The sequence below is a fragment of the Micromonospora sp. NPDC048986 genome (assembly GCF_040649335.1).
Taxonomy (GTDB): domain Bacteria; phylum Actinomycetota; class Actinomycetes; order Mycobacteriales; family Micromonosporaceae; genus Micromonospora; species Micromonospora alfalfae.
The window spans coordinates 55,761-110,876 of record NZ_JBEZFJ010000017.1 but is presented as its reverse complement, the minus strand read 5'-3'; the positions used below and the strand labels follow the sequence as shown (position 1 = coordinate 110,876).

Annotated in this window: 57 protein-coding genes (1 of these 57 cut by a window edge); 24 read left to right on the top strand and 33 right to left on the bottom strand. The window is 72.6% G+C overall.

Annotated features, from left to right (window positions below):
* Window positions 1-88: 88 nt before the first annotated feature.
* From AB0B94_RS28885 to pgsA, 7 genes are all read right to left on the bottom strand, one after another.
* Window positions 89-841 (bottom strand): YebC/PmpR family DNA-binding transcriptional regulator, encoded by a 753-nt coding sequence (locus AB0B94_RS28885; RefSeq protein WP_124771632.1) that lies wholly within the window; start codon window positions 839-841, stop codon window positions 89-91.
* Window positions 842-1,124: 283 nt separating this feature from the next.
* The gene (gene pdxT, locus AB0B94_RS28880; protein ID WP_357287450.1) at window positions 1,125-1,730 is read right to left on the bottom strand and encodes a pyridoxal 5'-phosphate synthase glutaminase subunit PdxT; all 606 of its coding nucleotides are present in this window, start codon (window positions 1,728-1,730) and stop codon (window positions 1,125-1,127) included.
* Between the two features lie 50 nt (window positions 1,731-1,780).
* A complete protein-coding gene (pdxS, locus tag AB0B94_RS28875) occupies window positions 1,781-2,698 on the bottom strand; it encodes a pyridoxal 5'-phosphate synthase lyase subunit PdxS (RefSeq protein ID WP_357287447.1) in 918 nt (305 codons plus the stop codon).
* 160 nt (window positions 2,699-2,858) lie between these two features.
* Window positions 2,859-3,362: a hypothetical protein gene (locus AB0B94_RS28870; protein WP_357287444.1), complete on the bottom strand. Its 504-nt coding sequence runs from the start codon at window positions 3,360-3,362 to the stop codon at window positions 2,859-2,861.
* 81 nt (window positions 3,363-3,443) lie between these two features.
* Complete coding sequence (locus tag AB0B94_RS28865; RefSeq protein ID WP_238670801.1) at window positions 3,444-4,604, bottom strand: glycosyltransferase family 4 protein; 1,161 nt, start codon at window positions 4,602-4,604, stop codon at window positions 3,444-3,446.
* Between the two features lie 16 nt (window positions 4,605-4,620).
* Window positions 4,621-5,553 (bottom strand): phosphatidylinositol mannoside acyltransferase, encoded by a 933-nt coding sequence (locus AB0B94_RS28860; RefSeq protein WP_357287439.1) that lies wholly within the window; start codon window positions 5,551-5,553, stop codon window positions 4,621-4,623.
* Window positions 5,554-5,599: 46 nt separating this feature from the next.
* A complete protein-coding gene (pgsA, locus tag AB0B94_RS28855; RefSeq protein ID WP_357287436.1) occupies window positions 5,600-6,229 on the bottom strand; it encodes a phosphatidylinositol phosphate synthase in 630 nt (209 codons plus the stop codon).
* A gap of 249 nt (window positions 6,230-6,478) precedes the next feature.
* Between pgsA and AB0B94_RS28850 the strand changes: the two genes are divergently transcribed.
* Entirely contained in the window at window positions 6,479-8,635 is a 2,157-nt protein-coding gene (locus AB0B94_RS28850) for an elongation factor G-like protein EF-G2 (RefSeq protein ID WP_357287433.1), read from the top strand.
* Between the two features lie 259 nt (window positions 8,636-8,894).
* Here AB0B94_RS28850 and AB0B94_RS28845 read toward each other — a convergent pair whose 3' ends face one another.
* Window positions 8,895-9,953, bottom strand: coding sequence for an aldo/keto reductase (locus tag AB0B94_RS28845; RefSeq protein WP_357287430.1), 1,059 nt, complete (start codon window positions 9,951-9,953; stop codon window positions 8,895-8,897).
* A 98-nt stretch (window positions 9,954-10,051) separates the two neighbouring features.
* Between AB0B94_RS28845 and AB0B94_RS28840 the strand changes: the two genes are divergently transcribed.
* On the top strand, window positions 10,052-10,534 hold the full coding sequence (locus tag AB0B94_RS28840; protein ID WP_357287426.1) for a hypothetical protein: 483 nt from the start codon (window positions 10,052-10,054) through the stop codon (window positions 10,532-10,534).
* 49 nt (window positions 10,535-10,583) lie between these two features.
* Here AB0B94_RS28840 and AB0B94_RS28835 read toward each other — a convergent pair whose 3' ends face one another.
* Entirely contained in the window at window positions 10,584-11,096 is a 513-nt protein-coding gene (locus tag AB0B94_RS28835) for an HIT domain-containing protein (protein ID WP_181518504.1), read from the bottom strand.
* 176 nt (window positions 11,097-11,272) lie between these two features.
* Between AB0B94_RS28835 and AB0B94_RS28830 the strand changes: the two genes are divergently transcribed.
* Window positions 11,273-12,001, top strand: coding sequence for a D-Ala-D-Ala carboxypeptidase family metallohydrolase (locus AB0B94_RS28830; RefSeq protein ID WP_357287423.1), 729 nt, complete (start codon window positions 11,273-11,275; stop codon window positions 11,999-12,001).
* A gap of 299 nt (window positions 12,002-12,300) precedes the next feature.
* Here the strand turns inward: AB0B94_RS28830 and thrS are convergent, their stop codons facing one another.
* Entirely contained in the window at window positions 12,301-14,307 is a 2,007-nt protein-coding gene (gene thrS / locus AB0B94_RS28825; protein WP_357287419.1) for a threonine--tRNA ligase, read from the bottom strand.
* Between the two features lie 188 nt (window positions 14,308-14,495).
* On the opposite strand from thrS, the gene AB0B94_RS28820 reads away from it, so the two are divergent.
* Entirely contained in the window at window positions 14,496-15,440 is a 945-nt protein-coding gene (locus tag AB0B94_RS28820; RefSeq protein WP_357287416.1) for a DUF1775 domain-containing protein, read from the top strand.
* A gap of 152 nt (window positions 15,441-15,592) precedes the next feature.
* Here the strand turns inward: AB0B94_RS28820 and AB0B94_RS28815 are convergent, their stop codons facing one another.
* Window positions 15,593-16,513, bottom strand: a complete 921-nt coding sequence (locus tag AB0B94_RS28815; protein WP_357287413.1) for an ADP-ribosylglycohydrolase family protein — start codon at window positions 16,511-16,513, stop codon at window positions 15,593-15,595.
* A gap of 73 nt (window positions 16,514-16,586) precedes the next feature.
* On the opposite strand from AB0B94_RS28815, the gene AB0B94_RS28810 reads away from it, so the two are divergent.
* Together AB0B94_RS28810 and AB0B94_RS28805 are read left to right on the top strand one after the other, a co-directional pair.
* Window positions 16,587-17,276, top strand: a complete 690-nt coding sequence (locus AB0B94_RS28810; protein WP_091401712.1) for a response regulator transcription factor — start codon at window positions 16,587-16,589, stop codon at window positions 17,274-17,276.
* 29 nt (window positions 17,277-17,305) lie between these two features.
* Window positions 17,306-18,709, top strand: coding sequence for a HAMP domain-containing sensor histidine kinase (locus AB0B94_RS28805; RefSeq protein ID WP_357287410.1), 1,404 nt, complete (start codon window positions 17,306-17,308; stop codon window positions 18,707-18,709).
* Window positions 18,710-18,995: 286 nt separating this feature from the next.
* On the opposite strand, the gene AB0B94_RS28800 is transcribed toward AB0B94_RS28805, so the two are convergent.
* Both AB0B94_RS28800 and AB0B94_RS28795 read right to left on the bottom strand, forming a co-directional pair.
* On the bottom strand, window positions 18,996-20,018 hold the full coding sequence (locus AB0B94_RS28800) for an adenosine deaminase (RefSeq protein WP_350855855.1): 1,023 nt from the start codon (window positions 20,016-20,018) through the stop codon (window positions 18,996-18,998).
* A complete protein-coding gene (locus tag AB0B94_RS28795) occupies window positions 20,015-20,863 on the bottom strand; it encodes a trans-aconitate 2-methyltransferase (RefSeq protein ID WP_357287406.1) in 849 nt (282 codons plus the stop codon). Before AB0B94_RS28795 ends, AB0B94_RS28800 begins: the two co-directional genes overlap by 4 nt.
* A 29-nt stretch (window positions 20,864-20,892) precedes the next feature.
* On the opposite strand from AB0B94_RS28795, the gene AB0B94_RS28790 reads away from it, so the two are divergent.
* Window positions 20,893-21,876: an aldo/keto reductase gene (locus AB0B94_RS28790; RefSeq protein ID WP_357287403.1), complete on the top strand. Its 984-nt coding sequence runs from the start codon at window positions 20,893-20,895 to the stop codon at window positions 21,874-21,876.
* Between the two features lie 88 nt (window positions 21,877-21,964).
* Window positions 21,965-22,156, top strand: coding sequence for a hypothetical protein (locus AB0B94_RS28785; RefSeq protein WP_238671989.1), 192 nt, complete (start codon window positions 21,965-21,967; stop codon window positions 22,154-22,156).
* A gap of 121 nt (window positions 22,157-22,277) precedes the next feature.
* On the opposite strand, the gene AB0B94_RS28780 is transcribed toward AB0B94_RS28785, so the two are convergent.
* The 7 genes from AB0B94_RS28780 to AB0B94_RS28750 all read right to left on the bottom strand — a co-directional run bounded on the left by AB0B94_RS28780 (window position 22,278) and on the right by AB0B94_RS28750 (window position 26,934).
* The gene (locus tag AB0B94_RS28780) at window positions 22,278-22,481 is read right to left on the bottom strand and encodes a cold-shock protein (RefSeq protein WP_030338233.1); all 204 of its coding nucleotides are present in this window, start codon (window positions 22,479-22,481) and stop codon (window positions 22,278-22,280) included.
* 287 nt (window positions 22,482-22,768) lie between these two features.
* On the bottom strand, window positions 22,769-23,041 hold the full coding sequence (locus AB0B94_RS28775; RefSeq protein ID WP_357287398.1) for a DUF4235 domain-containing protein: 273 nt from the start codon (window positions 23,039-23,041) through the stop codon (window positions 22,769-22,771).
* Window positions 23,038-23,412: a DUF3618 domain-containing protein gene (locus tag AB0B94_RS28770; protein WP_196927356.1), complete on the bottom strand. Its 375-nt coding sequence runs from the start codon at window positions 23,410-23,412 to the stop codon at window positions 23,038-23,040. Before AB0B94_RS28770 ends, AB0B94_RS28775 begins: the two co-directional genes overlap by 4 nt.
* Window positions 23,409-23,843 carry a phage holin family protein gene (locus AB0B94_RS28765; protein ID WP_030338239.1) on the bottom strand — a complete coding sequence of 145 codons (435 nt, stop codon included), beginning with the start codon at window positions 23,841-23,843 and terminating at the stop codon, window positions 23,409-23,411. Before AB0B94_RS28765 ends, AB0B94_RS28770 begins: the two co-directional genes overlap by 4 nt.
* 594 nt (window positions 23,844-24,437) lie before the next feature.
* The gene (locus AB0B94_RS28760; protein WP_238669948.1) at window positions 24,438-25,625 is read right to left on the bottom strand and encodes a mechanosensitive ion channel domain-containing protein; all 1,188 of its coding nucleotides are present in this window, start codon (window positions 25,623-25,625) and stop codon (window positions 24,438-24,440) included.
* Window positions 25,626-25,708: 83 nt separating this feature from the next.
* Complete coding sequence (locus tag AB0B94_RS28755) at window positions 25,709-26,530, bottom strand: DUF1206 domain-containing protein (RefSeq protein WP_238669947.1); 822 nt, start codon at window positions 26,528-26,530, stop codon at window positions 25,709-25,711.
* 59 nt (window positions 26,531-26,589) lie between these two features.
* Window positions 26,590-26,934 carry a hypothetical protein gene (locus AB0B94_RS28750; RefSeq protein WP_357287595.1) on the bottom strand — a complete coding sequence of 115 codons (345 nt, stop codon included), beginning with the start codon at window positions 26,932-26,934 and terminating at the stop codon, window positions 26,590-26,592.
* 117 nt (window positions 26,935-27,051) lie between these two features.
* On the opposite strand from AB0B94_RS28750, the gene AB0B94_RS28745 reads away from it, so the two are divergent.
* Entirely contained in the window at window positions 27,052-28,278 is a 1,227-nt protein-coding gene (locus AB0B94_RS28745; protein ID WP_357287393.1) for a cysteine desulfurase-like protein, read from the top strand.
* Window positions 28,275-28,562: a GNAT family N-acetyltransferase gene (locus AB0B94_RS28740; protein WP_357287390.1), complete on the top strand. Its 288-nt coding sequence runs from the start codon at window positions 28,275-28,277 to the stop codon at window positions 28,560-28,562. The genes AB0B94_RS28745 and AB0B94_RS28740 overlap by 4 nt, the downstream gene beginning before the upstream one ends.
* Here the strand turns inward: AB0B94_RS28740 and AB0B94_RS28735 are convergent.
* Window positions 28,559-30,052, bottom strand: coding sequence for a glycoside hydrolase family 3 N-terminal domain-containing protein (locus AB0B94_RS28735; RefSeq protein WP_357287387.1), 1,494 nt, complete (start codon window positions 30,050-30,052; stop codon window positions 28,559-28,561). The two genes, AB0B94_RS28740 and AB0B94_RS28735, sit on opposite strands and share 4 nt — an antisense overlap.
* 217 nt (window positions 30,053-30,269) lie before the next feature.
* Between AB0B94_RS28735 and AB0B94_RS28730 the strand changes: the two genes are divergently transcribed.
* From AB0B94_RS28730 to AB0B94_RS28715, 4 genes are all read left to right on the top strand, one after another.
* Window positions 30,270-30,395 carry a hypothetical protein gene (locus AB0B94_RS28730; RefSeq protein ID WP_255750123.1) on the top strand — a complete coding sequence of 42 codons (126 nt, stop codon included), beginning with the start codon at window positions 30,270-30,272 and terminating at the stop codon, window positions 30,393-30,395.
* Between the two features lie 87 nt (window positions 30,396-30,482).
* The gene (locus tag AB0B94_RS28725) at window positions 30,483-31,433 is read left to right on the top strand and encodes a TIGR03557 family F420-dependent LLM class oxidoreductase (protein ID WP_357287384.1); all 951 of its coding nucleotides are present in this window, start codon (window positions 30,483-30,485) and stop codon (window positions 31,431-31,433) included.
* 104 nt (window positions 31,434-31,537) lie between these two features.
* Window positions 31,538-33,169, top strand: coding sequence for a RecQ family ATP-dependent DNA helicase (locus AB0B94_RS28720; RefSeq protein ID WP_357287381.1), 1,632 nt, complete (start codon window positions 31,538-31,540; stop codon window positions 33,167-33,169).
* Between the two features lie 85 nt (window positions 33,170-33,254).
* Window positions 33,255-33,758, top strand: coding sequence for a hypothetical protein (locus AB0B94_RS28715; RefSeq protein WP_357287378.1), 504 nt, complete (start codon window positions 33,255-33,257; stop codon window positions 33,756-33,758).
* Here AB0B94_RS28715 and AB0B94_RS28710 read toward each other — a convergent pair.
* Entirely contained in the window at window positions 33,748-35,337 is a 1,590-nt protein-coding gene (locus AB0B94_RS28710; RefSeq protein ID WP_357287375.1) for an MFS transporter, read from the bottom strand. The two genes, AB0B94_RS28715 and AB0B94_RS28710, sit on opposite strands and share 11 nt — an antisense overlap.
* 82 nt (window positions 35,338-35,419) lie before the next feature.
* On the opposite strand from AB0B94_RS28710, the gene AB0B94_RS28705 reads away from it, so the two are divergent.
* Window positions 35,420-36,181 (top strand): TetR/AcrR family transcriptional regulator, encoded by a 762-nt coding sequence (locus tag AB0B94_RS28705; RefSeq protein WP_357287372.1) that lies wholly within the window; start codon window positions 35,420-35,422, stop codon window positions 36,179-36,181.
* 9 nt (window positions 36,182-36,190) lie between these two features.
* Complete coding sequence (locus AB0B94_RS28700) at window positions 36,191-37,225, top strand: helix-turn-helix domain-containing protein (protein ID WP_357287369.1); 1,035 nt, start codon at window positions 36,191-36,193, stop codon at window positions 37,223-37,225.
* A 155-nt stretch (window positions 37,226-37,380) separates the two neighbouring features.
* On the opposite strand, the gene AB0B94_RS28695 is transcribed toward AB0B94_RS28700, so the two are convergent.
* Genes AB0B94_RS28695 through AB0B94_RS28660 form a run of 8 tightly spaced genes read right to left on the bottom strand, consistent with a single transcriptional unit; the run spans window position 37,381 to window position 45,945 of the window.
* A complete protein-coding gene (locus AB0B94_RS28695) occupies window positions 37,381-38,364 on the bottom strand; it encodes a DNA topoisomerase IB (RefSeq protein WP_238669937.1) in 984 nt (327 codons plus the stop codon).
* Window positions 38,348-39,301 carry a glycosyltransferase family 9 protein gene (locus AB0B94_RS28690; RefSeq protein WP_357287365.1) on the bottom strand — a complete coding sequence of 318 codons (954 nt, stop codon included), beginning with the start codon at window positions 39,299-39,301 and terminating at the stop codon, window positions 38,348-38,350. The genes AB0B94_RS28695 and AB0B94_RS28690 overlap by 17 nt, the downstream gene beginning before the upstream one ends.
* Entirely contained in the window at window positions 39,298-39,999 is a 702-nt protein-coding gene (locus tag AB0B94_RS28685) for an SDR family oxidoreductase (protein ID WP_238669935.1), read from the bottom strand. The genes AB0B94_RS28690 and AB0B94_RS28685 overlap by 4 nt, the downstream gene beginning before the upstream one ends.
* Window positions 39,996-41,456 (bottom strand): PfkB family carbohydrate kinase, encoded by a 1,461-nt coding sequence (locus AB0B94_RS28680; RefSeq protein ID WP_357287361.1) that lies wholly within the window; start codon window positions 41,454-41,456, stop codon window positions 39,996-39,998. The genes AB0B94_RS28685 and AB0B94_RS28680 overlap by 4 nt, the downstream gene beginning before the upstream one ends.
* Before the next feature lie 40 nt (window positions 41,457-41,496).
* Entirely contained in the window at window positions 41,497-42,213 is a 717-nt protein-coding gene (locus tag AB0B94_RS28675) for an SIS domain-containing protein (protein ID WP_357287592.1), read from the bottom strand.
* Entirely contained in the window at window positions 42,210-43,427 is a 1,218-nt protein-coding gene (locus tag AB0B94_RS28670) for a glycosyltransferase (protein ID WP_357287357.1), read from the bottom strand. Before AB0B94_RS28670 ends, AB0B94_RS28675 begins: the two co-directional genes overlap by 4 nt.
* Window positions 43,412-44,386 carry a glycosyltransferase gene (locus tag AB0B94_RS28665; protein ID WP_357287354.1) on the bottom strand — a complete coding sequence of 325 codons (975 nt, stop codon included), beginning with the start codon at window positions 44,384-44,386 and terminating at the stop codon, window positions 43,412-43,414. The genes AB0B94_RS28670 and AB0B94_RS28665 overlap by 16 nt, the downstream gene beginning before the upstream one ends.
* Window positions 44,383-45,945: an HAD-IIIA family hydrolase gene (locus AB0B94_RS28660; protein ID WP_357287589.1), complete on the bottom strand. Its 1,563-nt coding sequence runs from the start codon at window positions 45,943-45,945 to the stop codon at window positions 44,383-44,385. Before AB0B94_RS28660 ends, AB0B94_RS28665 begins: the two co-directional genes overlap by 4 nt.
* A gap of 270 nt (window positions 45,946-46,215) precedes the next feature.
* On the opposite strand from AB0B94_RS28660, the gene AB0B94_RS28655 reads away from it, so the two are divergent.
* The 3 genes from AB0B94_RS28655 (at window position 46,216) to AB0B94_RS28645 (ending at window position 48,577) form a co-directional block, all read left to right on the top strand.
* A complete protein-coding gene (locus AB0B94_RS28655) occupies window positions 46,216-46,656 on the top strand; it encodes an SRPBCC family protein (protein WP_357287351.1) in 441 nt (146 codons plus the stop codon).
* A 2-nt stretch (window positions 46,657-46,658) separates the two neighbouring features.
* Complete coding sequence (locus tag AB0B94_RS28650; protein ID WP_357287348.1) at window positions 46,659-47,660, top strand: SDR family oxidoreductase; 1,002 nt, start codon at window positions 46,659-46,661, stop codon at window positions 47,658-47,660.
* A 149-nt stretch (window positions 47,661-47,809) separates the two neighbouring features.
* The gene (locus tag AB0B94_RS28645; RefSeq protein WP_210785233.1) at window positions 47,810-48,577 is read left to right on the top strand and encodes a polyprenol monophosphomannose synthase; all 768 of its coding nucleotides are present in this window, start codon (window positions 47,810-47,812) and stop codon (window positions 48,575-48,577) included.
* A gap of 240 nt (window positions 48,578-48,817) precedes the next feature.
* On the opposite strand, the gene AB0B94_RS28640 is transcribed toward AB0B94_RS28645, so the two are convergent.
* A complete protein-coding gene (locus tag AB0B94_RS28640; RefSeq protein WP_357287344.1) occupies window positions 48,818-50,425 on the bottom strand; it encodes an NAD(P)/FAD-dependent oxidoreductase in 1,608 nt (535 codons plus the stop codon).
* 72 nt (window positions 50,426-50,497) lie between these two features.
* Between AB0B94_RS28640 and AB0B94_RS28635 the strand changes: the two genes are divergently transcribed.
* Window positions 50,498-51,931: an aldehyde dehydrogenase family protein gene (locus AB0B94_RS28635; RefSeq protein WP_357287341.1), complete on the top strand. Its 1,434-nt coding sequence runs from the start codon at window positions 50,498-50,500 to the stop codon at window positions 51,929-51,931.
* A 70-nt stretch (window positions 51,932-52,001) separates the two neighbouring features.
* Here the strand turns inward: AB0B94_RS28635 and AB0B94_RS28630 are convergent, their stop codons facing one another.
* Window positions 52,002-52,403 (bottom strand): ChaB family protein, encoded by a 402-nt coding sequence (locus AB0B94_RS28630; protein ID WP_210785235.1) that lies wholly within the window; start codon window positions 52,401-52,403, stop codon window positions 52,002-52,004.
* 176 nt (window positions 52,404-52,579) lie between these two features.
* Here AB0B94_RS28630 and AB0B94_RS28625 point away from each other — a divergent pair, with 176 nt between their 5' ends.
* The 4 genes from AB0B94_RS28625 to AB0B94_RS28610 all read left to right on the top strand — a co-directional run bounded on the left by AB0B94_RS28625 (window position 52,580) and on the right by AB0B94_RS28610 (window position 54,968).
* Complete coding sequence (locus tag AB0B94_RS28625; RefSeq protein WP_357287338.1) at window positions 52,580-53,566, top strand: YihY/virulence factor BrkB family protein; 987 nt, start codon at window positions 52,580-52,582, stop codon at window positions 53,564-53,566.
* Between the two features lie 100 nt (window positions 53,567-53,666).
* Complete coding sequence (locus AB0B94_RS28620; RefSeq protein WP_088947320.1) at window positions 53,667-54,083, top strand: DUF2795 domain-containing protein; 417 nt, start codon at window positions 53,667-53,669, stop codon at window positions 54,081-54,083.
* A 52-nt stretch (window positions 54,084-54,135) separates the two neighbouring features.
* Window positions 54,136-54,597, top strand: a complete 462-nt coding sequence (locus AB0B94_RS28615; RefSeq protein WP_091401658.1) for an SRPBCC family protein — start codon at window positions 54,136-54,138, stop codon at window positions 54,595-54,597.
* Between the two features lie 110 nt (window positions 54,598-54,707).
* Window positions 54,708-54,968 carry a hypothetical protein gene (locus AB0B94_RS28610; RefSeq protein ID WP_357287334.1) on the top strand — a complete coding sequence of 87 codons (261 nt, stop codon included), beginning with the start codon at window positions 54,708-54,710 and terminating at the stop codon, window positions 54,966-54,968.
* Here the strand turns inward: AB0B94_RS28610 and AB0B94_RS28605 are convergent.
* On the bottom strand, window positions 54,926-55,116 hold the end of the coding sequence (locus AB0B94_RS28605; protein ID WP_357287331.1) for an MFS transporter. Its footprint extends 1,117 nt past the window's final position; the window shows 191 of its 1,308 coding nt (coding positions 1,118-1,308); its start codon lies off the right edge, out of view; the stop codon is at window positions 54,926-54,928. The two genes, AB0B94_RS28610 and AB0B94_RS28605, sit on opposite strands and share 43 nt — an antisense overlap.

Genomic DNA, 55,116 nt, shown 5'->3' with positions numbered 1-55,116 from the left:
TTTCTGATGACGACATGCAGTGCGATGACCCGGTCTGTCGGGTCAGAAAGTGCAAGATCGCGGCGGGGTGGGGCGGGGGCGGTGCGGGTCAGGCGTCGACCGCCGCCATCACGTCGTCGCTGACGTCGAAGTTGGCGTAGACGTTCTGGACGTCGTCGCAGTCCTCAAGGACGTCGATCAGTTTGAAGATCTTGCGCGCGCCCTCTTCGTCCAGCGGCACGTTGACGCTGGGGATCAGGGAGGACTCGGCCGACTCGTACTCGATGCCGGCGTCCTGCAACGCCGTGCGCACCGGGATCAGGTCGGTCGGCTCGGAGACCACCTCGTACGCCTCGCCGATGTCGTTGACCTCTTCGGCGCCGGCGTCCAGGACGGCCAGCATCACGTCGTCCTCGCTGGTGCCCTCCTTGGGGACGATCACCACGCCCTTGCGGGAGAACATGTACGACACCGAGCCGGCGTCGGCGAGCGAGCCGCCGTTGCGGGTCAGCGCGGTCCGTACCTCGGTCGCCGCGCGGTTGCGGTTGTCGGTGAGGCACTCGATGAGCATGGCGACGCCGCTCGGGCCGTACCCCTCATACATGATCGTCTGCCAGTCGGCGCCGCCGGCCTCCAGGCCGGAGCCGCGCTTGACGGCGCGATCGATGTTGTCGTTCGGCACCGAACTCTTCTTCGCCTTCTGGATGGCGTCGAAGAGCGTCGGGTTACCGGAGGGGTCACCGCCGCCGGTCCGCGCGGCCACCTCGACGTTCTTGATCAGCTTGGCGAACATCTTGCCGCGCTTGGCGTCGATGACGGCCTTCTTGTGCTTGGTCGTCGCCCACTTTGAGTGGCCGGACATCTTCTACCTCCGTTGCTACCCGCCGTCTGCATCGACCGCACCGCTCACGCCCCGCTCCCGCCGGCGCACGCGGAGGTGCCGGTCAGCTCTGGTGGAAGCCGTGGCGGGCAGATGGCCCTGCCGAATCTCCGCAATCCTACCGACGTCCCCCCGGTCCCTGTCATGCACCGCACACGGCACTACCGCCCGGCCCCGACGGACCAGGGCAGACGGGACGAAAAACCCCGGACGAAGCCACCACCGCGGCGAGCATCATGGACAGCCCGGCGCGGTCGGCCACCGTTCAGCGGACGGCGCGGACCAGGTCCACGAAGTACGCGTGCACCCGCACGTCGCCGGTGAGCTCCGGGTGGAACGAGGTGGCCACCAGGTTGCCCTGTCGCACCGCCACGATCCGGTCGGCGGCCGGGCCGTCGGACACCACCCCGATGACCTCGACGCCGGCACCGACCCGCTCGACCCACGGCGCGCGGATGAACACCGCGTGGAACGGCTCGCCCGGCACCCCGACGACGGTCACCGGGGCCTCGAACGAGTCGACCTGCCGGCCGAAGGCGTTGCGCCGGACGGTCATGTCGATGCCGGCGAAACCCCGCTGATCGGGTCGACCGTCGAGCACCTCGGTCGCCAACATGATCATCCCGGCGCAGGAGCCGTACACCGGCATGCCGTCGGCGATCCGCTTGTCGATCGGCTCGCGCATCTCGAAGATGTCGGCGAGCTTGCTCATCGTGGTGGACTCGCCGCCGGGGATGACCAGGCCGTCCACCGCGTCCAGCTCCGCCGGACGGCGGACCGGGCGGGCGTCCGCGCCCGCCGCGGCCAGCGCGGCCACGTGCTCGCGGACGTCGCCCTGGAGCGCGAGCACACCGATCACGGGTGCCGTCATTGTCGCACCGTTCCCCTCCGCGTCCGGCGTCCGGCGTCCGGAAAGAACGCTCACCAACCGCGCTCGGCCAGGCGGTGCGGCTGCGGGATCTCGTCGACGTTGATGCCGACCATCGCCTCGCCGAGGCCCCGGGACACCTTGGCCAGCACGTCCGGGTCGTCGTGGAAGGTGGTCGCCTTGACGATCGCGGCGGCCCGCTGAGCCGGGTTGCCCGCCTTGAAGATGCCCGAACCGACGAAGACGCCCTCCGCGCCGAGCTGCATCATCATCGCCGCGTCGGCCGGCGTGGCGATCCCGCCCGCGGTGAACAGCACCACCGGCAGCTTGCCGCTCTCGGCGACCTCCTTGACCAGCTCGTACGGGGCCTGCAACTCCTTGGCCGCGACGTACAGCTCGTCCGTCGGCAGCGAGGCCAGCCGACGGATCTCCTGACGGATCCTGCGCATGTGGGTGGTGGCGTTGGAGACGTCACCGGTGCCCGCCTCGCCCTTGGAGCGGATCATCGCCGCGCCCTCGGTGATCCGGCGCAGCGCCTCGCCCAGGTTGGTCGCGCCACAGACGAAGGGCACTGTGAACGCCCACTTGTCGATGTGGTTCGCGTAGTCGGCAGGGGTCAGCACCTCGGACTCGTCGACGTAGTCCACGCCGAGCGACTGGAGGATCTGCGCCTCGACGAAGTGGCCGATGCGGGCCTTGGCCATCACCGGGATGGAGACCGCCTCGATGATCCCGTCGATCATGTCGGGGTCGCTCATCCGGGACACTCCGCCCTGCGCGCGGATGTCGGCGGGCACCCGCTCCAGGGCCATCACCGCGACGGCGCCGGCGTCCTCAGCGATCTTGGCCTGCTCGGCGTTGACGACATCCATGATCACGCCGCCCTTGAGCATCTCGGCCATGCCACGCTTCACGCGGGCGGTGCCGACGACGGGGGCGGTACCGGTGTTCGACGCGGTGTTTTCGGGCACGGGTCATCGCTCCTTGGACAAGCTCTGGGGGTGGCAGCGAAAATGCTACGCGCGGTTCAACACCGCGCCGACAGCCAATCAGACCCCCGGTGGCCTGCACTGTGGCAGTGGTCACCAGCCCGCCCGGACCGGTCCGGGAGCAGGCGGCGATCCTCGGAGGTCAGGCGGCGGGGACGTCCGCCGGCACGACGAGGGTCGGGTCGTCGATGTCGAAGTAGCGCGGCCACTCCCGGCCCCGCCCCATGCGCAACAGGCGCACCAGCGGCCGGCTGCGCGCCGAGCGGGCGTCGCGGACCAGGTCGGTGTGCACCTGCCGGGACAACGCGAGCCGACGACTCGCGGCGATGACCGCCGCGCAGTCCGGGTCGCCCGAGTCCAACTGGACGCCGCGCAACTGCCGGGTGAGGTCGTTCTCCGCGGCCTCCCGCTCGTCCGGGCTGGCGTCCAGGGCGATCCGGGCCGCCGCGTACAGCTCGACGCCGAAGCGCCGCTCAGCCAGGACCGCGGCCGCCGCCGCGCGGCGCAGCAGGTGGGCGTCGAGGGCCCGGGCCGCCAGCTCCGCGCGGCCCTGTAGTCGCTCGACCCGGCCGGCGGTCCAGATGAGGTACGCCGCGACCAGCCCCACGACCACGCTCGCGGCCACCACCCACCACATGTGCGGCATCGTAGTGCTGCTCCGTTTCGTCCGATTGGGCGCGGCCGGACCGGTCCCGCCGGTCACCACCGCACCATCCGTCACACCGGCTCAGCCCAGCCCCACCCATTCCTGGTCGATGACCCGCCCGTCGGTTGCCTCGATCGCCGCTGCGTATACCTCCAGAACGCGGCGGGCAACCACCGGCCAGTCGAAATTCGCGACCACCTGATCGCCGCAGGCACTGAGCGTGGCCCGCCCGGCCGGGTCGTCCAGCAGCTCGGCCAGCACGGCACGCAGCCCCACCGGGTCGCCGGTGGGGAAGAGCCGACCGGCACGCCCACCGTCGAGCACCCGCCGGAACGCGTCCAGATCACTGGCGACGACAGTCGTGCCCGCGGCGAGGGCCTCGGTGAGGATCATGCCGAACGACTCACCGCCGGTGTTCGGTGCGACGTAGAGGTGCACACTGCGCAGCATGCGCGCCTTGTCCGCTTCGCTGACCAGGCCGAGGAACGTGATCCGCTCGTGCAGTTCGGCCGGGAACTGGTCGTACAGGTCGTCGGGGTCACCCGGGCCGGCGACGAGCAACCGCAGACCGGGCCGGGTGGCGGCCAACGCCACGAACGCGTCGCGCAGCACCGGGAAGCCCTTGCGCGCCTCGGTGAACCGGCCCAGGAAGCCGAGCGTGCCGCCGGTGCCGGCCGCGCACTCCCCCGGCCAGCCCGGCAACGGCTCGGCGTCGGCGAACTTGGCCACCGCCACCCCGTTGGGGATCTCCACCGCCCCGCCATCCATGTGCTCGACCTGCACCTTGCGGGCCAGCGCGCTCACCGCGATCCGGGCCGTGATCCGCTCCAACACGATCTGGAGCACACCCTGCGCGGCGGCGAGGACCCGCGAACGGGTCATCGCGGTGTGGAACGTGGCCACCACCGGGCCACGGGCGGAGAGCACGGCCAGCAGCGACAGGCTCAGCGTGAGCGGCTCGTGCACGTGCAGCACGTCGAAGTCACCGTTGGTGATCCACCGTCGTACCCGGGCGGTCGACACCGGGCCGAACGCGATCCGGGCCACCGAACCGTTGTACGGCAGCGGAACTGCCCGCCCGGCGGACACCACGTACTCCGGCAGCGGCGAATCCTCGTCTGCCGGCGCGAGCACGCTCACCTCGTGGCCCAGCGCGATCAGCGCCTCGGCGAGGTCCATGACGTGGTTCTGCACCCCGCCGGGCACGTCGAAGGAGTACGGGCACACGATGCCGATCCGCATCTGTCAGCCCACCTCCTCAGGCCGGGCCGGAGGCCGACGAGGGCAGCGCCGCGCCCGCCCCCGACCTCGCCTGGTCCAGCCACATCCGCTGCAACATGTGCCAGTCTTCCGGATGCCGGGCGATACCCGCGGCCAGACGGTCGGCGATCAGCTGGGTCAGCGACCGGACCCGCTGGTCCAGTGGCCCCGCCTCGGGGCCGGGCACCGGCAGCGGGCCAGCCAGCGACGCACAGGCGGCGTCCGGTTCGTACCACATCGAGGCCACGTAGAGCGGCGCGCCGGTGTGCAACGCGAGCAGCGCCGGCCCGGCGGGCATCCGGGTCTTCGCGCCGAAGAAGTCCACCTCCACCCCCCGGGCGGAGAGATCACGGTCGGCCAGCAACGGCACCACCGCGCCGGCCCGCAGCCGGTCCAGCAGCACGTCGAACGCCGGACGCGGCCCACCGTGGGTCGGCAGGATCTCCATGCCCAGCTCAGCGCGGAAGGCCATGAAACGCCGGTACACGCCCTCCGGTTTGAGCCGTTCCATGACAGTGGTGATCGGCCAACCGGTGGCCGCCACCCAGGCGCCCGCGGCGTCCCAGTTGCCGGCGTGCGGCAGCGCCACCACCGCGCCCCGGCCGGCGGCCACGTCGGCGGCGAGCAGCTCGGCGCCGTCGAGCCGGAAAGTGGACAGGATCTGCGACCGGCTCAACCCGGGCAGCCGGAACGCCTCCATCCAGTACCTGGCGTACGAGCGCAACCCGCGCTTGACGAGGTCGTCCAGCTCGGCGTCGGGCAGCTCCGGGCCGACCACCCGGCGCAGGTTCGCGCGCAGTCGGGCCGTACCCCGGTTGGGGCGGCGATGGGCGCGGTCCGCGCCCGCCTGGAACGCCGCCGCCACCACCGGCCGGGGTAGCGCGCGGACCACCCGCCACCCGGCGATGTAGCCCAGCTCGGTGAGGTTCACGCGACTCGGCCGCCGGTCGTCGGACGCCGGGGCACCGGCACGGCACTCATGCCTGGCCGTCCGGCTGGAGCTGCTGGGCCTGGCGGTAGACGTGCGCCATCCGCTGCCCCACCGTGAAGATCGACACGGCGGCGAGCAGCCAGAGCGCGATCTCCAGGGCCGGCTTCACGTTCAGGCCGGTGAGGATGCCGCCGACCCCGACGATCAGCAGTCGTTCGGTGCGCTCGGCGATGCCCACGTTGCAGGTCATGCCGAGCCCTTCGGCGCGGGCCTTGACGTAGGAGACGAGGCCACCGACGGCCAGGCAGACCAACGCGGCGGCCACCCCGGAGTGGTCGCCCTGCGTGGCCAGCCAGTACGCCACAGCGCCGAAGACGGCGCTGTCGGCTACCCGGTCCATGCTTGAGTCGAGGAACGCGCCGAACCTGGTGGAGCCGCCGCTCATCCGGGCCATCGTCCCGTCGAGCAGGTCGGTGAGCGCGAACAGGGTGACGATCAACGCGCCCGCGACCAGGTGGCCGCGGGCACCGAAGCCGAGCGCGCCGACGAGCACACCAACGGTGCCCGCGACGGTGACGGCATTGGGGGTGACGCCCGCGCGCAGCAGGGCGCGGGCAATCGGCTCGACGACGCGGGTCATCCCCGCGCGGGCCGACACTTGGAAGATCTTCGCCATGGCGGTCCCCACGATAACGGTCCGCCCAGCTCCGGCGATACGGACGGTACCGCCGACCCGCCCGGGGGAGGCTTGTGCCTACCCGGCAACGGGTGTGAGATCGGGTCGGAAGGTGAGCCAGCTCACCCGTCCACCCGTCCCGTTCCCGCTGTGCAGCAGACCACCGGAGGATATCGCCGCGCACTCGCCCCGGGCCGCTACCCGTCGCGCGGCGGTCGCCACCACCACCGGCTGAGGGAGGTGCGCCCCATGGCGCAGAAGAGTCACGACAAAGGTTCCACCGGCGGCACGCCAGTGGTGACCGAGCCCGAGCGGGTTCGCAACGTGGTGCTCGTCGGGCATTCCGGGGCGGGCAAGACCACACTGGTCGAGGCCCTGCTCGCGGCGACCGGCACGATCGGCCGCGCCGGCACCGTCGTCGACGGCACCACCGTCGGCGACCACGACCCCGCCGCCGTACGCCAGCAGCGCTCGGTCAGCCTGTCCTGCGCGCCGCTGCTGCACAACGGCATCAAGGTCAACCTGCTGGACACCCCCGGGTACGCCGACTTCATCGGCGAGCTGCGCGCCGGGCTGCGAGCCGCCGACGCCGCGCTCTTCGTGGTCTCCGCGGCGGGCGGCATGGACGCGGCCACCGTCGCGCTGTGGGAGGAGTGCGCCGCTGTCGACATGCCCCGCGCTGTCGCGGTGGCCCGACTGGACCAACCCCGCGCCGACGTCGACGAGACGGTGGCGCTCTGCCAGCGCCTCTTCGGTGACAACGTGATGCCCCTCTACCTGCCGATGCTCGGCGACGACGGGGTCTCCACCGAGGGGCTGCTCGGCCTGATCACCCGTCGGGTCTTCGACTACAGCGCCGGGCTCCCCGCCGACGTCCGCGACCCGGACCCGGAGCACCAGCGGGCCATCGACGAGTCCCGCGACGAGCTGATCGAGGGGATCATCGCCGAGAGCGAGGACGAGACCCTCATGGACCGCTACCTCGACGGTGAGGAGATCAGCACCGAGGTGCTCATCGACGACCTGGAGAAGGCAGTCGCCCGGGGACACTTCTACCCGGTGGTGCCGGTCTGCGCCCAGACCGGTGTCGGGCTGGATGTGCTGCTGGAGGTGCTGACCGCCGCGTTCCCGTCGCCGCTGGAACACGAGCTGCCGGCGGTGACCGGCGTGGACGGCTCGCCGCGTCAGCCGCTGAGCTGCGACCCGGCCGGGCCGCTGGTCGCCGAGGTCGTCAAGACCACAGTCGACCGCCACGTCGGTCGGGTCTCGCTGGTCCGGGTCTTCTCCGGCACGCTGCGCCCCGACCAGACGGTGCACATCTGCGGGCACGGCATGGCCGAACGCGGGCACCCCGACCACGATGCCGACGAGCGGGTCGGGCACATCTACACCCCGCTGGGCGCCACACTGCGTGAGGTGTCGCTCTGCGTCGCCGGTGACATCTGCGCGATCACCAAGTCGGGCAGCGCCGAGACCGGCGACACCATCTCGACCACTGACGACCCGCTGCTGATCGCCCCCTGGGAGATGCCGGAGCCGCTGCTGCCGGTGGCGATCGCCGCCCGTAGCCGCGCCGACGAGGATGCCCTGGCCCGCAACCTCGCCCGTCTGGTCGCCGGCGACCCCACGCTGCGGCCGGACCGCAACCAGGAGACCCACCAACTGGTGCTCTGGTGCATGGGCGAGGCACACGCGGACGTGGTGCTCGACCGGCTGCGCGCCGGCGGTGTCGAGCTGGACACCGAGCCGGTCAAGGTGTCGCTGCGCGAGACCCTGACAGTGCCCGCCAAGGGGCACGGCCGCCACGTCAAGCAATCCGGCGGCCACGGCCAGTACGCGGTCTGCGACATCGAGGTCGAGCCGCTACCCCGCGGCAGTGGCTTCGAGTTCGTCGACCGGGTGGTCGGCGGTGCGGTGCCGCACAACTACATCCCGTCCGTGGAGAAGGGCGTCCGCGCCCAACTGGAGCGCGGGCTGGTCGCCGGGCACCCCGTGGTGGACCTGCGGGTGACCCTGGTCGACGGCAAGTCGCACAGCGTCGACTCCTCCGACGCGGCCTTCCAGACCGCCGGCGCGCTGGCGCTGCGCGACGCCGCCGAGCGTGGCCAGCCGGCCCTGCTGGAGCCGATCGACGAGGTCACCATCAGGGTTCCGGACGGCTCGGTGGGCACCGTGCTGGGCGACCTGTCCGGCCGACGCGGCCGGGTGCTCGGCACCGAACCGGACCAGGACACCGAGGGCCGCACCCTCGTCCGCGCCGAAGTGCCGGCCACCGAGCTGCTTCGGTACGCCGTCGAGCTGCGCTCCATGACGGCCGGCACCGGCACCTTCCGCCGTCACTTCGTCCGCCACGACCCCATGCCCGCCCACCTGGCCGACCAGACCCGCAAGCAACAACTCCCCTAACCCCCAACCCAACCCAACCCCGCCCCGCCCCGCCCCGCCCCGCCCCACCCCGCCCCACCCCGCCCCACCCCGGCGATCTTGCACTTTCTGTTGTCCTTATGTCGCTCTCACGGCATAAGTCCCCGCAGAAAGTGCAAGATCGGCGAGGAATGGGCCGCCCTCCGGGGTCGATCATGGAGTTGTGGTGGGCGGAATGCCGATCTATGCCCGTTTTTGCGGGGCACCACAACTCCATGATCGACCCGGGAAGGGCGGGGGGCTATGGATGGACTGTGGGGTGGGTGGGGCGGGGCCAGTGGGGGCGGTCGGCGTCGCGCAGGGCTGCGGTGCGGACGGCGGCGAGCTGGCGTTCCACCTCGACGAACTGGTCCGCCGGCAGCGGGCCCCGGTGCAGCGCGGCGGCGTTCTCCTCGACCTGGGCGACCGTACGACAGCCCGGGATCGGGATGGCGCGACCGCTGCGCGCCCAGATCCAGCCCAACGCGCCCTGGGCGAGGGTGCGCCCGTCGGCGGTGAGCGCGGCACGGACCGCGCCGACCCGACGCAGCCACTCCGGTGCCGGCCGGCCACCCCGGAACCACTCCAACCAGCCCGGGGCCAGCCCGCGTACGTCGTCGCGGGGCAACGTCGACCCGGCCGTGTACTTGCCGGTGAGCAGCCCCATCCCGAGTGGACCCCGGTTGACGCTGGCCAGGTCGTACTTGTCGCAGACGGCGAGCAGCTCGGGGGCGTCGCGCAGCACCGACAGGGCGTGCTGCACGGCGGTGGCACCGGCGGCGGCGTGCCCGAACGCGGCAGCCCGGTCGGTGCGGTCGGTGCTCCACCCGTACGCGCGGATCAGGCCCTCGGCCACCAGGTCCTCGGCGGTCCCGATCAGCGCCTGCGCCCTCGGCACCGACAGGTCGGCCAGGTGCAGCTGATAGAGGTCGATCCGGTCGGTGTTCAACCGGCGCAGGGAGGCGGTCACGGCACTGCGCAGGTACCCGGGCGACGCGTCCTCGCCGGTGGCCTGCCGGCTCGCCTCGTCGAAGGTGTAACCCCACTTGGTGGCGATCACGGCGTCGTCGCGGCGGCCGGCGAGCGCCCGACCGAGCACCCGCTCACCGTGCCCGGCCCCGTACGTGTCGGCGGTGTCGAAGAGGGTGATCCCCAGATCGAGTGCCCGGCGTACCGCCCGCACCGACTCGTCGTCGTCGACAGCGCCCCAGCCCAGCGGTTGAGTGCCCTGCGCCCAGGGCCCGCCGATCGCCCAGCACCCCATGCCGAGGGCGCTGACCTCGATGCCGCTGCGCCCCAACACCCGCGTCGTGACTGCCATCGGCCGATCGTGCCACCTTCGACGGGCCGGGGCGTAGCAGATCCGCTGGCGGACACGCGGGTGCACGGAGACGGTAACGGTGCGGCATGATCAACGCTATGCGACGGCTCGGAGTGGACATCGGCGGAGTGATCATCGAGCCGGCCGACGACGACGCGGACACCTCGTTCTTCGGCGCGCACTACCTGCGTACCCCGGCCGTCGTCGGGGCGTTCGACGCGCTCGCGGCGCTCGGCCCGGCGTTCGACGAGGTGCACCTGGTGTCCAAGTGCGGGGAGGCCACCGAGCGGCGTACCAGGCAGTGGCTGGCCCACCACGATTTTCCGGCGCGCACCGGCGTCCCGGTGCAGCGGGTGCACTTCTGCCGCACCCGGGCGGACAAGGCGCCGATCGCCAGCCGCCTCGACCTGACCCACTTCGTGGACGACAAGCTTGAGGTGCTCGGCTATCTCGACTCGGTGCCGCACCGCTTCCTGTTCCGGCCCCGAACGGCCGAGGTCGCCGCACACGCCGCGCTGCTGCCCCGCGTACGCCGGGTGGAGAGCTGGTCGGAGCTGCTGCCGCTGTTGCGCGCCGCCTAGCCGGAGCGGTGCGCGGGTCGCGCGGCCGGCGCGGCGCGGCCGGCGGCGGTCAGGACGGCCAGGCGCGGGCGAGCAGGTCGCGGGTGTCGCCGAGCAACTGCGGCAGGACCTTGGTGCGGCCGATGACCGGCATGAAGTTCGCGTCGCCGCCCCAGCGCGGCACCACGTGCTGGTGCAGGTGCGCGGCGATGCCGGCGCCGGCCACCCCGCCCTGGTTCATGCCCAGGTTGAAGCCGTGGGCGTTGCTGACCTTGCGGATCACCCGCATGGCGGTCTGGGTGTACGACGCCAGCTCGGTGGTCTCCGGCACGTCCAGGTCGGTGTAGTCGGCGACGTGCCGGTAGGGGCAGACCAGCAGGTGCCCCGGGTTGTACGGGTAGAGGTTGAGCACCACGAAGACGTGCTCGCCCCGGGCCACCACCAGGCTCTCCTCCGGAGGCAGCTGCGGCCCTCGGCAGAAGGGGCAGCCGGTGGGCTTCTCGTAGCCCTCGGCCGGGCGGTCCTCGCCGGAGATGTAGGTCATCCGGTGCGGCGTCCAGAGCCGCTCCAGGCCGTCCGCCATGCCGTCACTGTCCGTGTGCCGTTCCGCCCCTGTCACGAGCCGATCCTACGGAGCCCCGCGGGCAGGCCGCGACACGCGCCTTCGATAAACCCGGGACTGCAAGTTCTTGACGGATCAAAGTCCAGGCATGAAACTTCCATGCATCCACGTACTTCCATGCATTGATGGAGGGCTTCATGTTCCGACGGCTCGGCAGGTTCCTCGCGGCACTGGCGTTGACCGCCGCCACCACAGTGGCCGGCGTCACAGTCACCGCCGGCGCGGCCCAGGCGGACGGCTGCTACACCTGGGGACGCACCCTGTCCCAGGGGGCATCCGGCGAGGACGTCCGGCAACTCCAGATCCGGGTCGCCGGCTACCCCGGCTACGGCGCGGTGCTCACCCTCGACGGCGCGTACGGCCCAGCCACCCGATCGGCGGTGATCCGCTTCCAGCAGGCGTACGGGCTGCCCGCCGACGGCATCGCCGGCCCACAGACGTTCAACCGGCTCTACGCCCTCCAGGACGACGACTGCACCCCGGCCAACTTCAGCTACCCCGAACTGAACAAGTGCAACAGCGACTGGTCCGGCGGCGCGGTCTCGGCGAGCACCGCCCGGTTCAACGCGCTCGTCTCGATGTGGAAACTCCAGGCCATGCGCCACGCCCTCGGTGACGTGAGCATCGCGATCAGCAGCAGCTTCCGCAGCTACGCCTGCAACAGCGCCGTCGGCGGCGCGTCAAACAGCAGGCACCTGTACGGCGACGGGGTGGACCTGGTCGGCTCCCCGTCGTTCTGCCGGCTGGCGCAGCAGGCCCGCAACCACGGCTTCGGGCAGATCCTCGGCCCCGGCTACCCCGATCACAACGACCACACCCACGTGGCAGCGGTCGGAGGCTGGTCAGCGCCGAACTGCGGCATCTGACACCCGCCACCGCTCCCGGGCGCAGCGCTCCCGCGCCACCTCCCGGCGCAGCGCTCCCGGCGCTGCCTCCGGACGCCGCGCTCTCGCGCCACCTCGTTCCTGGCGAAGATCGCGCTCGAACATGGAAGTAGTGGCTTCCCCCACCGGGGAGGCCACTACTTCCTGGATCGAGCGCGATCATGCAGGGCGCGAGCGCCGCGCGGGCCGCGAGCGAGCCGCGCGCCAGCCCGGTCGAGCGGGTTACGGGCGAGCCGCAGGCGGGGTGCGGGCGGCGCGCTGGCGGCGCGCGGTGGTGCCGTTTACTCCGCGGCGGCGGACGGGCCGATGTTGGTCCGCGAGCTGACCACGTCCAGCACGTGGGTCACCGCCTCGGCGACCGGTACCCCGTTGCGCTGGGAGCCGTCGCGATAGCGGAAGGAGACCGTGCCGGCGGCCACGTCGTCGTCACCGGCGATCACCATGAACGGGATCTTCTGCTGCTGCGCCGTCCGGATCTTCTTCTGCATCCGGTCGTCACCAGCGTCCACCTGGGCGCGGATGCCCTCGGCGCGCAGTGCCGCGACGAAGCCGTGCAGGTAGTCGGTGTGGTCCTCGCGGATCGGGATGCCCACCACCTGCACCGGTGCCAGCCAGGCCGGGAAGGCGCCCGCGTAGTGCTCGGTGAGCACCCCGAAGAACCGCTCGATCGACCCGAACAGCGCACGGTGGATCATCACGGGCCGCTGGCGACTGCCGTCGGCGGCCTGGTACTCCAACGCGAACCGCTCCGGCTGGTTGAAGTCGACCTGGATGGTGGACATCTGCCAGGTCCGGCCGATGGCGTCACGGGCCTGCACGGAGATCTTCGGCCCGTAGAACGCCGCGCCGCCCGGGTCGGGAACCAGGTCCAGGCCGGAGGTCGCGGCGGCAGTGCGCAGCGCCTCGGTGGCCTCGGCCCAGTCCTCGTCCGCCCCGATGAACTTCGGTGAGTCGTCCCGGGTCGACAGCTCCAGGTAGAAGTCGTCCAGGCCGTAGTCGCGCAGCAGGTCGAGCACGAAGCTGAGCAGCGTGGACAGCTCACCGGCCATCTGCTCGCGGGTGCAGTAGATGTGCGAGTCGTCCTGGGTCAGGCCACGGACCCGGGTGAGGCCGTGCACGACGCCGGACTTCTCGTACCGGTAGACGGTGCCGAACTCGAACATCCGCAGCGGCAGCTCCCGGTACGACCGCCCGCGCGACCTGAAGATCAGGTTGTGCATCGGGCAGTTCATCGCCTTGAGGTAGTAGTCCGCGCCCTCCAACTGCATGGGCGGGAACATGGTGTCCGCGTAGTACGGCAGGTGACCGGAGGTCTGGAACAGCTGCGCCTTGGTGATGTGCGGGGTGTTGACGAACTCGTACCCCGCCTCCTCGTGCCGCCGCCGCGAGTAGTGCTCCATCTCGCGGCGGATGATGCCGCCCTTGGGGTGGAAGACCGCCAGGCCGGAGCCGATCTCGTCGGGGAAGCTGAACAGGTCGAGGTCCGCGCCGAGCTTGCGGTGGTCGCGCCGGGCGGCCTCCTCCAACAGCTTCAGGTACGCCTTGAGCTCGTCACGGGTCGGCCACGCGGTGCCGTACACCCGCTGTAGTTGGGGGTTCTTCTCCGACCCCCGCCAGTACGCGGCGGCGGAGCGCATGAGCTTGAACGCGCCGATCAGGCGGGTGGTCGGCAGGTGCGGACCCCGGCACAGGTCCGACCAGCAGACCTTGTCCTCCTTGGCGTCGAGGTTGTCGTAGATGGTCAGCTCGCCGCCCACCTCCATCACCTCGTCGGTGTCCAGGCCCTCACCCTTGACCTCGATCAACTCCAGCTTGAACGGCTCGTCGGCCAGCTCGGAGCGCGCCTCGTCCAGGCTGCCGAAACGGCGGCGGCGGAACCGCTGCCCGGACTTGATGATCTCCTGCATGCGCTTCTCGAGCTTGCTGAGGTCATCGGGCTGGAACGGCTTGGCGACGTCGAAGTCGTAGTAGAAGCCGTTCTCGATGGGCGGGCCGATGCCCAGCTTGGCCTCGGGGAAGATGTCCTGTACGGCCTGGGCGAGGACGTGCGCGGTGGAGTGGCGCAGCACGGTGAGCCCGTCGGGCGAATCCAGGCTGACCGGCTCGACGACGGTCTCCTCGGCCGGCGCCCAGTCCAGGTCGCGCAGCTGGCCCTGCGGGTCGCGGACCACCACGATCGCCTTGGGGCCGTTCGCGGGCAGTCCGGCCGCGGCCACCGCGTCGGCCGCCGTGGTCCCGGCGGCGACGACGACGGGGTCGGCCACGGCGGGGGTACGGGGTGCGGACACGGTGACTCCTCCAAGTGGTACGAAACGGTGCCGATCCTCGGCTCCTGCCGATGCTATCGGTCGCCCCGCCCCCGACCGGGAACGGCACCTCCCTACCGCCGACGTTGAACCTTTCGCGCTTCGCAGCCGAACTAGAAGGTGTGGCCGGAAACCGGTGCCGGCCGCGTCGACACGGATGGGGGCACGAGATGGCGAGCACGTACGGCGGTGGCCGTCGGCGGCGGATCGTGGCGGCGACCGCGGTGACCGCCGCTGGGCTGCTGCTCTGGCCTGGCACGGCGTACGCGGCGGACGTGACGACTACCCCGAGCGAGGCCCGGCAGGGCGAGGCGGTACGGCTGGAGTTCAGCGTTCCGGAGGAACGGGCCGGCACGAAGACCAACCAGATCGAGGTACGGCTGCCGGCCGACGCGCCGATCGCCGAGGTCTACCCCATGTCGGTGAACGGCTGGGCGCCCCGGATCAGCTCCCGCACCCTGGACAAGCCGATGGCAGGTATCCACTCCTCCGGGGTGAGCACTGTGACGACCGCGGTGACCTGGGTCCGGGTCGGTGCGAGTGATCCCGGGCCGGCTCGGCTGGCGCTCTCCATGGGGCCGATGCCGCAGGCCGAGCGGCTCACCTTCGAGGTCGTCCAGACGTACGCCGATGGCACTGTGGTCCGGTGGGCGGACGCCGCCGGCCCGCACCGGGCTCCGACGCTCGCCCTGCTGCCGGCGGTGCCCGGCGCCGCGGGTCCGGCCGCACACGGCGGGCACGCCGGCCCGGCGGCCGGCGCACCGGCCGCGGCGGACGACGGTGTGGACGCCGCACCGCCGGCCCGGGCGGACGGTGCCGACGAGGGCAGCGCCGACGGGATGCTGGCCGCCGGCCTGCTGGCCGGGCTGGGCGGCGGCGCGGCGATCGGCTGGCTGGTCAGCCGGTGGCGCCGACGCGACCCTGACGAGGCCACCGCGCTCGCCGAGGTGACCGGCGACCCGGACGAGGCCGCGACGCTGGCCGAGATAACCGGCCGCGCAGCCGGCACCGCAACGCCAGACCCGACGCCCGCCGACCCGCGATCCGCCGACCCGCAGCCCGCCGACCCGACGCCCGCCGAACCGCAGCCGGCTGTTCCGGCAGCATCACGGTGATCCACTCGGCGTCCAGGAAACCGCGGCATCCCCGCCGCCCGGACGACCCGATATGCAGAAAGCCGAGTTGATCGTGAGGCAGCCCGCGCTGGGCAGCCCGCCCACGGCAGCCCGCGCCGGGCAGCCCGGTGGACCAGGGCAGCCCCCCGGGGTCAGGGAAGCCAGGTAGGTAGCGGCTCGCGGGAGGCCAGCCACCTCTCGGGCACCCCGCCCGGGGTGCCGACGCCGGTGTGCGCCGCCACCACGGCGCCGACGATGGCGGCAGTGGTGTCCACGTCCCCGCCGGCCCGTACGCACGTCTGGATGGCCGCCGGGTAGTCGTCCAGGTGCGTGGCGGCCACCCAGAGAGTGAAACCGACGGTGTCCTGGGCGGTCACCCGGGAGCCGTTGCCGAGCGCCGCCACCACCCCGGGCAACGGCCGGCCGAGCAGCCCGGCAGCCCGGGATACGCCCCGATGCACCTCGGTGCCCGGGTCGAGCGCGGCGGCGATCCCGGCGAGCAGCCGCTCCGGGGACGGCCGGTGCCCGTCGAGGCGGGCTCGGGCGGCCAGCGCGGCGGCCACGGCGACCGCGACCGCGCCGGCGACGCCCTCGGGGTGCGCGTGCGTCACCTCGGCGGAGGCGCGCGCCTGTGCCGCGGCGCGCGCTGTCGAGTCGGCGAAATACGCGCCCAGCGGGCCGACCCGCATCGCCGCGCCGTTGCCGCAGGAGCCCTGCCCGTCGAAGGCGGAGACGGCGGCCAGCGGCCACGGGGTGCCGGCGCGGATCAGCCCCAGGATGAGCATCGCGCCAGCGCCGTAGCCTCGGCGCTCAGTGCATCGCCCGGCGAAGGAGAGGGCCAGCCGGTCCCGGTCGATGCCGCCGGAGTCGGCCAACTCAGCGAGGACCGAGCAGGCCATCTCGGTGTCGTCGGTCCATTCCCAGGGCGCTGGCGGCAGCGCGTCGGCGGCGAGATCCACTGGCGCCGGCCCCGGCAGGAAGTACTGCGCGCCGAGCGCGTCGCCGGTGGAGAGACCGGCGAGGCTGTCCCGGGCGAGCGCCAGGCGGGCATCGGCGAACAGGGTGAACGACATCGTCGTACCAGCTTGCCCGCTCGCCAGGCACGCCGCAACGCGATCAACTTGCCAGGCCAAGTACGGTCTTGTCGTGGCCTCCGTGCTCCTGGTCGAAGACGATCACGTCGTACGCGGCGCGATGCTGCGGTCCCTCACCGACCGGGGGCACGCCGTGCACGCCGTGGGTACGGCGTTGGACGCCCTGCGTCGGGTCGCCGCGGAGACACCCGACCTGGTGGTGCTCGACCTCGGCCTACCCGACCTGGACGGCTCGGACGCGCTGCGGATGTTGCGCGGCATCACCGACGTTCCGATCATCATCGCCACCGCCCGCGACGACGAGCAGTCGGTGGTCAAGCTGCTGCGCGCCGGCGCCGACGACTACATGGTCAAACCGTTCACCGGGGCGCACCTGGACGCCCGGATCACCACAGTGCTGCGCCGGGCCGGCCGGGCCAGTCGGTCCGTGCAGCCGGCTGTGCACAGCGTCGGCGGGCTGCGGGTGGACGTGGGCGAGCGCAGCGCCCAGCTCGACGGGGAGCCGCTGGCGCTGACCCGCAAGGAATTCGACCTGTTGGCGTATCTCGCCGCACGACCTGGGCGGGTAGTGTCCCGCCGGGAGCTCTTGGAGGAGGTATGGCGGCAGCCATCGGTCGGCGAGGATCAGACCATCGACGTTCACCTGTACTGGCTCCGCAGAAAGATGGGCGAGTCCGCGGCGAAGCCGCGCTACCTGCGCACCGTGCGGGGGGTCGGATTCCGGCTGGTGGCACCGGACTGAGGACGGCGCTGGCCCTGCTCACGGCCGGCATGTGCAGTCTCGTGGCGCTCGCGTTCCTGATCCCGCTCGGTCTCAGCCTGCGCGAGCAGAGTCGGGACGAGGCGATCGCCGACGCGGCGCGGCGCAGCGCGCTGGTGACGGGTGCGCTGGCGGTGAGCACCGACCCGGCGGTCGTCGAGCGTGCCGTGGTGGCCAGCGCCGAAGGTGCCCCCACCCGGCCCGTGGTGCACGGGTTGGGATTGGACGAATCCGCTGGTCGGGCCAGCGGCAGCGACCTGGACCGGGCCCGCTCCGAGCGTCAGTCGTTGGTGGTCGACGTCGACGGGGGCGCGGCCCGGCTCGATCCGGTCGTCCTCGGTGACCGCACGGCGGTGGTCGAGGTGTTCCTACCGGAGTCGACGCTGGGCGAGGGCGCCGGCGGCACCTGGTTGCTGCTGTTCGCCGTCGGCGCGGCGATGGCCGGCGCGGCGGTGCTGGTGGTCGACCGGGTCGCTGCCCGCGCGGTGGACTCCACCCGCGGTCTGGTCAAGGCCGCGCTCTCCATCGGCGACGGCGACCTCGGCGTACGCGTCGAGCCGACCGGTCCGCGCGAGCTGGCCGAGGCCGGGTACGCCTTCAACCGGATGGCGGACCGCCTGGACGCGGCCCGCACCGACGAGCGGGAGTTGGTCGCCGACCTGTCTCATCGTCTGCGTACCCCGTTGACGGTGCTGCGGTTGGACGCGGAGGCGTTGGAGTCCGACGACACCAGCGTGGGTTCGTTCAGCCCGGCGGAGTTGGACCGGCTGCGCGGGATCCGGCGGATCCGGCAGGCGATCGTCACCCTGGAGGGTGAGATCGACGTGCTGATCAAGACCACCCGTAAGACGGTGGCGCTCGAGGCCGGGCCGGCGATGTGCGACGTCAGCGAGGTGGTCCGGGACCGGATGGTGTTCTGGGCGGCGTTGGCCGGCGACCAGAACCGGCCGCACCGGGTCAACGGCGCCCAGCTGCGTATCCCGGCGCCGGTGCCGCGGGCCGAACTGGCCGCCGCGCTGGACGCGGTGATCGGCAACGTCTTCCGCTACACGCCGCAGGGCACCGCGTTCGAGGTGGCGGTGTCCCGGCGCGACGGTTACGTGGCGATCCGGATCGACGACGCCGGCCCCGGCATCGCCAACCCGGACCGGGCGCTGCGCCGGGGCGCCAGTGACCAGGGCTCGACCGGGCTCGGGCTGGACATCGCCAAGCGGGTCGCGTTGCAGGCCAACGGCTCGGTGAGCATCGACCGCGCCCGGCTGGGCGGGGCCAGTGTGGTGATGCTGCTCGCCGACCCGGAGGCGACGCCCCGGCAGGTCAGCCGCTTCGGTCTGGTCGGTCGGATGGCCCGTGACGCGCGGGACACGAAGGCCACCGGACGTCGCTGGCCCCGCCAGCGCCCCACCGACGACTGACCCGGCCGGACCCGGGGCTGTGCGCCGGCGCAAGTCTTCCTTAGATCGCGGTTAACGACGGCGTCGGATCGGCTGCGGGCTGACAGGATCACAGCACGAACCCACCAGTTCCACCGGCCGAGCGCACCACGCACCCCCGGCCGGTGGAGCCGCGCGCGCGGCGGGAGCCACAGGTCCCCCCACACCCACGCTCCCGCCGCGCGCCCTGCTCAACCAACCGGCCCAGCTCAACCAACCGGCCCAGCTCAACCAACCGGCCCGGCCGGCACCCGAGCGGCCGACCGGGTCAGCCGGCGGTGGCGAGGTACGCGTCGATCTCGGCGAGGATCCGCTGCTGGCCGGCGGCGTCCAGGAAGGACGCGGTCACCGCGTTGCGGGCCAGCCCGGCCAACCCTTCGGCGCCGACACCGAGCAGGCGGGCGGCCACCGCGTACTCGTCGTTGAGGGTGGTGCCGAACATCGGCGGGTCGTCGGAGTTGATGGTGACCAGCAGCCCGGCCTCGACCAGCCGGGGCAGCGGGTGCTCGTCGAGGGTGGCCACCGCCCGGGTACGGACGTTGGACGTCGGGCAGATCTCCATCCCGATCTGCCGCTCGGCCAGGTACGCGAGCAGCTGCGGGTCCTGCGCGGCGGAGATGCCGTGCCCGATCCGCTCGGCACCCAACTCGTTCAGCGCGTCCCAGACGGTCTGCGGCCCGGTGGTCTCCCCCGCGTGCGGCACCGAGCGCAGGCCGGCGGCGCGGGCCTGATCGAAGTAGGGCCGGAACTGCGGCCGGGGTACGCCGATCTCCGGGCCGCCCAGACCGAAACTGACCAGCCCGTCCGGGCGTTCGTCGAGCGCGATGCGCAGCGTCTCCTCGGCAGCCGGCAGGCCCGCCTCGCCGGGGATGTCGAAGCACCAGCGCAGCTCGATGCCGAAGTCGGCCAGGGCGCGCTTGCGGGCGTCCTCGATGGCCTCGCAGAACGCCGGCGCGGGAATGCCCCGCCGGACGTGCGAGTACGGGGTGATGGTCAGCTCCGCGTAGCGGACCTGTTGGCGGGCCAGCTCGCGGGCCACCTCGTGGGTGAGGATCCAGACGTCCTCCGGGTCGCGGATGAGATCCACGACGCTCAGGTAGACCTCGATGAAGTGCGCGAAGTCGCGGAACTCGAAGTAGCTGGCGAGCGCGTCCGGGTCGGCCGGAACGGGGGTGCGCCCCTCGTGGCGCGCCGCCAACTCGGCGACGATCCGGGGCAGGGCCGAGCCGACGTGGTGCACGTGCAGCTCCACCTTGGGCAGGCCGGCGATGAAGGTGGACAGGTCGGTCACTTGTTCTCCTGGGCATGGTCGCCGGTGCGGGCGACGACGAAGACGCGGCGGAACGGGAAGTACACCTGACCCTGCCGCACCGGGTACGCCGCGGTGAGCCGTACTCCCAGCTCGGCCCGGAAGGCGGACCAGCCGGCGGCGTCCAGCGCGGCCCGGACCGGGCGCAGCGCGGTGCCCTCCATCCAGGCCAGCACCGGGTGCTCGGCGGCGGGTCGAGCCGGCAGCAGGTGCACGTAGGTAGTCTCCCAGGCGTCCACCGCGCAGCCGGCGGCGGTCAGCAGCGCCGCGTAGTCGGCCGGGTCGTCCACCGGGTCCGCGCGCAGTAGCGGGGCGATGTCGGCCCGCCAGGTCGGCCGGTTGGCGACCTCCCGCAGGGCGCGGTGCGAGTCGGCGTCGAAGTTGCCGGGGACCTGCACGGCGAGCCACGCCCCGGCGGGCAGCTGGGCGGCCCACCGGCGCAGCAGCTCCTGGTGGCCGGGCACCCACTGCAGCGCCGCGTTGCTGACCACCACGTCCTCGTCGCCGGCCGGGACCCAGTCGCGCAGGTCGGCGACCGCGAAGTCGACAGGCGCGCCGAGGGCCTCGGCCCGCTCGATCATCTCGGGTGAGGCGTCGAGGGCGCGCACCCGGCTGGTCGGCCACCGTTCGGCGAGGACGGCGGTGAGCTGGCCGGGGCCGCAGCCGAGGTCGACCACCGCCCGGGGTCGCTCGGCCGGGATCCGGGCCAGGAGGTCGTGGAACGGCCGGGATCGCTCGTCGCCGAAGCGCAGGTAGGTCGTCGGGTCCCACATGGTCGCCTCCCAAACCGTACGTCCGTACTGCTTACGGTACGGCTCGCGTGGCACTGCGGCAACCCGATCACTAGGCTCGGGGCATGGAACAGCGCAGCTTCAACCGGCTCGGCCGGACCGTTGGCGCGGTCGGCCTGGGCGCGTGGCAACTCGGCGCCGACTGGGGCACCGTCAGCGAGGACGACGCGATGGCGGTGCTCGCCGCCGCCGTGGACGCCGGGGTCACCTTCCTCGACACCGCCGACGTGTACGGCGACGGCCGCAGCGAGCAGCTGATCGGCCGCTTCCTGCGCACCCGACCCGACGCCGGGCTGACCGTCGCCACCAAGATGGGCCGCCGCGTCGAGCAGCAGCCGGAGGCGTACACCCTGGCCAACTTCCGGCAGTGGACCGACCGCTCCCGGGCCAACCTGGGGATGGACACCCTGGACCTGGTCCAGTTGCACTGCCCGCCCACCGCCGTCTTCTCCTCCGACGAGGTCTTCGACGGCCTGGACACCCTGGTCGCCGAGAAGGCCATCGCCGGGTACGGGGTCAGCGTCGAGACCTGCGACCAGGCCCTCACCGCGATCGCCCGACCGGGGGTGGCGAGCGTCCAGATCATCCTCAACGCGGTCCGCCACAAGCCCCTGGAGCGGGTGCTGCCGGCCGCGGCGGCGGCCGGTGTCGGCATCATCGCCCGCGTGCCGCTCGCCAGTGGCCTGCTCTCCGGCCGCTACGACGAGCACACCGAGTTCCCCGCCGACGACCACCGCAACTACAACCGGCACGGCGCGGCCTTCGACGTCGGGGAGACGTTCTCCGGAGTCGACTTCGATCGAGGTCTGGCCGCCGTACGCCGGCTCGCCCCGCTCGTCGACGCGGACCGCACCATGGCGCAGTTCGCACTGCGCTGGGTGTTGGATCAGGCGGGCGTCACAGTGGTCATCCCCGGTGCCCGCGACGCCGACCAGGCCCGACGCAACGCCGCCGCGGCGACCCTGTCCCCGCTCACCGACGAGCAGTTGGCAGCCGTCCGCGAGACCTACGACGAGCTGATCCGCCCGCAGGTGCACGACCGGTGGTGACCCGCGCGCCCGGGGTGCTCGCGTCGCACCACCCGGCCGGCGATGCTGGACGGCGGCGCGCCGCCCCGGGCGGCGGAGAGGGGACGCGATGAGAGGTTGGCTTCCGCTCACCCTCGGCCTGCTGGCCGTGGTGATCGGTGCGGTGTGGACGGTCCAGGGCCTCGGCTACGTCAGCGGCAGCGTGATGACCGACGAGAAGATCTGGGCGGTGATCGGCCCGCTCGTGACGGCGGCCGGGCTGGTGGTGCTCTGGCTCGGCCTGCGCTCGCGTCGACGCTGACCGCTCGCCGCACCGACGATCCCGAGCAGGCGAAAGCCCCGCATCCCAACCGGGATGCGGGGCTTCACCGTGACCCTTGAACCGGATCGTCCCACTGGCCGGCGGGGGCCGGCCGTCCTACTCAGATGGGACGGACCTGCTCAGCCTGCGGGCCCTTCTGACCCTGAGCGATCTCGAACTCCACCCGCTGGTTCTCCTCCAGCGAGCGGTAGCCGCTGGTCTGGATGGCCGAGAAGTGGACGAACACGTCAGCACCCCCACCATCGACGGTGATGAAGCCGAAGCCCTTGTCAGCGTTGAACCACTTCACGGTTCCCTGAGCCATGTGTTTCTCCCTCTAAAAACTGGCGGCCGTGCACGCCGTCCGGCCGATTGGCCGTTTTTGAGCAGCGGTGCCTGAGGCGGCCCCACGAAGGAGACTTCTCTCAACCCACGCCATCTCGCAACAGCGGGGACCAGCAAATCACGGAGGTAAAAAGTCTGTCACGACCTCTCCGACGAATTTCTCCGACATGTGACCTGACGGATGCCTCAGGTGCGCTGGGCGGCGTGCGATGCCATGCGAAAGCCCCCTTCCCATCGATGCGGAAAGGGGGCTGAAGTCGCTGCTGGTCAATCCGGCCAGCTGCCGGTCATCCGGCGTACGCCGACCGCGCCGCCCCGGTCCACGGCGGCCCGGACGACAGCGAAGATGGCGCCCTGCAACGCCGCGGCGGCCAGGATCTCGCCCCAGCCGCGATCCTCGTCGGTCGCGTTGGGCGCCTCACCGTCGCCCGCGGTGACCTTCCAGACCTGCCGGAAGATCGCCCCGGCCACCGCTCCGGCGGCGAAACCCATCAACACGCCGACCGGCCGGTACGCGGCCCTGCCGATGCTCTTACTCACCTACGCCTCCCCCGCACGATCATCAGCACCACCACTGTGGCCACCGCGCCGGCCGCGATGGCCGCCCACGGCACCGGGTTGCGGCGCACCAACTCGCCCTTGTCGTACGCCTGTGCGCGTACCAACTCGCCCTTTTCGTACGCCTGCGCCCGCGCCATCCCGGCGCCACGCGCGGCCTGGCCGCGGACCCGAGCGACGGTCTGCGCCGCCTGCTCCCGCATCCGCTCCTTGGCCTGCTCGGCGGACTCCTTCAAACGCGCCTTGACGTCGGCCTTGGCGGCCAACGCCTCCATCGTCTCGCCCAACTCGACCCGGGTGCGACGGATCTCCTCGCGGAGGGCCTCCGTGTCGCCGGTCCCGTTACCGGTCATTGCCGCCCCCTGTCCTTCACCGCGGCGGTGACAGTGTCCATGTCTGCCCGGAGGCTACGGACCGTGGCCGCCGGCACCGGCGGGACGGCACGGCTGACCTGCTTCTTGCCCACCAGGGCGAGGATGCCGGCCACCAGGAAGCAGGCCACCGCCACGATCAGCGCCGCGGCCCAGGCGGGCAACACCAGGTCGAGCAGCAGGATCGCCGTGGCGACCAGCGCACCCAGACCAAAGAACGCGAGCGCGCCACCGCCGCCGAACAGGCCGATCCCGATGCCCGCGTGCTTACCCTTCTGGGTCAACTCCGCTCGAGCCAGCGTCAGTTCGTCCCGTACGAGGCGGGAGATCTGCTCGGTGGCCCGCTGCACCAACTCGGCGGTGGAGGGCTCGCTCCCGTTCTGGGATGTGCGGGCTTTCGCCACGTCAGCCATGCTGTCCTCCTTTCCTCATCACCGCGCTGTATGCCCGAAGTCGCCGCTCGTCAATCCTAAAGCGCGCCAAGCAGCTCACCGTCCCCGTTGTCCGGACGCCGCGCCGCCGATCCACGGCCAGCCGCCGCGATCACGCCAGAGACGTCCGGCAGCACATCCCCCACCCAAGCCTGGCCAAACCTCCCCCAACGGACCCCCTCCCCCCGCCCTCCCGCATCCCTCCCCCGCCCTCCCGCAGCCCTCTCCCGCCCTCCCGCATCCCTCTCCCGCCCTCCCCGCGCGTGATCAAGAGGATTCGGTCAGGAAACGCCGGGGTGGGTGACCGAAACCTCTTGATCAACCCGCTGAGGGAGGTGTGGGGCAGGCGATGCCGGGTGGGCCTGCCCGGCCGGTGCATGACCGCCGGGGCGGGCGGCGCGCGCAAGATCGCGCTCGATCCTGGTTGTAGTGGCCTCGGCGGGGATGCAGGCCACTACAACCAGGAAATTGCACGATCTTGCGGGGGCGCGGCGGCGCGGGGCGAGCGCGAGCGCGGGGCCGGGCCGGCGCGGCCTGGTGCGGGGCAGGGGCGGGCGGCAGTGGGGGCGGGGCGGGTTAGGGGCGGGTTTCTTCGGGGCCTACGAAGGCTTCGCTGCGGGCGTCGCCGTCGTCGCTGCCGCCGAAGACCCGGGCGTCGTCGGGCGCCTCGGTGTCGGACGGGCGGCGGGCCGGCCGCCTCGGCTGCACCCACTGCCAGGACAGGTTGCTGGTGGAGTCGCCCAGCTCGGTGCGCAGCCGGGGCATCGCGGTCGGGCGGTTGTCCCGGATCCAGGCGACCAGGTGCTCCCGGACGAGGCAGCGCAGGTCCCACAGGCTGCCCGCGTCGGCGGCGCTGACCAGGGCGCGCAACCGGACCGTCCCGCCGGTGGCGTCGGTGACCTGCAGGACGCAGACCCGCCCGTCCCACAGTTCGGTGCCCTCGACGAGGCGGCGCAGCTCCTCGCGCATGGTCTGCACGGGCACCGCCCAGTCGACGTCGAATTCGGCGGTGCCGAGCACCGCCGCCTCCGTCCGGGTCCAGTTCTGGAACGGTTTGCTGGTGAAGTACGAGGTGGGCAGGATCAACCGGCGGTCGTCCCAGATCTGCACCACGACGTAGCTGAGTGTCAGCTCCTCGATGCGACCCCACTCCCCTTCGACAACGACGACGTCGTCGAGCCGGACGGCGTCGCTGAAGGCGAGTTGGAGGCCGGCGAAGACGTTGCCGAGCAGGCTCTGCGCGGCGAGCGCGGCCACCACACCGACCACACCGGCCGAGGTGAGCACACCGGCGCCGATGCCCCGCACGCTGGGGAACGTCATCAGCATCACGCCCACGGTCAGGATGACGATCACCGCGATGGTCAGTCGGCGCAGCATCACCACCTGGGTCCGTACCCGCCGGGCGTGCCGGTTGTCGGGTACGTCCACCCGGAACCGGGCCAGCGCGGTGTCCTCCACGACGACCAGCAGGCAGGCGACCAGCCAGGCCACCGTGGCGATGACGCCGAGGATGAGCAGGTGCAGCAGCAGTCGCCGCCAGCTCTCGCCGACCGCGTACCCGGTGCTGAAGCGGACGGCGAACTGCACGGCAAGGACCGTTGCGGCGACCTGGAACGGGCGGTGCGCGTGGTCGGTCAGCTCGGTCAGCAGCAGTGACCGGCGGCCGAACCGCCGGGTCAACCGGTGGACGACTTCGACCAGGAACAGGGCGACCGCCGCCGCGACGAGCGCGGCGACGGCCGTTTCGAGATAGTTCTGCACGGCTTCGGTGCTCCCCTTCGACCAGACGTCGGGCACTCCGGGCAAAAGCCCAAGAGTGCCCGATGTCCGTGGTATCGACCAGCTCAGACCTTGCGGTACCGGGACTGGAGGAAGCAGTAGACGCCGAAGGCGGCGATGCCGAGGGCGACCAGGGCCAGCAGGAACGTGCCGTAGGACTGCTCCTGCAGGGTGTGCAGGGCGGCGTCCAGACCCCGGGCCTTCTCGGGGTCGTAGTTCACCGCCGCCACGATGACCAGCAGACCGGAGATGCCGTAGGCGACGCCCTTGGCGATGTATCCGGCCATGCCCAGCCGGCGGGAGAGCTGGCGGGTCTTCGGGCTCATCTCGCCGGTCTTGAGGTGCTTCTCGAACTTCTTGCGGGCACCGTAGATCACCAGGCCGATGCCGATCGCGGCGACCACCAGCCCGGCCAGGCCGACCAGCCAGCGGCCACCGCTGGAGGTCATCAGCTTGCCGCTCAACGCCTCCTGCTGGTCGGCGCTGTTCGACCCGGCGTCCTTGAAGACCTTGAAGGCGGTCCAGGCGAAGTAGAGGTAGACGATGGTCCGGCCGGCCGAGGCGAGCCGTTCCAGGACCCGCTCCTTGCCGCGCTCGGCGCGGTGCCCGACCGCCGCCTCCAGCGCCTGCCAGATCGCCATCGCGAGCAGGCCGACCGCGACGGCGATGACCAGGAACTTGCCGAGGGGCTGTGCGGAGAGGGTACGCAGCGCGCCGGACTGGTCGCCGTCATCGGACGACGTGCCGAACGCGATCTGCAACGCCAACCAGGCGAAGAGCAGGTGGACGATGCCGTAGCCGATGAAGCCGGCCCGGGCGAGGAGTTCCAGCCACCGGCTGTCCGCCGTACGGGAGGCGGTGGCTTCGGCGCTACGGGTGAGTGACATGGCGTCACAATCTCCGATTCTGAAGATTCCCAAACGTCGGCCACCGCCGCCCGCCCAGGTCAGCTGCCCGGGTTGCGCGATACGCGAATCTTGACCTGCTGGTCGGTCACGCTGTCCAGGGTGACGGCGAAGCCGCCGGCCTCGGCGGCCTGCTGGCCGGTGGTGAGGGTGAGCTGCTCACCGGCGACCTCGACGGTCACCTGGTCACCCTCGGCGCCGACCAGTTTGGCCTCGACGCCCAGGATGGTGGCGCTGGCGTCGACACCCCGCTCGAAGGTGACGGTGCAGGCGTCCAGCCCGCAGTCGGTGGAGGCGCCCTGGGAGCTGCACCCGGCGAGCACGGCGAGGCCGAGCGCCAGACCGGCGAAGAGAGCGGCAGCGCGGCGAATGGGGGGAATGGGCATGGTGGCGGGTCGGTTCGTCACCTCGCCAAGAGTACGAGACATCCGCGACGCCGCCGTTGAACGGTGATCACCTGGCGGCCGACCAGGGCACGGGGAGCACCGGCTAGGGTCCGGGACATGCCGTTCGACATCGCCCGCACCCGGGCCGCGTATCCCGCCCTGACCGAGGGCTTCGTCCATTTCGACGGTGCCGGGGGCACCCAGACCGCGGCCGGTGTGATCGACGCGGTCACCGATGCCATGCGATCGGCGATCGGCAACCGCAGTGCCGCCTTCGTACCGGGTCGCCGGTCGCTGGAGTTGGTGGCCGAGGCCCGTTCGGCGGTGGCCGACCTGCTCGGCGCCGACCCGGCCGGGGTGGTGCTCGGCCCGAGCGCGACAGCGCTGACGTACACGCTGGCCCGCACGCTCGGCGCGGCCTGGCGGCCCGGCGACGAGGTGGTGGTCTCCCGGCTCGACCACGACGCGAACGTCCGGCCGTGGGTGCGGGCCGCCGAGGCGGCCGGCGCGACGGTGCGCTGGGCCGAGGTCGACAGGCACACCGGTGAGCTGCCCGCGGCCCAGTACGCCGACCTGGTGGGCGAGCGGACCCGGCTGGTCGCTGTGACTGCCGGCAGCAACGCCATCGGCACCGTGCCGGACGTGGCGGCGATCGCCAAGACCGCGCACGCGGTCGGCGCGTTGGTCTGCGTCGACGGGGTGCACTCGGTTCCGCACGGGCCGACCGACCTGACGTCGCTCGGCGCGGACGTGCTGGTCACCAGCGCGTACAAGTGGTCTGGTCCGCACCTGGCGGCGATGGTGGCGGACCCGGCCCGCTGGGCGGCGCTGCGCCCGGCGAAGCTGGTGCCGTCCTCCGACGCGGTGCCGGACCGGTTCGAGTACGGCACGCCGAGCTTCCCGCTGCTGGCCGGTGTGGCCGCCGCCGTGGATCACCTGGCCGGGCTGGACCCGGACGCGGTCGGCGACCGGCGGGCGCGGCTGCGGGCCGGGCTGACGGCCGCCCAGGCGCACGAGGAGGCCCTGCTGGACCGGCTGCTCGCCGGGTTCGCCCAGCGGCCGGCGATCACCGTCTACGGCTCGCCGGCGCGGCGCTGCCCGACGGTCTCGTTCCGGGTCGCCGGGATGTCGCCGGCGGCCACCCAGGAGGCGTTGGGCGCCGCCGGGTTCTGCCTCTCCGTCGGCGACTACTACGCCTACGAGTACTTCCAGCTGATGGGTCTGCGCGACAGCGGCGGCGCGGTGCGGGCCAGCATCTACCACTACAACACCGCCGACGAGGTGGACCGCTTGCTCGGCGAACTCGACGCGCTGGCCGAGGCGGCGGGGAGAATGGCCGGATGAGCACCCTGGTCGAGGACAACCCGGCGAAGCACCGCTTCGAGATCCTGGTCGACGACGCGCTGGCCGGCTTCACCGCGTACCTGCCGCGCGGGGAGGTCCTGGTCTTCACCCACACCGAGGTGGACAAGGGCTTTCAGGGCAAGGGGGTGGGCGGCGCGCTGATCCGCGGCACCCTGGACCAGCTCCGGGCACGCGGCACGACAGTGGTGCCGCAGTGCCCTTTCATGGCCGCGTTCATCGACAAGCACCCCGAGTACGCCGACCTGGTGGCCGATCTTCCCTAGGGAAGGCCGGCGCCGGTGAGCACCTCGGCGGCAGCCTGCCCACTGGCCCGGGTGGCGCCGTGGGTGGCCAGGTGCACCGCCCCGGTGACCAGTTCGGGCACGCCCAACTCGACCACCACGGCGTCCGGCCGGGCGGCCAACGCGCGGTGCACGGCGTCGCGCATCCAGTCGTGCCGGTGCTGGTCGCGGACGACCAGGACCAGGGGGCGACCGCCCGCCCCGGCGCCCGGGTCCGCCGGCACGTCGGGTTCGGCGTAGCGGACGGTGCTGGTGCCGGGCAGCAGCTCGGTCAGGGGTCCGCCGATCCCCCACGGGGTCTCGGCCCCGATGGCGATGTTGCGCAGCGGCTCGAACTCGACGACGTGTGCCGCGCGGGTCAGGGGCAGCGCGACGGTCGTGCCCGGAGCGGCGGTGACCCGGACGGCCCGGCGGGCGGCGACCAGCCCGACGTGGGCGGCGCGTCCTGCGGCCGAGCCGGCGCTGCGGGCGGCCACCGTCCAGGCGGCGAGTTGACCGACGCGCTTGGCGGCCTCGGCGAGACGTTCCTCGGGCAGCTCACCGGAGACGACGGCGGCCACGATGGCGTCGCGCAGCTCGCGGGCGGACTGCTCGTCGGCCCGTTCGCCGCCGATGCAGATGGCGTCGGCCCCGGCGGCGAGGGCGCGGACCGTCGCTCCGGCGAAGCCGTACCGGTCGGCGACCGCGCGCATCTCCACCGCGTCGGTGACCACCACGCCGGAGAAGCCCAGCTCGTCGCGGAGCAACCCGCCCAGGATGCGCTGGCTCAGCGTCGCCGGCAGGTGCGGGTCGAGCGCGGGCACCAGTAGGTGACCGGTCATCACCGCCTGCACCCCGGCGGCCACGGCGGCGCGGAACGGGGCCAGTTCGCAGGCGTCCAGCCGGGCCCGGTCGGCGGTGATCAGGGGCAGGTCGTGGTGTGAGTCGACCCGGGTGTCGCCGTGCCCGGGGAAGTGTTTGGCGCAGGCCCCGACGCCGCCGGCCTGGAGCCCGCGGACCCAGGCGGCGGTGTGCCGCGCGACCAGCGCCGGGTCCGCGCCGAAGGAGCGGACGCCGATCACCGGGTTCGCCGGATTGGAGTTGACGTCGGCGTCCGGGGCGTAGTTGAGGGTGACCCCCGCCGCTGCCAGTTCGGCGCCGAGGTCCCGGGCGACGGCCTCGGTCAGCTCCGGGTCGTCGACAGCGCCGAGGGCGAAGTTGCCGGGTCGGGAGCTGCCGTGCACCGATTCGAGCCGGGTGACGTCGCCGGCCTCCTCGTCGATCGCCACGATGACGTCCGGCCGTTCCGCGCGCAGCGTCGCGGTGAGGGCTGTCACCTGCTCGGTGTCGACCACGTTGCGGGCGAAGAGCACCACCGAGCCGAGACCCTCGCCGAGCCAGCGGCACACCCATGGGGGTGGGGTGGTGCCGACGAAGCCGGGTTGCAGAACGGCGGCGGCGAGCACCGGGAGGTGCCCGTTGGTAGTTGTCACGCCGCCCCCTCGCAGTGATCGATCTCGATCACCGGCGACGGTGCGCCCCCGTCGATCCGCTGGTTGCGCTCGCTCATGCGGCCCCCGTACCCCATCTCTCGCGCGCCCTCGGCGCACCGCCACCGGCAGGCGGTCCTGCCATGGTCACACTGAGCGAATCAATAGTCAATAAACCTTACAGTTGCCTGGCGGCCCGCATTCCGGGGAGAGTGCGGGGATGGATCCCGTCCTGCTGGCCGACGCGACGAGCCCGGCTGACATCCCCGGCGTACGCCTGCTCGGCCTGGTGGTCGGTGCCCTGCTGCTGCTCGCCGCGATCCGGGCGATGTTCGGACGACGCTGACCCGCCCACGGCGAGAACCGGTGTGACCGGGCGCCGCCGGGGTACGGCTCTCCCCATCAGCAGGTCCGCGTGCCGAAGGGGTAAGCCATGAAGATCGGATACTTTCTGTCCAGTGAGGAGTTCACGCCAGCCGAGTTGCTGGAGCAGGCGCGCGGTGCCGAACAGGCCGGCTTCGAGGCGCTGTGGATCTCCGACCACTACCACCCCTGGGTGGACGCACAGGGCCAGAGCCCGTTCGTCTGGTCGACGATCGGCGCGCTCAGCCAGGTCTGTTCGTTACCGGTGACCACGGCGGTGACCTGCCCGACAGTGCGGATCCACCCGGCGGTGATCGCGCAGGCGGCGGCGACCAGCGCGGTGCTGCACGGTGGGCGGTTCGTGCTCGGCGTCGGCAGCGGCGAGGCGCTCAACGAACACATCTTCGGTGACGCCTGGCCGCAGGCGGACGTCCGGCTGGAGATGTTGGAGGAGGCCGTCGAGGTGCTGCGCGCGCTGTGGGGCGGCGGCTTCGTCAACCACCACGGCAAGCACTACACAGTGGAGCACGCCCGGATCTACACGCTGCCCGACGCTCCCCCGCCGATCTACGTCTCGGGCTTCGGGCCGAAGGCCATCGACCTGGCCGCCCGGATCGGCGACGGCTACCTGAGCACCATGCCCGACGGCGAGATGGTCCGGCGCTTCCGCGAGAACGGCGGCGGCGACAAGCCGTGCCAGGCCGGCTTCAAGGCGGCGTACGCGGACAGCGAGGAGGCGGGGCTGCGCATCGCCTACGAGCGCTGGCCCAACGCGGGGGTGCCGGGTGAGCTGTCCCAGGTGCTGCCCTCGCCGCGGCACTTCGAGCAGGCCGCCGAGTTGGTCAGGCCGGAGATGCTGAAGGAGGCGTTCGTCTGCGGCAACAGCGCCGACGCGCACCTGGAGATGATCGACAAGTACGCCAAGGCCGGCTTCGACGAGGTCTACGTGGCCAACACCGGACCGCACCACCAGGGTCTGTTCGACCTCTACCAGCGTGAGGTCCTGCCCCGGCTGCACTGAGCCGGCGATCAACGAGCCGGCCATCGGGGGCATGGGCGATACCCGGGCCCATGATCGTCCGAACGCGTTTCGGCGGTCATGGGCCCGGGTACCTCCGGCCCTCGATGAAACTGTCCACGCACTCGATGACGTTGCGCCGCGCGGCCCGCAGCCTTTTCGGCTGGAAGGCGCTACGGCCCAACCAACTGGCCGCCATGCGCGCCGTGATGAAGCGGCGAGACGCCCTGGTGGTGCTGCCCACCGGAGCCGGCAAGTCGGCGATCTACCAGATTCCGGCCAGCCTGATCCCCGGCCCCACAGTGGTGATCTCACCACTGCTGGCCCTCCAGCAGGATCAGATCGCCTCCCTCAACGAGCGGCAACGCCCGGAGCTGCGGGCGGTGCGGATCAGCTCGAACGAGTCGCCGACGCAGCAGGCCGAGGCGATCACCGAGATCCGCGAGGGCAGGGCTGAGTTCCTCTTCATCACCCCGGAACAGCTCAGCAATCCCGAGCGAATGGCCGAGGTCGCCGCCCTGAAGCCGGCCCTGGTGGCGATCGACGAGGCGCACTGCATCTCCGCGTGGGGGCACGACTTCCGACCCGACTACCTGGCGCTCGGGCACCTCATCGACGGTATCGGCCGGCCGCCGGTGGTCGCGCTGACCGCCACCGCCTCCCCTCCGGTACGCGACGACATCATCGCCCGGCTGCGGCTGCGCGACCCGGAGGTGGTGGTCTCCGGACTGGACCGGCCGAACCTGTTCGTCGAGGTCGCGCACTGCCCCACCGAGGACTACCGGTGGCGGCGACTGATCGCGCTGCTGAGCGACGACGAGCGGCCCGGGATCATCTACGTGCCGACCCGTCGCGCCGCCGAGGAGCTGGCCACCCGACTGACCGACGCCGGTTACCCGGCGCAGTTCTACCACGGTGGGATGGCGGCCGGCGCACGCCACGAACTGCACGAGGCGTTCCTCGCCGACGAGGTCCCCATCATGGTGGCGACCTCGGCGTTCGGCATGGGCATCGACAAGCCCAACATCGCCTGGGTGGTGCACATGGCGCTGCCCGATTCGCCGGACAGCTACTTCCAGGAGATCGGCCGGGCCGGACGCGACGGGCAACCGGCCCGGGTGCTGCTGCTCTGGCAGGCCGAGGACGTCGGCCTGCAACGGTTCTTCAGCGGTGGCCTGCCCGATGTCGAGGAGCTGCGCGACCTGGCCGCGCTGCTGCGCAAGAAGCCGGCCACCAAGACCGAGCTGCGCGAGACCACCGGTCTCGGGCCGCGCAAGCTGGGCCAGTACCTCTCCCTGTTGGAGCAGGTCGGGGCTGCCGAACCACGCGCCCGGCAGCGCATCGGCGCGCCCCGTTACTCCCCCAACCCGACCGACGCCGCCGCCGCGGCGCTGGCCGAGGCGGAGCGCCAGCAGACAGTGACCCGGTCGCGCACCGACATGATGCGGGCCTTCGCCGAGACCCGGGCCTGCCGGGGGCAGACCCTGCTTGCCTACTTCGGCGAGCAGATGACGCAGGTCTGCGGCCACTGCGACAACTGCCACAACGGCACCAGCGTGGCCGACCAGGGTGCGGTCGGGCCGTTCCCGGTGCACAGCCAGGTGCGGCACCCGGAGTGGGGATCCGGCATGGTGCTCTCCTACGAGGAGGACAAGATGACGGTCCTCTTCGATGAGGTCGGGTACAAGACGTTGTCGGTGCGCGTGGTGTCCGAACAGGGCCTGCTGACCCTGGACTAGCCTGACCCGGGCGCCGCTTTCGGGCCCGGTGGAACGACCAAGAGCACCGATTGACCAAGCAGAGCAGGGCGGAAGGGGCGTTGTCGTGATCGAGCAGCCGGCGTACACCGGGTTCGGTTTCTCCGACGAGGAGTGGGGGCTGCTGGTCGGCCTGCCGCAGTCGGTGCTGACCGCGGCGAGCGCCGCCGAGTCCGACGGCACCCGCCGGACCATGGCGGAGACCGCGGCCGGGCTGGAGACCATCGCCGCCGGCCGGGAGTCGGCCAGCCCGCTGGTCACCGCCGTGGCCGGCGAGATCGTCACCCGGGTCGGTGACCCGGAGGCCGGCGAGGAGCTGCCGGTCATCGCGCCCGCCGACCCCGTGGCGTACATCGACGACGTGTTGCTGCGGGCCGGCGAGGCCGCGGCGTTGCTGGCCGCGCGGGTCGACGAGGGTGAGGCCGGCGCGTACAAGCACTGGCTCGTGAAGATCGCCGAGCAGGTGGTGGGCGCCGCGTCCAGCGGTGGGCTGCTGGGCATCGGCGGCGAGTCGGTCAGCGACTCCGAGCGGCGTTTCCGCGACCGGCTCGCGCACGTGCTCAGCGACTGACCGACGACAACGACGTGTCGGCCGGACCGGTCGGCTCGGCGGCCAGCGCCGTGGAGTCGGCCGGCCGGACGCCGCGCAGCGTGACCAGCGCGGTGACCGTGCCCAGCAGCATCACCGCCATGGCGGCGTACGCGGCCAGGTGCAGCCCGTCGGTGAACGCGACAGCGGCGGCGTGCCGCACCGCGTCGGCCAGCTCCGCCGGCAGTCCCCGGGCGACCGCGAGCGCGCCGCCCAGGGTCTCCCGGGCGGAGGCGGCGGCGTCGGCGGGCAGCCCGGCTGGCAGGCCGTCGACGACCTCGCGGCGGTAGACCGCCGCGCCAACGCTGCCCAGGATCGCCATACCCAACGCACCGCCCAGCTCACTGCTGGACTCGGTCAGCGCCGACGCGACACCGGCCTGCTCGGGCGGCGCCGCGCCGAGAACCAGCTCGGTGACGAGGGACATCACCATCACCAGGCCGCCCGCGTAGACACTGGCGCCGACGAGCAGCAGCCACAGCGGCGTCTCCGGGGTGACCCTGGTCAACACCACGAAGCCGACCACTGCGATGCCGAACCCCGCACCGATCAGGTACGCCCGTTCGACGCGCTGGGCCAGGGCGGCGGCGGCCGGCGCGACTCCGCCCACGGCGAGGGACGGCACGAGGCTCCACAGCGCCGCCCGCAGCGGGCTCAGGCCGAGCACCAGTTGGAGGTGCTGGGTGGTGAAGATGGCGAAGCCGACGATGGCGAACATGGCCAGCAGGTTCACCGCGAGCGACCCGGCGAAGCCGCGACGGCGGAACAGCGCGAGGTCGACCATCGGGTACGCCCGGGTCCGCTGCCGGTGCAGGAAGAGCGCCCCCACCAGCAGACCGCCGACGATGGCGAGGACCCGCACCGGGCTGAGGCCGTCGCGGGCCATCTCCTTGATGCCGTAGACCACCGGCAGCAGCGCGCCGAGCGACAGTGCCGCGCTGACCAGGTCGAACCGCCCGGTGGCCGGGTTGCGGAACTCGGGTACCAGGAGCGGGACGAGCAACAGCAGCATCAGCATCGCCGGAATGTTGATCAGGAAGATCGAGCCCCACCAGAAGTGCTCGAGCAGGATGCCGCTGAGCACCGGGCCGATCGCGATGCCGCCGGTGAGGGTGGCGGTCCAGATGCCGATGGCGGTGCCGCGCTGCTTGGCGTCGTGGAACATGTTGCGCACCAGGGCGAGCGTCGAGGGCATCAGGGTGGCCCCACCGACGCCGAGCACGGCCCGGGCGGCGATCAGCGTCGCGGTGCTGTCGGCGTACGCGGCCAGCAGCGACGCCGCACCGAACGCGGTGGCGCCGATCAACAGGAGTCGACGTCGGCCGATCCGGTCACCCAGGGCCCCCATGGTGATGAGCAGGCCGGCCAGCACGAAGCCGTAGATGTCGAAGATCCATAGTTGCTCGGTGGCGGTGGGGCGCAGCTCCGCGCTGATGAACGGGACGGCGAAGTAGAGCACCGACACGTCCATCGAGACCAGGAGCAGCGGCAGCATCAGCACCGTGAGCCCGATCCACTCCCGCCGGCCCGCTCGCGGTGCCGGTGTGGTGGTGACCGTCATGACGAGTTCTCCTTATGCGTATGGCGTACGCTGTTATGCGTAGACCATACGCAGAACTAGGATGGCGGGGCAAGGAGGAAATGTGGCGGCGAAGACAGACGACAGTGGGCCCGTACTCCCGTCGGCCATCGAGAGCGCCTGGGGGCTGCGGGAGCGGCCACCGAAGGGCCCCCGGCCGGGAATGAGCGTGCCCGCCATCGTGGACGCCGCCGTACGCGTCGCCGACGCCGACGGTCTGGCCGCCGTCTCGATGAGCCGGGTGGCCAAGGAGTTGGGCGCCGCGACCATGGCCCTCTACCGGTACGTCGGCTCCAAGGACGAGCTGCTGATGCTCATGGTGGACGCCGGTTACGGCCCATCCCCCGGCCCGCCCGTGCCGGAGGACGACTGGCGCGCCAGCCTCACCCGGTGGGCCTGGGCCGAGCACGACGTGCTGCGGCGACGGTCCTGGCTGCTGCACGTGCCGATCAGCGGCCCACCGATCACCCCGCAGCAGCTCGGCTGGATGGAGGACGGGCTGCGCTGCCTCGACGGCACAGTGCTCGGCGAGAGCGAGAAGATGTCGGTGCTCCTGCTGATCACCGGGTACGTCCGCAACGAGGCCACCCTCACCTCGCAGATCGCCGAGGGCAGCCGGGCGGCCGGCGTCGAGCCCAGCGAGATGATGCCGGCGTACGGTCGGCTGGTTGCCCGGCTCATCGACCCGGCCCGCTTCCCCGCGCTTCACCGGGTGCTGAGCGCCGGTGTGCTCTACCAGGACGACGACCCCGACGACGAGTTCGTCTTCGGCCTGGACCGGATCCTCGACGGCGTCGAGGCGCTGATCCAACGCCGGGCGGGCTGAGGGAGCCCCATGCTGCCGAGAGACTCCATCGACACCACGGTCCTGCCACCGGGCGAACGGTTCGGCATGTGGCTGGACCTTGTCGCACGCACCTCGGTGCCGCTGCGCATCCAGTCCGCGCACAGCGACGACTTCGCCGCCCGCGCCGACTTCATCGCGCTCGGCCCGATCCAGTTGGCGCAGTACGAGTACCCGTCGCTGGACGCCAGCCGGACCCGGAAGCTGGTCCGGCAGTCCGACCCTGAGCTCTACATCCTCGCCCTCACCACCGGCGGCGTCGGCACGTCCAGTCAGGATGGTCGCCGCAGCGAGATCCTGACCGGCGAGTTCACCTTCTACGACGGGTCCCGGCCGCACGACGTCTGCCACCACGCCACCGAGCCCGACCGCGAGCACGCCACCTCGATCGTCACGATGATCCCGCACGCCGCGCTGCCGCTGCCACCACAGCGGATGGCAGCGCTCTACGGCGGCCGGATGTCCGGCAGCGAGGGGGTCGGGGCGCTGTTGGCGCAGTTCCTGCTCCAGGTGACCGGGCACCCCGAGCAGTACCATGCCGCAGACGCCAGCCGGCTGGGCGCGGTGGGACTGGACCTGGCCACCACAATGCTCGGCCGGCACCTCGTCGCCGAGGACGCCGTGCCCACCGAGGTCCGCCGCCGGGCGCTGCTCACCCAGGTGCAGTCGTACATCCACAGCCACCTCGGCGACGCGACGCTCGGCCCCCAGGTGGTCGCCGACGCCCACCACATCTCGGTACGGTCCCTGCACCGGTTGTTCGAGGCCGAGGACACCACAGTGGCGTCGTACATCCGGGATCTGCGGCTGGCCCGGTGCCGGCGCGACCTGACCGACCCGGCGCTGCGCAACCAGCCAGTGCAAACCGTTGCGGCGCGGTGGGGTTTCTCCGACAAGGCCCACTTCAGCCGGGCATTTCGGGGCGCGTACGGCACCACCCCCCAGGAACACCGCGACAGTGGCTCGGATCTGGCGCGGATCGTCAACAGCCAGGCGTCCACCGTCAACTCGCTGCCGGCAGACTGACACCAACGCGGCCGGCCATCACCTGGTGGGCCGCCAACGGGGGCCGTGGCGAGGCGCCCGCCGCGCGAGCGGCGGGCGGCCGCCCGGTGGCATCCCGCTGACGCCCGAGGCTCCGGCTCCGTCGCGCTTCCCCCCAGAATCGCCGACGGGGCCGGTCAGGCCCCCTCCAGCAGCTTCAGGACGATCTGCTCCGCCTCCTCGCGAGGCGCCCGCGGATCCACCGACGCCACCACCCCGTCGTGGTAGAGGTCGACCACCCGGGGGTCCACGTACGACGCGCGAGCCACCGTCGGCGTGTTGCCCAGCAGCTCCGCCACCGCACGCATCACGGCGACCACCGCCTTACGCCGGGCGGTCACCGAACGGGCCGGACCGGCCGTGGCCAACTCGGTGGCCGCGAGCACTGTGGCGTGCCAGGTGCGGAAGTCCTTCGCTGTCATCTCCCCACCGCTGGCGTCGCGCAGGTAGCCGTTGACCTCGTCGCTGCGCACGTCGCGCCACTCCCGGCCGTCCCAGTAGCCGAACAGCCGCTCCGCCCGCCGACGACGACGGCGCAGATTCACCAGCACCTGGCACAGCTCCGGGTCCTCGATCCGGCGTACCTGCTCGATGCCTCCCTTGGCGGGAAACACGAGCACCACACAGCCGCGCCGGGACCGGGCATGCTCGGGGCGCAGGGTGGCCACCCCGTACGTCGGGTCGTCGCCGGCCGCGTACTGGTCGCTGCCGACTCGGAACATCCCCATGTCCAGCAGTCGGGTCACCGTCGCCAGCACGCGGTCCCGGCCCAGTCCACGTCCGTCCAGGTCCCGCCCCACCCGCTCACGCAGCGCCGGCAGCCGGCGCGCCACCTCCAGCACGCGGTCGAACTTCGCCTCGTCCTGCTTCTCCCGCCACCGCTGGTGGTAGACGTACTGCTTGCGTCCGGCCGCGTCGATCCCGATCGCCTGGATGTGCCCGTTCGGGTGCGGCGCGATCCACACGTCCTGCCAGGCCGGCGGGATGACCAACTCCCGCAGCCGGGCCAGGACATCCGGATCCCGCACCGGAGCGCCAGACGGGTCGACGAAGAGCCAACCCCGTCCGCGCCGACGCCGTCCGTACCCCGGTCGACCCGGGTCGCTACGCCGCAACCGCACCGGAGACCCGCACCACCCTCTCCACCTCGGCCACGGCGGCCAGCACCTCGTCCAGGCGCAGGGCCGCCATCGTCGGGTGGCTTCCTACCCCATCCCACCTGGGCCAATCCGCCTTTCCGGCCCAGAGCACCCGGTGCCGTGGCCGGTCCGGTGGAGGCCCCCAGTGCGCCGGTGCAACCGGCCCGAAGAGGACCACCGACGGGGTGCCGTACCCGGTGGCCAGGTGGGCGACCCCGGTGTCCCCGCTGACCACCAGCCGGGCGTCGGCCACCAGCGCGGCGAGCGCGCCGAGGTCGGTCCGGCCGGCCAGCACGGCCTCCGAACTCAGGGCCGCCGCCTCGGCCACCCGGGCCGCCAACGCCCGTTCGTCGGCCGAACCGGTGAGCAGCACCCGGTGCCCCTGGTCGGTCAGTGCCCTTGCCAGCGCGGCGAACCGCTCGGCGGGCCACCGCTTGGCCGGGATCTTGCTGCCCGGGTGCAGCACTGTGACACCGGTGGGCAGCCCGGCCGCAGCGGGCCGACGAAGGCTGAGGTCGGCACGGTCGGCCGGGATGTCGTACCAGGACAGCAGCCGGCACCACCGGTCCACCTCGTGCTCGTCGACGGCCCAGCACGGGCCGTCGTCGCAGCCGGCGTCCGGGCTGGCGAAGGCGAGAAGCCGACCGGGCCGGGTGGCCGCGAGCAGCCGGTGCGACTGCGGGCCCCGCCCGTGCAGGTTGACAGCCGTCCACGGCGCCGACCCCACCCGGAGAGGACGATCCAGCCCCGCGGTGTCCACCAGCCGGTCAACGCCACCGACCAGGTCGACGAGCGGGGCCAGCCAGCCGGGCGCGGCGAGCGCCAGCTCCCGCGACGGGTACGCCGCCCGCAGCGCCCGCAGCGCGGGCACCGCTGTCACCAGATCGCCGACGCCGAGGGCGCGCAGCACGAGGATCACGGGTACGAGGTCTCCTGCTCGGCGCAGACCACCATCTCGCGCACCGCGCAACCGGGCGGCTGGTTGAGCGCGAACATGATCGCGGCGGCGGTGTCGGCGGGCTCGTTGAGGTTCGCGTCCGGCCCCGGCTTGTACTGCGGGTCACGTTCGTCGAAGAACGCGGTGCGCATCCCACCCGGAATGAGCAGTGTGACGCCGACCTGACCGGCCAGCTCGGCGGCGAGGGCTCGGGTGAACCCCACCACGCCGAACTTCGCCGCGCAGTACGCGGTGGCGTCGCTGACCGCCTTGACGCCCAGGGTCGAGGCGACGGTGACGATGCGGCCCCGGGAGGTCAGCAGGAACGGCAGCGCGGCCCTGATCACCGCCGCGGTGGCCAGCAGGTCGACGGCGACGATCCGGTCCCAGGTCTCCCCCGGCAGGTCGGCGAGTCGGCCCGGCACGTCGGTGCCGGCGGCGGTCACCACCGCGTCCAGGCCGCCGGCCTGCTCGGCGAGATGCTGGGTGGCGGCCTCGGCGGCCCGCGTGTCGGCCAGGTCGCACTCGGTCCAGGACACCCCGTCGGCCGGCGGTTGCCGGTCCAGCACGAGCGGTCGGCCACCGGAGGCGGTCACCGCGGCGACCACAGCGGCGCCGAGGCCGCTGGCGCCTCCGGTGACCAGGACTGTGGGCCCGGCACCGGGCCGCGTGGCGGTCATCGGGTCCGCTCCGCGAGCGTGCGGACGATCAGGTCGGTGGTGGAACGACCGTCCAGATAGGGCACCACAACGGTGTTGCCACCCCAGCGGCGCAGGACCTCCGCCTCCGGCAGGGTGGCGCTCGCGTCCCCCCCGCCGGTGGCGTAGTCGCCGCCCTTGACCCAGACGTCGGGGCGTACCCAGGACAGCGCCGTCTCCGGGGTCGGCTCGTCGAAGATGAGGACCGCGTCGACGCAGCTCAGGGCGGCCAGCAGTCGGCTGCGGTCGCCTTCGGACTGCACCGGCCGGTCCGGCCCCTTCAACGCCGCCACGCTGGCGTCGGAGTTCAGGCAGACGATCAGGCAGTCGCCGAGCTGCCGGGCCGCCTCCAGGGTGGCCACGTGCCCGGCGTGCAGCAGGTCGAAGCAACCGCCGGTCGCCACCACAGTGCCACCCGCGGCGCGTACCTCGGACAGGAGCGTGGCGACAGCCGGCACTCCCACCCGGTCGGCCACCGCAGCACCTCGTGGTCCCGGCTGGAGGGCTCGCGGCCCCGGCGCACTCCTGGCCCGCACCGTGGGCGCCGACGAAGGCAGCGCCGTGGCGACTCCCCCACCGGCCACGTAGGCGGACGCCTCGGCGACCGCCACCTGCACCGCCTCGGAGACCAGCGCGCCCTGGGCCAGTGCGAGGCTGGCCGCCGCCGCGAACCGGTCGCCGGCACCGCAGGTGTCCCCCTCCGCGCTACCCGGCGTCGGCACCACGAGCGGCGTCGACCCGGCGTGGCAGAGCAGCGCGCCGTCGCCGCCCAGCGTCACAGCGACAGCGCCGGCCCGCCAGCGCCGCCGTAGCCCCTGGGCGCCCCGGGACGCCGTGGCCAGTCGGGAGGCGCCGGGCAGCGCGGGGACCAGCTCGCGCACCTCCGACTCGTTCGGGGTGGCCAGGTGCACGCCGGGCACTGCCGCCGGGCCGCGCGGGTGCGGGTCCCACACCACCGGCGCGCGGGTGGCGGCCAACGCGTCGCGCAGCGCGGGCTGCCGGGCCACCCCCCGGCCGTAGTCGCTGACCAGCACCGCCGACGCCCCGGCGATCACCCGGAGCACCTCGTCCGAGGGCTGACCCGGTTCCCCGGACGCGCCGCCCCGGTCGTGACGCAGCAGCACCCGCCCCCGGGCCCGCAGCCGGATCTTCTCCGGTGTCGCGCCGCAGAGGGCCAGTGGGTACACCTGCACACCGGCGGCGGCGAGCAGAGCGCTCAGTCGGGCCCCACCGGCGTCGTCGGCGAGCGCGGTCACCAGCACCACCTCGGCGCCCTGCGCGGCGGCGAACACCGCCGCCAGACCGGCGCCCCCCGGCCGGTCGGTGGCCACTGTCTCGTCGAGCACCGGCACCGGGGAATCCGGGCAGAGCCGGTTCACCACACCTTCCACATCCCGGTCGAGCAGGGTGTCCCCGAGCACCACCACCGGTCCCCTCACGCTTGCCTCCTCATCCTCACGGGTCGACCTGCTGTCCGGCTCACGCGTCGACCTGCTGTCCGGGCCCGCCGTCGAGCACCACCTCGACCCCGGTGCGTACCGGCGCGGCGCTCACCCGACCGTCCGGTGCGGGCTCCCCGGGCACGGGGCGGACGACCGCCGGATCGGCGACCGCCGCCAGCGCGGCGGGCAACTCCTGTTCGAGGTACTCGCAGAGCAGATGACTGGTCACCAGGTGCAGCTCCTGAACGACCTGGGTGTCCGGGGACGCGACGGCCAGCACGTCGTCGCAGGCGTCGGCGAGCGGATTGGGGGCGGCGCCGGTGAGCGCCCAGGTGGTCACCCCGACGTCGCGGGCCGCCTGCGCGGCGGCGACCAGGTTGGCGCTGGTTCCGCTGGTGCTCAGCAACAGCAGGATGTCGCCCGGGCGGCCGTGGGCGCGCACCTGGCGGGCGTACACGTCGGTGTATCCGTAGTCGTTGGCGATGGCGGTGAGCGCGCTCGTCTCGGCGTGCAGCGCGATAGCCGACAGCGGCTGACGGTCGTCGTGCAGCTTGCCGACCAGCTCGGCGGTGAGGTGCTGGGCTTCCGCGGCGCTGCCTCCGTTGCCGGCCACCAGCAGACGGCCCCCGGCGGCCAGCCGGTGGGCCAGGTCCGCGCCCCAACCCGCCAGCTGTCGCTCACACAGTCGGTACGGCACCAGCGCCGCGGCGAGATTCGTCAGGTGGGTGTCGAGCAGGCTGCCCGTCGGCATCAGGCCACCACCCGGGTCGGCCGGCGCACGGCGGCCACCTCGCTGTAGACCTCCACCAGCCGCTCGGCGGTGGCAGCCCACGAGTACCGCTCCCGGGCCCGCTCACGCGCCGCGGTCGCGTACGCGAAACGCCTGATCCGGTCGTCGAGCAACCCCTGGATCGCGGTGGCCAGCGCGCGCGGGTCCCGGGCCGGCACGAGGTCGCCGGTCGTCCCGTCGACCACCGTGTCCCGGATGCCGCCCACTGCCGTGCCGACGACCGGCACCCCACAGGCCATCGCCTCCAGCGGGGTCAACCCGAACGGCTCGTACCAGGGTGCGGCGACCAGCAGGTCCGCCGAGCGGTACCAGCGGCCCATCTCCTCCCGGGGCACCGCGCCGACCAGGTGCACCCGATCGGCCACCCCGCACGACTCCGCGAGGGCACGCAGCCGGCGGGCGTACGGGTCGGTCTCCAACAGCCCCTCGGGTGGGCCGCCGACGACCACGCACTCGGCGTCCGGAACCAGCGCCATCGCGCGGACCACGGTCTGGAAGCCCTTGCGCTCGACCAGCCGACCCACTGTGAGGATGCGGGCCCGTCCCGGTTCCCGGTCGGCGGCCGGCCCGAGTGGGGCGAAGGTGGTGAGGTTGACCCCGGAGGGCACCACTGTCATCCGGGACCGGGGCACACCCATCCGGACCAGCTCGCCCACCTCGTCGCGGCACTGCGCGACGATCCGGTCCACCGAGCGGCCCAGCTCCCGCTCGTAGGCGACCCGCCGGGCCGGGCTGGTGTCCTGCACACCCTGGTAGCGGCGCTTCACAGTGCCCAGCGCGTGGTACGTCTGCACCACCGGCACCCCGGTCTGCCGGCCGGCGGTCAGCCCGGCCAGGCCGCTCATCCAGAAGTGCGCGTGGATCACCTCGGGCACCCAGTCGCCGCCGCGCCAGCGCTCGATCAGCCAGTTGCTGAACTCCCGCATGTGCGGCAGCAGCGCGTCCTTGGCCACCGGCTCGGCCGGGCCGGCCGGCACGTGCACCACGTCGTACCCGTCCGGGCTGCGGACGGTCACCGGCAGGTCGGGCGCGTCGCGGCGGGTGTAGACCCGCACCTCGTGCCCGGCGGCGGCGAGCGCGGCGGACAGCTCCGCGACGTGCGTGTTCTGGCCGCCGGCATCCTCCCCTCCGAGGACGGCGAGCGGGCTGGCGTGCTCCGAGATCATCGCGATCCGCATACTTCCTCCTCCAGCAGCCGGTCCCAGTCAGCGAGGAAACGGTCGAGGCCGTACCTGTCGCGCGCGGCGGTTCGCGCCGCCGCTCCGGCCTGCCGCGCGGTGGCCGGTTCGGCGATGAACCGGCGGGCGGCGTCGAGCAGGGTGTCGGTCCGGGTGGCGAGCGCCCCCGCCTCCGGGGGCACTGCCATCACCGCCTCGGTGGTGGCGAGCGCGACGACCGGCATGCCGATCGACATCGCCTCGATGAGGCTGAGCCCGAGGGAGGTCCACCGGCACAGGTGCAGGTACGCCCGCCGCCGGGCCAGTTCGGTGTGCATCCGCTCCTGGGGCACGTCGTCGTGGCTGGTCAACCGGTCGGCGGGCAGCCCGAGGTGGTCGGCCAGGCCGGCGACGCCCATGCCGAACACGTCAAGCGGCGCGATCTCGGCGAACTGGGGCAGCAGGTCGGTGCCGGTGACCCGACCTCGCCGTACCGGCTCGTTGATCACCACGGCGAGCCGGTCCAGCTCCCCCGTGTACGACGCGGAGGGGGCGACGATGCCGTGGTCGACCACTGTGGTGCGAGTGGCGCCGGTGTCCCAGAAGATCTGATTGAACCCGGTGACGTGGGCGATGAGCAGGTCGTCGCGGTCGGCCATCGGGTGGCGGGTGTTGGGCACGTCGCCCTTGGGGGTGTTGTGCTCGACGTAGATCGCGGGAAGGTCGCGGCCGGGGCGGCGACGAAGCCACTGCTCGGCCCGGTCGATCTCCTCGGGGCGTTGCAGGATGACCACGTCGACGTCCGCGCTCGGCAGCTGCTCCGGGCTGACCTCGACAGCGCTGTCCGGCCACGGGTAGGTGCGGGCCCGGCCGAGGCCGTACGGGCCGCGGTCGGGTGTGGTGGGAATCAGGTAACGATGGCTGCCGTGCACGAACGACGTGGTCCAGGAGCCGTGCACGTGCCAGAGCAGGATGTTCATCGGCCGCCACCACCGCTGACGGCGAGGGTCCGGAGCGCGTCCACCACGTCGCCCGGGTCGACGACGCTGAGGCAGGGGTGCCCGGGAACCGGGCAACTGGCCGCCCGGCTGTCCCGGCAGGCAGCGGCGGCGTCCCCGAGCCGGACGGTGGGCACCCGGTAGGGCCCCCACTGGCCGAACGGGACGGTCGGCGCGAAGAGACTCACCACCGGCACACCGGCGGCGGCCGCCAGGTGCGCGGGCCCGGTGTTGCCGACCACCACCGCGCTGGCGTCCGCGACGATCGCGGCCAGCCCGGCCAGGTCGGTGCGGCCGCCCAGGTCGGTGCCGCCGGCAGCGGCGACCCGGGCGGTGACGGCGCACTCGTCCGGGCCGCCGGTGACCAGCACCCGGTGCCCGGCGTCGGCCAGCGCCCCGACGATCCGGGTGGCCACCTCCGGCGGGCAGGCCCGGCTCGACGCGGCCGACCCGGGGTGCAGCACCACGTACCCCGGATCGCCGAGGTCGGCCGGGCGCTGCGGCACGGCGTCCCGGCGCAGCCGCAGAACCGGTTCGTCGCCGTCGGGCAACCGGTGGCCGGCGGCGGCGGCAAGGGAGAGCGCGCGTTCGGGTTCGGGGACGCCCACCGGCACCCGGTGCCGGATGTCCAGCAGCGAGCCCGGATAGTCGTCGCTGATCGCCGCGATCCGGCCGATCCCCGCCATCCGCAGCAGCAGCGCCAGCGGCAACGCGGACTGGTGGAACGAGGTGAACACCACCGCCTGGTCCGCGCCGACAGCGCCCAGCCGCGCGGACAGGCTCCGCATGGCCTCCGGGTCGACCGGACCCGGCGCGGGGTCGATCCACGGCAGCGGATGTTCGATGATCTCGTCGACGCCGGGCAACAGGTTGGCGGCGGCCCGGCCGCGCGGCCCGCACAGCAGCACCACTCGCTCCGCTCCGGCCGCGACGGCGCGGATCGCCGGGCCGGTGACCAGCACGTCACCCGCCGAGTCCGAGCGGACCACGAGCGCCGTCCGTACCGGTTCGGTGGGCGGGGTCGAGGGCTGCACTGCCCGTTGGCGGCGCAGGATCTCCGCCACCGCCGCCGGCAAGTCGGTGGCCACCCATCCGGCGGCGGCGACCTCCTCCGGCCGGGTCACCGGGGTGGGCACCAGCACCCCCGCCGCCCCGGCGGCCAGGGCGGCGGCGACGTCCCGGCCGATGTCGCCAACGAGTACGCAGCGCGACGGCGTCGTGCCCAGCTCGCGGGCGGCGGCGTACACCAGGCCCGGCGCCGGCTTGCGGCAGTCACAGCCGTCGGCGTCGTCGTGCGGGCAGACCAGCCACGCGTCGAACCGGCCCAGCAGCTCCTCGACGCGGGCGTGCACCGCCCGCATCTGCGCACCGGTGAAGTAGCCCCGGGCCAGGCCCGACTGGTTCGTGACGACGGCCAGCCGCAGCCCGGCCGCGCGCAGCCGGTCCAGCGCCGCCCGCGCGCCCGGCACCGGCCGCACCTTCTCCGGGTCGCCGTTGTACGGCACGTCCTCGATCAGGGTGCCGTCGCGGTCCAGCAGCACGGCGTCGTAGAGCACCGCTCGGGAGCTTGCGACAGACCTGGAACCGGCGCGGTCAGCAGCGGCGTAAACCGGGGCTGACCTGCGCTGATACGGATCCTCCTGGTCCTGTCGCACAGCCGGCGGGTTCCCTGCGCCCCGAGGAGTAAACGTCGTCGTCGAGGGGGTGGGCCGGCGCCGCCAGCGATGCCCCGGGTCGGCCTTACCCGCCGTTCGAGAGAAGCTAACCCGGTCGGTTGTTAGCCGGTGCCGTGCTCCGGGTATGGGATCCCGGTGGCGATTGTGGAGAAAGTGATCGACGCTTCCCCTGAGCAGGTGTTCGACGTGCTCGCGGACGGATGGACCTACAGCGACTGGGTGGTCGGCACGGCGCACATGCGGGACGTGGACGACGCCTGGCCCCGGGTGGGCAGCCAACTGCACCACCGCGCCGGGCCGTGGCCGTTCTCGTTGCAGGACGCCTCGACGGTGCTGGTCTGCGAGCCGCCGCGCCGGCTCGTGCTCAAGGCCGGGCTCTGGCCGGCGGGCGAGGCGGTGGTGGCCTTCACCCTGGAGCCGGTCGGCGACGGCGCCACCCGGGTGCGCCTCGGGGAGGACTTCGCGGCCGGCCCGCTTCGCTGGGTCCACAACAAAGTCAACGATCTGGTGCTGCACCGGCGTAACCGGGAGACGCTGGCCCGGCTCTCCGACATCGCCACCCGGCAGAAGGGGTGACAGTGACCCGGACCGTGGTGGTGACCGGCGCGAGCGCCGGCGTGGGCCGAGCTGTCGCCCACACGTACGCGGCGCGCGGCGCCCGGCTGGCGCTGCTGGCGCGGGGCGAGGCGGGGCTGGCCGCCGCAGAGCTTGAGTGCCGACTGCGCGGCGCGACGGACGTGCGGGTGTACCGGGTGGACGTGGCCGACGCGGGCGCGGTGCAGCAGGCCGCCGACGACGTGGTGCACCGCTGGGGTGGCATCGACGTGTGGGTCAACAACGCGATGGCGTCGGTGTTCGCGCCGGCCTGGGAGATTCCGGCGCGCGAGTTCCGTCGGGTCACCGAGGTCACCTACCTGGGCACCGTGCACGGCACCCTCGCCGCGCTGCGGCACATGCGGGCGCACGGGCGGGGCACGATCGTGCAGGTGGGCTCGGCGTTGGCCTACCGGGGGATCCCGCTCCAGTCGGCGTACTGCGCCAGCAAGCACGCCGTCCAGGGGTTCAACGACTCGCTGCGCGCCGAACTGCTGCACGACTGCCCGGGGGTGAAGTTGTCAATGGTGCAGTTGCCGGCGGTCAACACGCCGCAGTTCTCCTGGGTCCGTACCCGGCTCCCCCGGCATCCGCAGCCGGTGCCGCCGATCTTCACTCCGGAGTTGGCGGCCCGGGCCGTCGTCTGGGCCGCCGACCGCGGCACCAGAGAGTTGAACGTGGGTGGCCCGACCTGGCAGGCCCGGGTGGGCGACGCCCTGTTTCCCGGCCTGTTGGACCGGAAGCTGGCCCGCGACGGCTACGACAGCCAGCAGACCGGTGAGAAGATCGATCCGGCGACCTGGCGGGACAATCTGGATCACCCCGGCGATGCGGACACGGACCGGGGCACGGCGGGTGTTTTCCGCGAACAGGCACGTGACCGTTCCGCGGCGCTCTGGGTCGGCACGCACAAACCGGCGCTCTCCGGTGTCGCGCTCGCCGTCGCGGCGCTCGCCCTCAGCGCTGTCGCGCGCCGTCGGCGCTGACCAGAACGAGCCTCTGACCAGGGCTTCGACGCCCGCGCACGGTAGGCGGCGAAAGTCCGCAACGCCCGGAAGGGGTGCCTCCCTCGGACCGAATCCGGGAACTAGATACCCTTTGCATGACCCTTGTCCGCAAACCGAGGATGACCGACATGATCAAGCCGGTGCAGTTGCCGTCGCCGTGGCGGGACGCACGCCTGACCGTCGTCGTGCCCACCTACAACGAGGCGGGCAACCTCCCGACGCTGGTCGAGCGACTGCTCGCGCTGCCGCTGCCGGGGCTGCGCATCCTCGTCGCCGACGACAACTCCCCCGACGGCACCGGGGAGGTGGCCGACAAGTTGGCCATCGAGCACCCCGACCGGGTCGAGGTCGTGCACCGCGCCGGCAAGGAAGGCCTCGGCCGGGCGTACGTGGACGGGATGACCCGGGCGATCGAGGGCGGCGCCGAGTACGTGGCGCAGATGGACGCCGACCTCTCGCACCCGCCCGAGGCGCTGCCGGGGATGCTCGGCGCGCTGCTCTCCACCCAGGCCAGCGTGGTGATCGGTTCCCGGTACGTGCCCGGCGGCGAGCTGGACGAGAACTGGCCGCTCTACCGCCGGGCGCTCAGCGGCTGGGCCAACCTCTACGTGCACACCCTGCTGCGGGTACGCATCCGGGACCTCACCGCCGGCTTCAAGATCTGGCAGGCCGAGGCCCTGCGCGACATCGACCTGGAGCGGGTGCAGTCCAACGGTTACAGCTTCCAGGTGGAGATGCACTACCTCGCCACCAAGCTGGGGCACACCATCCTGGAGGTGCCGATCCGTTTCGAGGAGCGACGCGACGGCGTCTCCAAGATGACCACCGCGACGAAGGTGGAGAGCGCGCTCATGCCCTTCCGGCTGCGCAGCAAACACCGCAACATCACCCGCTGACCCCACCCCTGCCCTCCCCCGCTGACCCGGCCAACCCCACCCGCCCTGGTCGATCATGGACTTGTGGTGCCCGTTAAACACCCCGGTGGGCGCTTTGCCACCCACCACAACTCCTTGATCGACGGGCGAGGGACGACGGGCGGGGTCGGGGGCGGGGTCAGGGGGTGGAGGGTGGGTTGGTCCTTGTTGCGCCGTTGCGCGAGGCGGCCCTGATCGGCAGGAAGTGGGGCTGGTTCCGCGTCAGTCGGGGTAGATGGCGCGGTGGGCGGTGGAGACGGCCGCGGCGTAGGCGCGGCCGGTGAGCGCGCGGTCGCGGGCCAGCGCGGCGCGGGCCGCGTTCGCGCCCGGTGCGCCGTGCACACCGCCGCCGGGGTGCGCCGACGCGCTGGCCAGGAAGAGCCGGTCCACCGGGGTGTCCGCCCGGCCCAGGCCAGGGATCGGGCGGAGGAAGAGCTGCTGGTACGCGGCGGCGGTCCCGCCGCCGAGCGTGCCACCGACCAGGCTCGGGTTGCCCTTCTCCAGGTCGGCCGGTCCGGCCACGTGTCGGCCCACGATCAGGCGCCGGAAACCCGGCGCCGCCGCCTCCAGCACGTCCTCCATCCGCTGCACGTGCCCGGCGACCTCCTCGGCCCGCCAGTTCCGCCGGAACGGCAGATGGGTGTACGACCAGAGCGACTCGGTGCCCGCCGGGGAGTGGCTCGGGTCCGCCACCGACATCTGCCCAACCAGCAGGAACGGGTCGCGGGGCAGCTCACCTCGGGCCAGCTCACTGGCGTAGTGGGTGAGCCCGTTCAGGTCCGCGCCGAGGTGCACGGTGCCGGCGCCGGCCAACTGCCGGTTCGTCCAGGGCACCGGAGCGGAGAGCGCCCAGTCCACCTTCAGCGTGGAGCCGTCCCACCGGAAGTGCGCCAGGTCCTCCACCAGCCGGGACGGCAGTGCCGCGGCGCCGACCAAATCGAGATAGAGCGCCGGCGCCGGCACGTCGGCGAGCACGGCCCGCCGGGCCCGCCACAGCGCGCCGCCGACGGTCCGGACCCCCATCGCCCGGCCCCGGGCGGTGAGCACCCGTTCGGCCCGGGCACCGTAGATGATCGTCCCGCCGCGCGCCTGTAGCCGATCCACCAGCGCGTTGGTGATCTGCTGCGCGCCGCCGTTCGGCACCGGCCAGCCGACCTGCTGGCCGAGCATGGCCAGCAGCCAGCCGTACACCCCGGAGCCGGCCTCCTCCGGGGAGAGGTCGGTGTGCAGGGCGCAGCCGGCCAGCAGGGCCGGCCCGCCGGGACCGTCGAAGAGTTCGTCGCCAAGTTTGCGGACCGGCACGACGAGCCGGCGCGCGAGTCGCAACGCGCCCGCGACGCGCAACCGACGCAGCAGGCCTAGCCCGCCCCGTACCGGCGGGAAGGGCGAGGTGATCGCCTCCAGCATCGGCTCGGCCACGTCGAGCCAGTCGGTGTACGCGTTGAGCCAGCGCTTACCGTCCCCGGGGGCGAACTGCTCCAGCGACGCCGCCGTGACGTCCGGATCCCGATTGATCACCGCGGCTCGACCGTCGGGCAGCAGGTGCGCCAGCACGTCCGGCGAGTGCCGCCAGGACAGTCCGTGTCGACCCAGGTCCAGGCCGCCCAGCACGGGCGAGGCGTACCCGAGGGGGTAGAACGAGCTGTACAGGTCGCTGAGGTAGCCGGGCGCGGTGACCTCCGCGGAGCGGACCGCGCCGCCGGGCACCGCTGTCGCTTCCAGCACCACCACGTCCCAGCCGGCGTCGGCCAGCAGGTTGGCCGCCACGAGACCGTTGTGCCCGGCCCCGACGACGACGGCGTCCGCGCTCTGCGCGGTGGTGGTTGTCATCGGATCCGCCTACCCGGCGCGCAACCGGGCGAAACGCGTTTGCCTCGTCGAGGCCGGGGCATCCAGCGCCGCATGTACACGGTTGCGCAGCTGGTGGGCGGGGTGTGGGGTGCGGGCGGCGACGGCGGCGAACTGGTCGTGCGTGATCCGGCGGACGACACGCCGGTGAGCACGGTGCCGGTGGCCACGGCCGACGAGGTGGGCAAGGCGACCCAGGCGGCCCGCAACGCGGCGGCCCAGTGGGCGGCGACCGCCCCGGCGGAACGGGCGGCGGCGGTGCACCGGGCCGCGGACGCGGTGGAGGCGGTCATCGAGGAGTTGGCGGCGGCGGTCACCGCGGAGATGGGCAAGCCGTTGGCGGACGCCCGCGGCGGCGTCGAGGCGGGGATCGGCACCCTGCGACAGTATGCGGAACTGGCACCGCTGCGCGGCGGGCGCACGCTGAACGGCGAACCCGACGCGCTGGACTTCCTGACCCCGCAGCCACGCGGGGTGGTCGCGGCGATCACCCCCTGGAACGACCCGGTAGCGGTCTCCTGTGGACTGCTCGGCGCGGCGGTGGTGACCGGGAACGTGGTGCTCTACAAGCCGAGCGAACGGACACCGGCGACGGGGTGGCTGCTGGCCCGGGCACTGGACCAGGCGCTGCCGGCCGGGGTGTTGTCACTGCTCACCGGCGGCCCGCAGGTGGGTGCGGCACTGGCCGCGCAGGACGTCGACGTGGTGGCCCACGTCGGTTCCACAGCCACCGGGCGGGCGATCGCCGCCGCGGCGGCCCGCACCGGGGCGAAGGTGCTCCTGGAGAACGGCGGCAGTGACCCGTTGATAGTGGACGCGGGCGTCGACCCGCAGTGGGCGGCGGAGCAGGCAGCGCTCGGCGCGTTCGCCAACGCGGGGCAGATCTGCGTGGCGGTGGAGCGGCTCTACGTGCACCGGGAGGTGGCCGACGACTTCGTGGCCGCGCTGGTACGACGCGCGGGAGCGCTGCGGGTCGGGCCGGGACGGGACCCGGGCACCGAGCTGGGCCCGCTGGTCGACCGGCGGCACCGGGAGCACGTGCACGGGCAGGTGGCGGCCGCTGTGGCCGACGGCGCGCGGGTGCGGGTCGGCGGCGAGGTGCCGGACGGGCCGGGGGCGTTCTACCCGGCCACCGTCGTCACCGACTGCCGCCACGACATGCCGCTGGTCCGGGAGGAGACCTTCGGGCCGGTCGCCCCGGTGGTGGTCGTCGACTCGTTCGACGAGGCGCTGCGTTGCGCTGCGGACTCACCGTACGGGCTGGCCGCCACGGTGCTGACCCCGTCGATGAGTCACGCGCAGCGGGCGTGGCGGGAGCTCCCGGTGGGCACGGTCAAGGTCAACGCGGTGTTCGGGGGCGCGCCGGGGGGTGCCGCGCATCCGCGCCGGGCCAGCGGGCAGGGCTTCGGGTACGGCCCGGAGCTGCTGGACGAGTTCACCGCCACGAAGGCGGTACACATCGAGGCGCCCGGGGGCGGGCACTGGTGAACGGTGCGGGCGGACGCAGGGGTGGCGCGTCCGCCCGTACCGCGTCGGTTGTGCTCCGGTGTGGCTGGGGTCAGTCGCCGCGGGCCTTGCGGGTGGCGCGGTCGTTTGCCTTCTCGATGGCCGTGACCAGCTCCGGTTTGGTCATGCTGGACCGCCCCGGCACGTCGAGTTTGCGGGCCACCGACATCAGGTGGTCCTTTGTGGCGTTGGCGTCCACGCCGCCCGCTGTGGGGGCCCGTCGTTCCGGCCCGCCGCCGGCGGCCTGCTGGTCGCTGGGGCCCTTGCGACCCTTCGGCTCCCAGTGGTCGCCCACCTTCTCGAACTGATGCTTCACCGCGGCGAAGGCGGTGCGGTGCGACCGCTCCCCCTCGCCGTAGGTCTCGACCGCCGAGTCGTGCGTCTTCTCCCAGGTGCGCTGCGCCTTCTCCGGGGAGCGTCGCAGCGTGCTGGGCAGGTCTTCGCGCCCGGGCATCTCGTCCTCCTCCGTGTCGACAGGGTCACTGTGACCGTTCCCCGGTGACCGGGCGGCAAACCCTAGCGACGCCGGCCGGGTACCGGGTGGGTTTGTCGATTTCACCATCCGGGTACCGGCGGGCCAGGCCAGACCGGACGACCGGTCAACCGGTGGCCGGGGCGCAGGGAGCGGGCATGACGACCACGGAGCCCGGTACGACGCTCGACGGCACACCGGGCACCCGGGTGCCCCGACGGATGCGGCAGTTGAGCTGGCGGACCTGGCGCGGGGTGCTGGTCCGCAGCGTGCAGAACTTCGTCAACGACAACTGCTCCGACTGGGCCGCGGCGCTGACCTACTACGGGGTCCTGGCGCTCTTTCCGTCCGCCATCGTGGTGGTGGCGTTGGTCGGTCTGGTCTCCGACGGGGAGCGGACCCTGGACACGGTGGTCGACCTGGCCAACCAGGTGGGCGCCGGGTCGGTGCTGACCGACGACGAGGGCGGCGTGGTCGGGGTGATCCGGACCGTGGTGCTCGACCAGAGCAACCCCAAGCTGCTGCTGAGCTTCGGCCTGCTCGGCGCGCTCTGGTCCGCGTCGGGTTTCATCGGCGCGTTCACCCGCGCCTCCAACGCTGTCTACGGGGTGACCGAGGGCCGCCCGGTCTGGAAGCTTCGGCCGCTACAGATCGGCCTGGCGGCGATCACGCTGGTGCTGCTCGCTGTTGTCGCCCTCGGCCTGATCGTCAGCGGGCCGGTCACCGACGCGGTCGGCGACCTGATCAACGCCGGCGGGCTGGCCCGTACGACGTGGAGCGTGGCGAAGTGGCCGGTCCTCGCCATGATCATGATGGTGCTGTTGTCCCTGCTGTTCTGGATCGCGCCCAACGTGCGCCAGCCCCGGTTCCGCTGGCTCACCCCGGGCGGCGCGGTGGCCCTGATCTCCTGGGCGGTGGCCTCCTTCGGCTTCGGCCTCTACGTGGCCAACTTCGGTTCGTACAACACCACCTACGGCAGCCTCGGAGCGGCAATCGCGTTCCTGGTCTGGCTCTACCTGTCCAACTCGGCGTTGATGCTCGGTGTGCAGATCAACTCCGAGGTGCAGCGCGGGCGGCAGTTGCAGGCCGGCGACCCGGACCCGGACGAGCCGGTGCTGCCGCCCCGCAAGCCCGCCGACGAGTGAGCTCCCGTTCGGCAGTGGTGTCCGGTTCGCCGCCGGGCCGCGGGCCGGTTCGTGGCCCGGTGCCGGTTTACCGGGCGGGGTGCCGGGTAGCGCAGAAGGCATGGAGCGTGGCAACAGCAAGCACGGACCGAGGATCGACGAACAGATGAGCCAGGAGGTCAGCGGCCTCGTACAGGGGCCGGGGACCGGTGGCTCTCGGGTCGACGAGTCGCGGGTGCCGGAACCGGCTGGCGAAGACCAACCGGAGACGACCACCGCCCCGGCCGGCGACCTGCGCACCGGCACGCCGCAGGGCATGAGCTCTACGGACGTCGAGCAGCGCAGCCGGCTCGGCCGGTTCATCTCGATGAGCGCGCTGCCGGGCGACCGTCTGGTGCTCATTGCCAGCGCCCGTGAGAACGAGGCGCCGGACGACATCGTGGCGGCGCTGGAACGGCTGCCCGAGGGCACCGTCTACCAGACGGTCTCCGAGGTGTGGGCCGCGCTGGGCAACAAGAACGAGACAACCCGCTGGTGACCAGGATCGCCCCCGATCCGGCAATCCACCGGCGACTGAAGGAGGTTCCCCGATGAGTGGCGTTACCGAACATGTGGACGTGTCAGTGCCCGTACGCACCGCGTACGACCAGTGGACGCAGTTCGAGGAGTTCCCCCAGTTCATGGAGGGTGTGCAGGAGGTTCGGCAACTCTCCGACACGATGACCCACTGGACGGTGGACATCGCCGGGGTGAAGCGCGAGTTCGACGCGGAGATCACCGAACAGCTCCCCGACGAGCGGGTCGCCTGGCGCTCGACCGACGGCACGCAGCAGGCCGGCGTGGTGACCTTCCACCGACTGGACCAGGACAAGACCCGGGTCACCCTGCAGCTCGAGTTCGAGCCGCACGGCGTGGTCGAGCAGGCCGGCGACAAGCTCGGCATCGTCGACCGACGGGCAAAGGGCGACCTGGAACGGTTCAAGACCTACATCGAGCGGCGTGGTCAGGAGACCGGCGCCTGGCGCGGACAGGTGGACCGTCCGCAGCCGTGACGGTGAGCAGTGAGCAGCGATGGCCGCCGGAATCCCGGCGGCCATCGCCGTGTCCGAGCCTGCTCGCCGGGCACCGTTTGCGATCATCGTGCCCGGGTACGGCTGAAGGTATGACCGACGACAAGATCAGGGTGTGGCGGGACGAGGAACGGCTTCCGTTGGAGGAGTTGGAGCGCGCGGTGTCCGGTTCCAGCATCGACGGGCAGGCCGACGACGTGACGGGCAACGACGCCGGCGAGGAGGCCGCGTTCGGGCACGGGCCGGCCGCGTCGGACCGCGACGGGCAGGCCCAGGGCAACAGCCGGGAGGCCACCGACCCGCAGCGCGCCTACCGCCCGTCGACCACCGGCCGCACCGGGCCGGACGTCTGAGACTCGCTCCCGGGCCGGGCTGGTACCGCTGGCACTGGCGGCCCAGCAGCCGGTCGGCGCGCGCCCCACTCGTAGAGCGCGATCAGCGCCAGCGCGAGCACCAGCAGGGCCGAGCCCAGCACCTCCACCGAGGTGTTGCCGATCAGCA

Coding starts and splice junctions, on each gene's coding strand:
- AB0B94_RS28885 (WP_124771632.1), bottom strand. CDS start 841: ATGTCCGGCCACTCAAAGTGGGCGACGACCAAGCACAAGAAGGCCGTC.
- pdxT (WP_357287450.1), bottom strand. CDS start 1,730: ATGACGGCACCCGTGATCGGTGTGCTCGCGCTCCAGGGCGACGTCCGC.
- AB0B94_RS28870 (WP_357287444.1), bottom strand. CDS start 3,362: ATGCCGCACATGTGGTGGGTGGTGGCCGCGAGCGTGGTCGTGGGGCTG.
- AB0B94_RS28865 (WP_238670801.1), bottom strand. CDS start 4,604: ATGCGGATCGGCATCGTGTGCCCGTACTCCTTCGACGTGCCCGGCGGG.
- pgsA (WP_357287436.1), bottom strand. CDS start 6,229: ATGGCGAAGATCTTCCAAGTGTCGGCCCGCGCGGGGATGACCCGCGTC.
- AB0B94_RS28850 (WP_357287433.1), top strand. CDS start 6,479: ATGGCGCAGAAGAGTCACGACAAAGGTTCCACCGGCGGCACGCCAGTG.
- AB0B94_RS28845 (WP_357287430.1), bottom strand. CDS start 9,953: ATGGCAGTCACGACGCGGGTGTTGGGGCGCAGCGGCATCGAGGTCAGC.
- AB0B94_RS28840 (WP_357287426.1), top strand. CDS start 10,052: ATGCGACGGCTCGGAGTGGACATCGGCGGAGTGATCATCGAGCCGGCC.
- AB0B94_RS28835 (WP_181518504.1), bottom strand. CDS start 11,096: ATGGCGGACGGCCTGGAGCGGCTCTGGACGCCGCACCGGATGACCTAC.
- AB0B94_RS28830 (WP_357287423.1), top strand. CDS start 11,273: ATGTTCCGACGGCTCGGCAGGTTCCTCGCGGCACTGGCGTTGACCGCC.
- AB0B94_RS28820 (WP_357287416.1), top strand. CDS start 14,496: ATGGCGAGCACGTACGGCGGTGGCCGTCGGCGGCGGATCGTGGCGGCG.
- AB0B94_RS28815 (WP_357287413.1), bottom strand. CDS start 16,513: ATGTCGTTCACCCTGTTCGCCGATGCCCGCCTGGCGCTCGCCCGGGAC.
- AB0B94_RS28805 (WP_357287410.1), top strand. CDS start 17,306: ATGTGCAGTCTCGTGGCGCTCGCGTTCCTGATCCCGCTCGGTCTCAGC.
- AB0B94_RS28790 (WP_357287403.1), top strand. CDS start 20,893: ATGGAACAGCGCAGCTTCAACCGGCTCGGCCGGACCGTTGGCGCGGTC.
- AB0B94_RS28785 (WP_238671989.1), top strand. CDS start 21,965: ATGAGAGGTTGGCTTCCGCTCACCCTCGGCCTGCTGGCCGTGGTGATC.
- AB0B94_RS28780 (WP_030338233.1), bottom strand. CDS start 22,481: ATGGCTCAGGGAACCGTGAAGTGGTTCAACGCTGACAAGGGCTTCGGC.
- AB0B94_RS28770 (WP_196927356.1), bottom strand. CDS start 23,412: ATGACCGGTAACGGGACCGGCGACACGGAGGCCCTCCGCGAGGAGATC.
- AB0B94_RS28765 (WP_030338239.1), bottom strand. CDS start 23,843: ATGGCTGACGTGGCGAAAGCCCGCACATCCCAGAACGGGAGCGAGCCC.
- AB0B94_RS28755 (WP_238669947.1), bottom strand. CDS start 26,530: ATGTCACTCACCCGTAGCGCCGAAGCCACCGCCTCCCGTACGGCGGAC.
- AB0B94_RS28750 (WP_357287595.1), bottom strand. CDS start 26,934: ATGCCCATTCCCCCCATTCGCCGCGCTGCCGCTCTCTTCGCCGGTCTG.
- AB0B94_RS28745 (WP_357287393.1), top strand. CDS start 27,052: ATGCCGTTCGACATCGCCCGCACCCGGGCCGCGTATCCCGCCCTGACC.
- AB0B94_RS28740 (WP_357287390.1), top strand. CDS start 28,275: ATGAGCACCCTGGTCGAGGACAACCCGGCGAAGCACCGCTTCGAGATC.
- AB0B94_RS28730 (WP_255750123.1), top strand. CDS start 30,270: ATGGATCCCGTCCTGCTGGCCGACGCGACGAGCCCGGCTGACATCCCC.
- AB0B94_RS28725 (WP_357287384.1), top strand. CDS start 30,483: ATGAAGATCGGATACTTTCTGTCCAGTGAGGAGTTCACGCCAGCCGAG.
- AB0B94_RS28720 (WP_357287381.1), top strand. CDS start 31,538: ATGAAACTGTCCACGCACTCGATGACGTTGCGCCGCGCGGCCCGCAGC.
- AB0B94_RS28710 (WP_357287375.1), bottom strand. CDS start 35,337: ATGACGGTCACCACCACACCGGCACCGCGAGCGGGCCGGCGGGAGTGG.
- AB0B94_RS28700 (WP_357287369.1), top strand. CDS start 36,191: ATGCTGCCGAGAGACTCCATCGACACCACGGTCCTGCCACCGGGCGAA.
- AB0B94_RS28685 (WP_238669935.1), bottom strand. CDS start 39,999: ATGACCGCCACGCGGCCCGGTGCCGGGCCCACAGTCCTGGTCACCGGA.
- AB0B94_RS28670 (WP_357287357.1), bottom strand. CDS start 43,427: ATGCGGATCGCGATGATCTCGGAGCACGCCAGCCCGCTCGCCGTCCTC.
- AB0B94_RS28665 (WP_357287354.1), bottom strand. CDS start 44,386: ATGAACATCCTGCTCTGGCACGTGCACGGCTCCTGGACCACGTCGTTC.
- AB0B94_RS28645 (WP_210785233.1), top strand. CDS start 47,810: ATGATCAAGCCGGTGCAGTTGCCGTCGCCGTGGCGGGACGCACGCCTG.
- AB0B94_RS28640 (WP_357287344.1), bottom strand. CDS start 50,425: ATGACAACCACCACCGCGCAGAGCGCGGACGCCGTCGTCGTCGGGGCC.
- AB0B94_RS28635 (WP_357287341.1), top strand. CDS start 50,498: ATGTACACGGTTGCGCAGCTGGTGGGCGGGGTGTGGGGTGCGGGCGGC.
- AB0B94_RS28630 (WP_210785235.1), bottom strand. CDS start 52,403: ATGCCCGGGCGCGAAGACCTGCCCAGCACGCTGCGACGCTCCCCGGAG.
- AB0B94_RS28625 (WP_357287338.1), top strand. CDS start 52,580: ATGACGACCACGGAGCCCGGTACGACGCTCGACGGCACACCGGGCACC.
- AB0B94_RS28620 (WP_088947320.1), top strand. CDS start 53,667: ATGGAGCGTGGCAACAGCAAGCACGGACCGAGGATCGACGAACAGATG.
- AB0B94_RS28615 (WP_091401658.1), top strand. CDS start 54,136: ATGAGTGGCGTTACCGAACATGTGGACGTGTCAGTGCCCGTACGCACC.
- AB0B94_RS28610 (WP_357287334.1), top strand. CDS start 54,708: ATGACCGACGACAAGATCAGGGTGTGGCGGGACGAGGAACGGCTTCCG.